This window comes from Neobacillus drentensis (assembly GCF_036965425.1).
GTDB classification, from domain to species: Bacteria; Bacillota; Bacilli; order Bacillales; family Cytobacillaceae; genus Neobacillus; species Neobacillus drentensis_F.
Genome location: NZ_JBALPP010000029.1, coordinates 1 through 45,988, shown reverse-complemented (window position 1 = coordinate 45,988; position 45,988 = coordinate 1). Strand labels below are relative to the sequence as shown.

The 45,988-nt window shown below is 37.7% G+C and carries 45 protein-coding genes; 11 read left to right on the top strand and 34 right to left on the bottom strand.

What is annotated here, in order from left to right; genetic code table 11:
• Positions 1-39 precede the first annotated feature (39 nt).
• Positions 40-1,137 carry a 3-phosphoserine/phosphohydroxythreonine transaminase gene (serC, locus tag V7161_RS07850; protein WP_335443783.1) on the top strand — a complete coding sequence of 366 codons (1,098 nt, stop codon included), beginning with the start codon at positions 40-42 and terminating at the stop codon, positions 1,135-1,137.
• A 54-nt stretch (positions 1,138-1,191) separates the two neighbouring features.
• On the opposite strand, the gene V7161_RS07845 is transcribed toward serC, so the two are convergent.
• Positions 1,192-2,124, bottom strand: a complete 933-nt coding sequence (locus V7161_RS07845; RefSeq protein WP_335443778.1) for a ketopantoate reductase family protein — start codon at positions 2,122-2,124, stop codon at positions 1,192-1,194.
• 137 nt (positions 2,125-2,261) lie between these two features.
• On the opposite strand from V7161_RS07845, the gene V7161_RS07840 reads away from it, so the two are divergent.
• Positions 2,262-2,408: a hypothetical protein gene (locus V7161_RS07840; RefSeq protein ID WP_335443776.1), complete on the top strand. Its 147-nt coding sequence runs from the start codon at positions 2,262-2,264 to the stop codon at positions 2,406-2,408.
• A gap of 352 nt (positions 2,409-2,760) precedes the next feature.
• The gene (locus V7161_RS07835; protein WP_335443773.1) at positions 2,761-3,027 is read left to right on the top strand and encodes a hypothetical protein; all 267 of its coding nucleotides are present in this window, start codon (positions 2,761-2,763) and stop codon (positions 3,025-3,027) included.
• 170 nt (positions 3,028-3,197) lie between these two features.
• Here the strand turns inward: V7161_RS07835 and V7161_RS07830 are convergent, their stop codons facing one another.
• The 4 genes from V7161_RS07830 to V7161_RS07815 all read right to left on the bottom strand — a co-directional run bounded on the left by V7161_RS07830 (position 3,198) and on the right by V7161_RS07815 (position 6,342).
• The gene (locus V7161_RS07830; protein ID WP_335443771.1) at positions 3,198-3,722 is read right to left on the bottom strand and encodes a cupin domain-containing protein; all 525 of its coding nucleotides are present in this window, start codon (positions 3,720-3,722) and stop codon (positions 3,198-3,200) included.
• Positions 3,723-3,839: 117 nt separating this feature from the next.
• A complete protein-coding gene (locus V7161_RS07825) occupies positions 3,840-4,271 on the bottom strand; it encodes an SRPBCC family protein (protein WP_335443781.1) in 432 nt (143 codons plus the stop codon).
• A 202-nt stretch (positions 4,272-4,473) separates the two neighbouring features.
• Positions 4,474-5,202: a YwaF family protein gene (locus V7161_RS07820; RefSeq protein WP_335443768.1), complete on the bottom strand. Its 729-nt coding sequence runs from the start codon at positions 5,200-5,202 to the stop codon at positions 4,474-4,476.
• A 159-nt stretch (positions 5,203-5,361) separates the two neighbouring features.
• Positions 5,362-6,342, bottom strand: a complete 981-nt coding sequence (locus tag V7161_RS07815; protein WP_335443765.1) for a ribose-phosphate diphosphokinase — start codon at positions 6,340-6,342, stop codon at positions 5,362-5,364.
• Positions 6,343-6,517: 175 nt separating this feature from the next.
• Here V7161_RS07815 and V7161_RS07810 point away from each other — a divergent pair, with 175 nt between their 5' ends.
• Both V7161_RS07810 and V7161_RS07805 read left to right on the top strand, forming a co-directional pair.
• Positions 6,518-6,724 (top strand): hypothetical protein, encoded by a 207-nt coding sequence (locus tag V7161_RS07810; protein ID WP_223590704.1) that lies wholly within the window; start codon positions 6,518-6,520, stop codon positions 6,722-6,724.
• 311 nt (positions 6,725-7,035) lie between these two features.
• On the top strand, positions 7,036-7,281 hold the full coding sequence (locus tag V7161_RS07805; RefSeq protein WP_335443762.1) for an ABC transporter: 246 nt from the start codon (positions 7,036-7,038) through the stop codon (positions 7,279-7,281).
• A gap of 104 nt (positions 7,282-7,385) precedes the next feature.
• Here the strand turns inward: V7161_RS07805 and V7161_RS07800 are convergent, their stop codons facing one another.
• The 6 genes from V7161_RS07800 to V7161_RS07775 form a co-directional block, all read right to left on the bottom strand.
• Complete coding sequence (locus V7161_RS07800; protein ID WP_335443759.1) at positions 7,386-7,874, bottom strand: GNAT family N-acetyltransferase; 489 nt, start codon at positions 7,872-7,874, stop codon at positions 7,386-7,388.
• Positions 7,875-8,019: 145 nt separating this feature from the next.
• Entirely contained in the window at positions 8,020-8,322 is a 303-nt protein-coding gene (locus V7161_RS07795) for an MTH1187 family thiamine-binding protein (protein WP_289984861.1), read from the bottom strand.
• Positions 8,323-8,410: 88 nt separating this feature from the next.
• On the bottom strand, positions 8,411-9,076 hold the full coding sequence (locus tag V7161_RS07790) for a hypothetical protein (RefSeq protein WP_335443757.1): 666 nt from the start codon (positions 9,074-9,076) through the stop codon (positions 8,411-8,413).
• 83 nt (positions 9,077-9,159) lie between these two features.
• Positions 9,160-10,149, bottom strand: a complete 990-nt coding sequence (locus V7161_RS07785; protein WP_335443754.1) for a helix-turn-helix transcriptional regulator — start codon at positions 10,147-10,149, stop codon at positions 9,160-9,162.
• Positions 10,150-10,176: 27 nt separating this feature from the next.
• Entirely contained in the window at positions 10,177-12,024 is a 1,848-nt protein-coding gene (locus V7161_RS07780) for a PAS domain S-box protein (RefSeq protein ID WP_335443752.1), read from the bottom strand.
• Between the two features lie 116 nt (positions 12,025-12,140).
• Positions 12,141-12,833: a Na-translocating system protein MpsC family protein gene (locus V7161_RS07775; RefSeq protein ID WP_223590718.1), complete on the bottom strand. Its 693-nt coding sequence runs from the start codon at positions 12,831-12,833 to the stop codon at positions 12,141-12,143.
• 614 nt (positions 12,834-13,447) lie between these two features.
• Between V7161_RS07775 and V7161_RS07770 the strand changes: the two genes are divergently transcribed.
• The gene (locus V7161_RS07770; protein WP_335443749.1) at positions 13,448-14,551 is read left to right on the top strand and encodes a hypothetical protein; all 1,104 of its coding nucleotides are present in this window, start codon (positions 13,448-13,450) and stop codon (positions 14,549-14,551) included.
• A gap of 299 nt (positions 14,552-14,850) precedes the next feature.
• On the opposite strand, the gene V7161_RS07765 is transcribed toward V7161_RS07770, so the two are convergent.
• Positions 14,851-16,074 carry an MFS transporter gene (locus V7161_RS07765; protein WP_335443747.1) on the bottom strand — a complete coding sequence of 408 codons (1,224 nt, stop codon included), beginning with the start codon at positions 16,072-16,074 and terminating at the stop codon, positions 14,851-14,853.
• A 561-nt stretch (positions 16,075-16,635) separates the two neighbouring features.
• Here V7161_RS07765 and V7161_RS07760 point away from each other — a divergent pair.
• The gene (locus tag V7161_RS07760; RefSeq protein ID WP_335443745.1) at positions 16,636-17,391 is read left to right on the top strand and encodes a YoaK family protein; all 756 of its coding nucleotides are present in this window, start codon (positions 16,636-16,638) and stop codon (positions 17,389-17,391) included.
• 59 nt (positions 17,392-17,450) lie between these two features.
• On the opposite strand, the gene V7161_RS07755 is transcribed toward V7161_RS07760, so the two are convergent.
• On the bottom strand, positions 17,451-19,241 hold the full coding sequence (locus V7161_RS07755) for a S9 family peptidase (RefSeq protein WP_335443743.1): 1,791 nt from the start codon (positions 19,239-19,241) through the stop codon (positions 17,451-17,453).
• A 210-nt stretch (positions 19,242-19,451) separates the two neighbouring features.
• Entirely contained in the window at positions 19,452-20,183 is a 732-nt protein-coding gene (locus V7161_RS07750) for a gamma-glutamyl-gamma-aminobutyrate hydrolase family protein (protein ID WP_335443740.1), read from the bottom strand.
• 238 nt (positions 20,184-20,421) lie between these two features.
• On the opposite strand from V7161_RS07750, the gene V7161_RS07745 reads away from it, so the two are divergent.
• The 3 genes from V7161_RS07745 to V7161_RS07735 all read left to right on the top strand — a co-directional run bounded on the left by V7161_RS07745 (position 20,422) and on the right by V7161_RS07735 (position 22,237).
• Positions 20,422-20,742 (top strand): hypothetical protein, encoded by a 321-nt coding sequence (locus V7161_RS07745; RefSeq protein ID WP_335443738.1) that lies wholly within the window; start codon positions 20,422-20,424, stop codon positions 20,740-20,742.
• A 153-nt stretch (positions 20,743-20,895) separates the two neighbouring features.
• Entirely contained in the window at positions 20,896-21,675 is a 780-nt protein-coding gene (locus V7161_RS07740; protein ID WP_335443736.1) for a Cof-type HAD-IIB family hydrolase, read from the top strand.
• Between the two features lie 28 nt (positions 21,676-21,703).
• The gene (locus V7161_RS07735) at positions 21,704-22,237 is read left to right on the top strand and encodes a GNAT family N-acetyltransferase (RefSeq protein ID WP_335443734.1); all 534 of its coding nucleotides are present in this window, start codon (positions 21,704-21,706) and stop codon (positions 22,235-22,237) included.
• A 324-nt stretch (positions 22,238-22,561) separates the two neighbouring features.
• On the opposite strand, the gene V7161_RS07730 is transcribed toward V7161_RS07735, so the two are convergent.
• Positions 22,562-23,212, bottom strand: coding sequence for a PspA/IM30 family protein (locus V7161_RS07730; protein WP_335443732.1), 651 nt, complete (start codon positions 23,210-23,212; stop codon positions 22,562-22,564).
• Between the two features lie 21 nt (positions 23,213-23,233).
• Entirely contained in the window at positions 23,234-23,572 is a 339-nt protein-coding gene (locus V7161_RS07725; protein WP_335443730.1) for a flagellar basal body rod protein, read from the bottom strand.
• Positions 23,573-23,815: 243 nt separating this feature from the next.
• On the opposite strand from V7161_RS07725, the gene V7161_RS07720 reads away from it, so the two are divergent.
• Positions 23,816-24,223: a hypothetical protein gene (locus tag V7161_RS07720; protein WP_335443728.1), complete on the top strand. Its 408-nt coding sequence runs from the start codon at positions 23,816-23,818 to the stop codon at positions 24,221-24,223.
• Between the two features lie 298 nt (positions 24,224-24,521).
• Here the strand turns inward: V7161_RS07720 and V7161_RS07715 are convergent, their stop codons facing one another.
• From V7161_RS07715 to purU, 18 genes are all read right to left on the bottom strand, one after another.
• On the bottom strand, positions 24,522-25,706 hold the full coding sequence (locus tag V7161_RS07715; RefSeq protein ID WP_335443725.1) for a M24 family metallopeptidase: 1,185 nt from the start codon (positions 25,704-25,706) through the stop codon (positions 24,522-24,524).
• An 18-nt stretch (positions 25,707-25,724) separates the two neighbouring features.
• Positions 25,725-26,711: an ABC transporter ATP-binding protein gene (locus tag V7161_RS07710; protein ID WP_335443722.1), complete on the bottom strand. Its 987-nt coding sequence runs from the start codon at positions 26,709-26,711 to the stop codon at positions 25,725-25,727.
• Positions 26,686-27,696 (bottom strand): ABC transporter ATP-binding protein, encoded by a 1,011-nt coding sequence (locus tag V7161_RS07705; RefSeq protein WP_335443720.1) that lies wholly within the window; start codon positions 27,694-27,696, stop codon positions 26,686-26,688. Before V7161_RS07705 ends, V7161_RS07710 begins: the two co-directional genes overlap by 26 nt.
• A 13-nt stretch (positions 27,697-27,709) precedes the next feature.
• On the bottom strand, positions 27,710-29,029 hold the full coding sequence (locus V7161_RS07700; RefSeq protein WP_335443718.1) for an aspartate aminotransferase family protein: 1,320 nt from the start codon (positions 29,027-29,029) through the stop codon (positions 27,710-27,712).
• An 11-nt stretch (positions 29,030-29,040) separates the two neighbouring features.
• Positions 29,041-30,240 (bottom strand): hypothetical protein, encoded by a 1,200-nt coding sequence (locus V7161_RS07695; protein ID WP_335443717.1) that lies wholly within the window; start codon positions 30,238-30,240, stop codon positions 29,041-29,043.
• Position 30,241: 1 nt separating this feature from the next.
• Positions 30,242-31,180, bottom strand: a complete 939-nt coding sequence (locus V7161_RS07690) for a succinylglutamate desuccinylase/aspartoacylase family protein (protein ID WP_335443715.1) — start codon at positions 31,178-31,180, stop codon at positions 30,242-30,244.
• A 16-nt stretch (positions 31,181-31,196) separates the two neighbouring features.
• The gene (gene nikC, locus V7161_RS07685) at positions 31,197-32,099 is read right to left on the bottom strand and encodes a nickel transporter permease (protein WP_335443714.1); all 903 of its coding nucleotides are present in this window, start codon (positions 32,097-32,099) and stop codon (positions 31,197-31,199) included.
• 11 nt (positions 32,100-32,110) lie between these two features.
• Positions 32,111-33,094, bottom strand: a complete 984-nt coding sequence (locus tag V7161_RS07680; protein WP_335443713.1) for an ABC transporter permease — start codon at positions 33,092-33,094, stop codon at positions 32,111-32,113.
• A 58-nt stretch (positions 33,095-33,152) separates the two neighbouring features.
• The gene (locus V7161_RS07675; protein WP_335443711.1) at positions 33,153-34,760 is read right to left on the bottom strand and encodes an ABC transporter substrate-binding protein; all 1,608 of its coding nucleotides are present in this window, start codon (positions 34,758-34,760) and stop codon (positions 33,153-33,155) included.
• A 32-nt stretch (positions 34,761-34,792) separates the two neighbouring features.
• Positions 34,793-35,890: a M24 family metallopeptidase gene (locus V7161_RS07670; RefSeq protein WP_335443709.1), complete on the bottom strand. Its 1,098-nt coding sequence runs from the start codon at positions 35,888-35,890 to the stop codon at positions 34,793-34,795.
• A gap of 231 nt (positions 35,891-36,121) precedes the next feature.
• Positions 36,122-36,454 (bottom strand): DUF3870 domain-containing protein, encoded by a 333-nt coding sequence (locus tag V7161_RS07665; protein WP_335443708.1) that lies wholly within the window; start codon positions 36,452-36,454, stop codon positions 36,122-36,124.
• A gap of 231 nt (positions 36,455-36,685) precedes the next feature.
• Positions 36,686-38,278, bottom strand: a complete 1,593-nt coding sequence (locus V7161_RS07660) for a long-chain-fatty-acid--CoA ligase (protein ID WP_335443707.1) — start codon at positions 38,276-38,278, stop codon at positions 36,686-36,688.
• Between the two features lie 179 nt (positions 38,279-38,457).
• A complete protein-coding gene (locus V7161_RS07655) occupies positions 38,458-39,936 on the bottom strand; it encodes a glycoside hydrolase family 18 protein (RefSeq protein WP_335443705.1) in 1,479 nt (492 codons plus the stop codon).
• A 121-nt stretch (positions 39,937-40,057) separates the two neighbouring features.
• Entirely contained in the window at positions 40,058-41,155 is a 1,098-nt protein-coding gene (locus tag V7161_RS07650; protein WP_335443703.1) for a threonine aldolase family protein, read from the bottom strand.
• 49 nt (positions 41,156-41,204) lie between these two features.
• The gene (locus tag V7161_RS07645; RefSeq protein WP_335443700.1) at positions 41,205-42,185 is read right to left on the bottom strand and encodes an aldo/keto reductase; all 981 of its coding nucleotides are present in this window, start codon (positions 42,183-42,185) and stop codon (positions 41,205-41,207) included.
• 72 nt (positions 42,186-42,257) lie between these two features.
• Positions 42,258-43,388: a hypothetical protein gene (locus tag V7161_RS07640; RefSeq protein ID WP_335443698.1), complete on the bottom strand. Its 1,131-nt coding sequence runs from the start codon at positions 43,386-43,388 to the stop codon at positions 42,258-42,260.
• Between the two features lie 115 nt (positions 43,389-43,503).
• A complete protein-coding gene (locus tag V7161_RS07635; protein ID WP_335443696.1) occupies positions 43,504-44,778 on the bottom strand; it encodes an L-cysteine desulfidase family protein in 1,275 nt (424 codons plus the stop codon).
• 150 nt (positions 44,779-44,928) lie between these two features.
• Positions 44,929-45,828, bottom strand: a complete 900-nt coding sequence (gene purU, locus V7161_RS07630) for a formyltetrahydrofolate deformylase (RefSeq protein WP_335443695.1) — start codon at positions 45,826-45,828, stop codon at positions 44,929-44,931.
• Positions 45,829-45,988 lie beyond the last annotated feature (160 nt).

The following is a 45,988-nucleotide window of genomic DNA, read 5'->3' as shown; positions in this document are numbered from 1 at the left end:
ATGTTATATTCAAGTAAATTAAAAATTGGAGTGAGAAAAATGAAACTACAAGTTAATCGAACTTATAATTTTAATGCAGGTCCATCTGCTCTGCCAATTTCCGTTTTAGAAAAAGCTCAACATGAATTGATTGATTTTAGAGGAACAGGAATGTCTGTAATGGAACTCAGCCACCGCAGCAAACCTTATGAGGAGGTACATAATCAGGCAATCAACAGTTTACGAGAGTTATTGTCGATTCCGGACAATTATGAAGTCCTTTTCCTACAAGGAGGAGCAAGCCTTCAATTTTCAATGATTCCGATGAATTTTTTATCAGCAGAAAAACAAGCCGCATATGTCATGACAGGATCATGGTCTGAGAAAGCATTCACAGAGGCCAAATTATTTGGTGAAGTTTACCATGCAGCTTCAACGAAAGAAGGCAACTACCGAAGCATTCCAAAGGTTGATGAATTGCAGTATAAACATGACGATGCTTATTTGCATATTACATCTAACAATACTATTTACGGCACACAATGGAAAGAATATCCATCAACAGGAGAAGTTCCATTAATCGCAGACATGTCGAGTGATATTCTTTCTAAGCCAATCGATGTCAGCAAGTTTGCCCTTATTTATGCTGGTGCACAGAAAAATTTAGGCCCGTCTGGTGTGACCGTCGTGATTATTCGCAAAGATTTCCTTGCTCAAGCAAACACAAACATCCCAACCATGTTAAAGTACAGCACGCATGCAAAGAACAATTCCATGTATAACACACCGCCAACCTTTGGCATTTACATGCTTGGAGAAGTCCTTAACTGGGCTCGGGAGTTAGGCGGATTAAAGGCTATTTCTGAACTGAATGACAAAAAAGCGAAACTAATTTATGATGCAATCGACTTAAGTGATGGTTTTTATATTGGCCATGCTGAAAAAGACAGCCGTTCTCTCATGAACATAACATTTAATTTAAAAACCGAAGAATTAGAAAAGCGTTTCTTAGCTCAGGCAAAACAAGAAGGATTTGTCGGAGTTAACGGCCATCGCTCCATTGGTGGATGCCGTGTATCGACTTACAATGCCGTGCCATTTGAAGCGTGCCAGGCTTTCAGTGAGTTTATGTTACAATTCCAAAAGGAAAATAATTAGAATAAATGAACTGACCCCATAAGCAGCTTTGCTATGGGGTCATACTGTTTACTGTTAAATGAAATTCTTATCAAATTGCCTTTCCATTAATTTAATCCGGTAATACAATTCCTTATTTACTGGAGTAGATAGTCCGTATTTTCTCGCTAATTTTAATACAGTTCCTGAAAACAATTCGACTTCGCTTTGACGTCTGGCTTCAATGTCTTGAGCCATGGATGGTTTTCCATCAGGATTAAGTGTTGCTAAAACGCTTAACCAGTAATCTAAATTAGCTTTAGTTAAATGAATTCCTTCTTTTTCAGATAAAACAATGACCTCTTGCATTGCTGCAATCATCATCTCTCTTGCTTGCCCTTCTCTTTGAATCGTCCCGTAATTGCCTTCGTGAACAGCTACTGTTTGATTAACGCCCACATTTAACATAAACTTGCCCCATTGTCTAACAGCCATATTGGTATCGACCTCATACGGGAAGCATGTTTTTTCAAAAAACGCAGCCAGTCTCTTGACCTTTTCAGATTTCAAATCTGGTTCACGTTCTCCGAAGCAGAGCATTCCCATATGATCGTAAGTGAGTTGATTGCCCACCTTTACGGCATCCATCCCTTGGGCCACACAATACAAAATTTTATCCATCCCATAGGCTTCACCAATTATAGCTTCACTTGTAATCCCATTTAAAGCCGATAAAATTATGGTTCCCTCATCAACATGATTCTTCACGGCATGAATGGCATCATTTAACCCATCATTTTTAACAGTAAAAATAAGTAAATCGGCTGGCTCGGTTACTTCTTCAGGAGTAAAATAAGTGAAATCACAGCGCTCTCCATTGCAATAGACCCCTTCAGCTTCATACCTCTTAAACCTCTCTTTATCTGCAATAATTCTTAAATCTGCTTTAGGCAGCTTCTTGGCTAAATGATGTCCAAATAATATCCCTAATGCACCTAATCCAATAATCGATACTTTATTAATCTCCATATAAACTAAGTCCCCTCTAACTTTTCTTAGTTTAATAGTAACATAATTATCAGAATCTTATGTTTTAATGAAATTCTTCCTTCCATCATAGAAATGGTACAGGTAGAAATTTTTTTGTATTTTGGGGAGGAAATTAAATGGAATTAGTAAGTAATAAGCCGATTGATTCTATAAATCAAGTAATTGATATAATGACTGATGAACTCGATTTTCTTCAAAAATGTGGTGACCACCGAGTCGTCTTTCATCGTGTGTATTTATTAATGACCAAGGAAATTATGTAATGGGCCGCAAAGATGAATCACTCTCCTCAATGATTATGGCTCACTGTCGATCGAATGTATGGTACAATACGGAACTGCTTCTTAACGCTTCTGATGAAGAACATCGCGATATACAGCGATGCCTTATTGAAAAGGATGCACTATCAATCGGCCTAAAAGTTTCTAACGCATTCCCCTTTAAAATAACAAAATTTATCGCACCACTGACAAGAAGAAATCGTTGGTTTTAATTCATATTCACTCCTTTTCCATTTCTTTTAGGTTCTGCCTTTTTTTGACAAATCCCCCTAACTTTTAGCCTGTTTATGATTCAACGAACGAGCTGTGGAATAATAAAATAGGTTAAAGGCGGGTGATAACTGTGACGGGAGCGTTCATACTCATCGCTTTTGGGTTATTCTTTATTCTGTTAGGATGGATTTTTTGGGGAATGGAAGAAGATAATGGAGAAACATTCTGGGAAGCTTTATTAGTGACATTGTCAAATGTTTTTTCAGATTTTCTTCTTACAAGTTTTCGAACAGTTGCTTTGATATTTTGGACCATTGGCATTTTAGTAGTGGTACTTGGCCTTATTTCCATAAAACACCATGAAATCTTAAATACACTCTTACATTAAGGAATCTAAGTTAAAGTTTGCCCGGCTTCACCTACACTAACTATTTAAGTCGCACTATGCCAATTAACATAACATCCTTTAACGATGATGAAAAAATGCCAAACCTTATTATTGTTAAAGGCTTGGCATTTTTTATTACCAACTGGCAATGGTTACTTTGTTCTGTCAAATCATATTTGGGGAATCTGTTTGTAGGCTAGCTTTTGGATGATTTCCTGATGCTGCGGATATTCTGCCAAAAGTTCCTCTTGTGTAAAAAGTTCAAAATCCACAAAATCAAAGCCGGGTGAAACCATACAGCCAACCAATGAGTAAGCATCATTTTCCTTTATTGAGGAGCCAAAGATTGAATTCTTAGGAACCAAAGCTTGGAGGACTTCTCCCTCTTCTAAATTCAAGCCCAATTTTATTTCTTTATATTCGCCATTTTCATGAATGACGTGGATGGTCAACGAACTGCCGGTATGAAAATACCACAATTCATCTGATTTCAACCGATGAAAATGGGACACATTTTCAGACGTAAGAAGAAAATAAATGCTAGTATAAAGCTTTCGTTTCCCTTCGAATTGAACGGTTAATTCATGATCGGAAACTTGTTCCCCAGATTCATAAGTACGTTTGTAAAAACCCCCTTCTGGATGAGGTTCGAGTCCCATCTTTGTTACCCAATAATCAACTCCATGAATTTTCATCGCAAACTTCCTTTCCTTTTTATGTACAAAAAAATAAATCCACCAAAATAAACTATACCAGATACATCATATTTAAAGGAGCTTGGATGACCAAGCTCCTTTAAATGCTTTTGTAGATTACACGTTTCTTTGTTCTGCATATTTTTTAAAATTATCTAAGATGGCTTGCCAGCCCTGCTGCTGCATTTCAATTGGATTCATGGTTTCGGCATCAAAGGTTTCAATGATTTCGGTTTCGTTGCCTTGACCTTTAAAAGTGATATTGACCTTTCTCCCATCTCCTAGAGTATAGGAAATACTCTCATTTAATTTTACCTCATCATAAGTACCGCCAAAATCAAATCCAAAGCTGCCATCTTTCGCTTCCATTCTGGAAGAGAACTTCCCGCCAGCCCTTAAATCATTCTCAGCATGTGTCGTATGCCAGTCATCAGAGGCTTGGTTCCATTTTGTAATATGTGCTGGTTCTGTCCAATATTCCCACACTTTCTCTACAGACGCCTGGACCGTTGCTTTTACCGTTACTTTCGCATTATTCGTTGTTTCCAATTCATTTTCCGCCTCTCTGAATATCCTTAAATTCACATTCGCTACCACCACAAGTTGCATAAACCTATTATACTAACCATTCATTGTAACCGCAAACAATTAATGTCCACCCCACACGGACATTCGAGGAGAATTGTCCATGAACGGTGCCTGACACCAAAATAAAAATATCCCTTCGTCCCGGAAGAAGGGATATTTTCATTTAGTTCATTTTTTCATCGACTCTTAGATTCTTATTTTCCCTGTTTAGTAAAATGCCCATGGGAATATAAGTGATAATACACACCATAAATGCGGCAATTTCTAAATTAATATAATACATATTCCCGCTGCCGAAAAAGGTTAGGATTGTTTCGGTTTCCGATGGATTCGAAATGAAAAAAAAGTTCGTGCCAAGCAATTGATTCAAGAAAAATATAGGTACTGCGATTAGGTTGATGGTTAAAAAGCTTGATAAAATGGCTTTTCTAGGAACTCTGTAACCCTCAAATAGAATAAAATACATAACGGCAAAAGGAATGGCTGAATGACGAAGGAAATATCTTATAAACTCGAAATGGGGAAATTGGTGGACAATATCTGGTGAAATCATACTTAATATTGGTGGAAGCAACCCGATAAAAAATAACAAATTAAATGTTTTTTGTCTTCTTTTGAAAAATAAGAGCAGCGCCAAAAAGGTACTAAGCGAACAAACATGTAATGGAAGATCTGCTAGTTTCCATTCATGAACTAAAATTAAATACAATTGAATCGATAACTCACCAAATAGCAACATCGCAAATACTGTCCATTTTATCATGGCTTGGTATGGCTTAAGCTTTTTTCTGTAATACACGAAAGCAAAAAATGTAGTAAAAAAGATGATTAATGTAACTATATGGGGCAAGGAAAACAACGTGAAATCTTGCATTCCAGTAACAGAAAACATGATTTCATCACCTCATTCTGCCAATAAGGGCTGTTTACCTCCATTATATTCACCAACAAAAAATCAAGTTACGATTTTATTTGTTGAAAGGAATGGATAAAATTTCAAAAAAAATAGAGCGGTCACCTAAAAGAAACCGCCCTAAAAACATTATATAACTTATTCAAATAAAGGGGTGACTGCTTTTTCATTGTGGACACGGTCAATCGCTTCTACCAGCAATGGCGCAACAGATAAAGCAGTAATTTTACTAATCATCTTTGCCTCTGGAAGCTCAATCGTATTTGTTACCACTAATTCTTCGATAGGTGAATTTTCTATTCTTTCAATTGCAGGACCGGAGAAAACAGGGTGAGTGCAGCAGGCAAAGACCGCTTTTGCCCCCTTTTCCTTCAAAGCCTTTGCACCTGAGGTAATGGTTCCGGCTGTGTCAATTAAATCATCAATAATAATCGCATTTTTCCCCTCGATATTTCCAATAATATTCATGATTTCGGACACATCATGTTCTGGCCGTCTCCGATCAATTAAGGCAAGCGGAACATTTAATAGCGTAGCCATTTTTCTCGCTCTTACTACACCGCCATTATGCGGAGCGACAATGACGATATCATCTAATTCTTTTTTCTCAAAATACTCGGTTAGGATAGGAATCCCCGTTAGATGTTCAACCGGGATATCAAAAAAGCCTTGAGTTTGCACAGCATGAAAGTCTAAGGTAATAACCCTGTTCGCTCCGGCAGTTTCTAAAAGATTGGCGATTAATTTCGCGGTAATTGGCTCTCGCGATCTCGCTTTTCGATCCTGACGTGCATAGCTATAGTATGGCATAACAACGTTAATGGTTCGGGCCGAAGCTCTCTTCAAGGCATCAATCATGATAAGAAGCTCCATAATATGCTCATTATTAGGCTCGGAAGTGGATTGTACAAGAAACACGTCACTTCCTCGCACACTTTCCTCGATGCTTATTTGGATTTCTCCATCAGCAAATCGTTTTACGGAGCATCTCCCCAGCTCACAACTCAGAAGCTGAGCCATCTCACTCGCCAATTCACGATTTGAATTTAATGAAAACATTTTAAAACTCTGTTTAAGTTGATAAGACACCTTAAATCCTCCATGCTCGTTATTTATCATTTTTAATCTTGTCCATTTTTCTATTTTACATGAATGAAGGCCTAAGCGACACCATTTAACTCTGCCAATTTTTTTAATTTATGAAAACAATAAAATTATTCAATTTCAAAGAGGATATTCACATATTGTTATAGAATTCTGAAAAGTAACAACATTTTGTGAGGAGTGGGGAGAGTTGAAAATAAAAGTAGTGATGGATAGTGGAAAAGAATATGTAATTAACGAGAAGGATTTTTCATTAAATGACTTTACCGCTTCTTTTTATACTGAATCCCCAAATGGATCAAGAATTTTGAATAATACGCTTGTTTACTTGGACGGTGAAGAAAAAATCGTCATAAACCCAACGCATATTTCGTCTGTTGAGGTTATTGAAAAGTGATAAGAAAGCCCTCATAGAGGACTTTCTAAAGTTATGCGCTTTTTTAAGCCTGACGCATCCTCGTACAAATATCAAAATTAAAACGCTAAACTCAATCCTTAATTGAGTTTAGCGTTTTTCGTTTATTTGATTTGGTAATGAAATGACAAAATCACATTTATTTTAATATAATAATATGATGAAATTGCAAAAATGGCACAGTATCAAAAGCAAGTGCCTTTTATTGAGCCTCTTTTCAAGTTTTTTATAAACAAGCTGTAAAGTCCATGCATATCCTAATGGTGAACAACCATTGACAGGGGGTGAATTTCGTGGGTCATCATTGTCATTGTAATGGTCATTGTCACTGCATTTTTGGATGTTTCCTTGGATTTTTAACAGGAGTGGTATGGCTGCTGTTTGCCTTATTGGGGTACATTACTCATTTATGTGAACTAATCGGTCTTGGGGGAGTACTTGGAAATATTTTAAACATCCTAATTGGCTTAATTGGATTCCTTGCTTTTCTTTTCTTTGGTTTATGCATATTTAAAAAAGCCTGGCGCTGTTGCAAATAACTATTGAATAACAAGAGTCCGGGCTCAACCTTTTGTTGCTGACAGTCTCTTCTTAGAGACTGTTCCTTTAAATAAAAAAAGCTGTCATAACAGCTTTTTTTTGCTTACTCTAATTTTTTAACCATGTTATACCAGATTACACCACCATGTTCCGATCTCGATACACCCATGTTGATATATCCATATTTCTCATAGAAGCCAATTAGATCTTCTTTGCAGGTGAGTGTAATTGTTTTACGTTTGTTTGCTCTTGCTTCTTCTTCAATTTTCGCAAGTAACGCTGCTGCCACGCCGCGTGTTTGAAAATGCGGTGTTACTGCTATTCCTAAAACACTTTGATGTCCGCCAGATGGGGGATTTGCCTGAATTTCATTGAATAAGTCATCTGTAATGAATGGTGATTCGATAACGGGACCATTGACAAAACCTACAATAAAACCATCCTTTTCGGCAACAAAGAAACTATCCGGTATGATTTGAATACGCTTTTGAAACGCTTCTTTTGTGGCAGCCTCTTTTTTTGGAAAGCACAGGTTTTCAATGATATTAATTTCAGGTAAATCCTCTATTTTTACGTTTCGTATATGCAACATTGAATACATGCCTCCAAAATAAATTAATAGTTTTATATATTAATTTCCTCTCATACATAATATCACGTGTTTTCCACCATAAAAACAAAAAAAGAGGCATTCTTTAAAAAAGAATAACCTCTTCTCCCTTTTGGGTTCATAGGGCTTATAATTTTGCTTGTACTGCCTGAAGCTTCCGTTCCATTGTATTTTCTTTGTCGCGGCGATCATCAATTCGAATATTAGTACATACTCTTTGCAAGCCTTTCTGAAATGGAACTTCATGAATTTCCTGAACTACTTCAAGTAATAATTTTAAATCTCCTTCTATCAAAGTGCTCATCGGGGTTAGTTGATACTTTACTCTGCCCTCATACTGACGAAGAACTCTTTGAATTTCAGCTACATACTCACTAACACTTGGTGTCCCTGTCCCAACTGGAATCACGGTAATATCAATAATAGCCACACTTTAACCTCCATTACGGAAAATAACTGTTTTGTCTGCTTTCAAAAATATCCTACCACTAGTAGTCCATGAACTCCAGCACCAACCATTATTTAACCGTAGTTAATTGGACAGATTCGTGAGTTTCGATAATATCCCCCTCGTCACAGAAGAATGTATAATCACCAGTTCCAATTCCTCCTGCACTGCCAAGAATTGTATTTACTTTTGCAGAACCGCTGTCCCCGTCATAAACGAAGAAATTAGAGCCGCGTCCTAATGCATGTGCTACATATCTGCCTGCCGGGATATCCTTTCCTACAACATATTGTCCTGAACCTAATTTCTTTGGTGCCCCTTCTGCTTTTTGCAGTTGGCCTGTAGCGGAGGCTAATTTGGCTTGAGTATCTTTAAGCTGTGCCTCTGCATCTGATAGTCCTTTTTTAGCTTCTGCAAGCTTGGCATCTATATCTTTACGGCCGTCAGCTAGTTCTTTATCTAGTGTGCCTTTAATATCCTTTAGTTTCGCTTCAGATTCTGTCAGTTCTTTTTGTGCTGAATCCTTTTTATCGATGATGGTTTGCGCCTCATCCCTATCTTTTTTTAAGGATGAGACATCTTTCTTTAACTTGCTAATTTCTTTATCCAATGCCGTAATATCCATTTTTTTATCGTGAACCGTTGTCTCTGCTCCGCTTGAACCTATTCCTGCTCCAATAAAGATTAAGACAAACGCGCCTAGGATTATACCGGCTATCTTTAAATACTTTTTCACTGTAAATCCCCCTCGTATATTTTTATCAAATTGCCTTACAAACTGAATTATATAAAAAAGGGTGCACCAAAAATGGCGCACCCTTACGAATATAATTGATACATTTTCTCAATTTCATCTTTCATCTGCTTTACTAATGACGGCGGAGATAGGATTTTTGCTTTGCTGCCCCAGCCGCGGAACCAATTGTAAAAGCCTTCTCCGACAATGGCTTTGGTTTTTAGAATAAAGGTATCATCATCAACCTTCTTAATATCCGCGTCCAGCCCGAATTTATCGATAATGGGGTTAATAAGGCTTTTATCTTTAAACTCAATCTCCACCCATTCCCCTTGTCCGGAGAACATATGAAAGTTAATATGCAAGTATTCGTCGATATTATAGTCCTTACTTTTGAAGCGATGTTCCGTTACTTCAACATCTCTCATTTTATCGACACGATAATTACTTAAGCCTACCTTATTCTCCTTTTGGCCAATCATGTAATAGAAACCTTGATCCCATATGAGGCCATATGGGTGGTAAATATACTCCTGTCCATTCCGATTTAGCTCAAAAGATCGGTCGATATTGAACTTTCCATATTTAAATGTAATCACTCTTTTTTCATCAATGGCTTGATGGATTTTATCAATATACACCTTTGTTAAATGATAAATATGATTCATGGATTTGTTGTACTTGATCGGGCTCGGCAATGTTTTGGCGATATGCTTACTCGTAAGCTGGCTTAGTTTGCTAATCATATTTTTAGCCTGCTCCTCTGTTACAAAACTGGCCGAAAGTATCGCATCAGTCAGCATTCTAAGCTCATACGTTTCGAAAAGCCTCGATTGATGACTATAAACAATTTTTCCGTACTTTTCCCCTTCCTGGAGAATTTCAAATCCGCTCTCATTTAAGGATTCGATATATCGTTTAATTCTTTTTTTATCAATTGGATCATTAGCGGTAATAGCAAGCTGCAGTTTATCGATTAAATCCGTCATTGATAATTTGTGTTCTTCGTCTGTCTCTTCTAACAGGATTTTTTTAAGAGCCAGTATCTTTGTAGTATTTGGAACATCAGCCATGGGGAATCCTCCCATTAAATTATTTTCCTATTGGTCCCGTTTAATTGGAATAATCATTTCAATAATAGTCCCTTTATCATCGCTCCAAAAATGGACGCAGCCGTTATGATTTTCGATTATTTGCTTGGATATCATAATGCCTAAGCCTGTACCGTTTTCTTTTGTTGTGTAAAAAGGTTCTCCAATCCGTTTTAGAATGTGATGCGGAATGCCAACCCCTGTATCCTTAAATAAAATCTTAATATTATTTTCATTATGTGGTTTAAGTTCAATAGTAACCATGCCTCCATCGGGCATCGCTTCAATTGCATTTTTTAAGAAATTGATAAAAACCTGTTTTAACTGATTTTTATCACAGTGAATCATCAAATACCTGCATTCATTTACTATTTCGATTTGGACATTATTAATAATCGCCTGGGTATCAATTAATGTTTTCACATCTTCGATTAGGGAGTGCATATTTTCTATTCCAAATTTTAAATCCTGCGGTTTGGCCAGCACCAAAAGCTCGCTTAGAATGAATTCAATCCGGTCTATCTCCGATTGAATAATGTCAAAATACGTTTTTTCCTCTAATTGGTTCTCCATTAATTGTAAAAACCCTTTAATTGCAGTGAGTGGATTTCGTACTTCATGAGCAATTCCTGCAGCCAGTTGACCAGCTATTGTCAGTTTTTCTGAATTTAATAAGAGTTCCTGAGTCTTTTTCTTTTCTGTATTATCGCGAATAATAACATGCTGTGCCGGCTGGTTTTGAAAAAATGTTGGAATACCTTTGATCTCCCCTTCGATGCTGGATCCATCCAAACGAATAATATTAAACGGTTTAAATTCTGTTGTGTTTCCAACAATAACACTGGCAATCTGTTTTTTTACTTTCTCATGGTCTGCTGGATGAATCAATTCTAGAATAGATTTCGAAATGAAATCTTCAGGTGTTGAAGCACCTAATAAACCTACACCCGTTTCATTAATAAACAATATTTTTTCATCTTTGACGATAATCACGGCATCGGGTGAATGTTCAACTAAATCACGAAAAGCTTTTTTTCGGCTCCATAGTGCTTCCTCTGCTTGTATTCTTTCTGTAATATCGCGAATGACGCTAACGACTTCTAAAATATTTTTTGTGTCAGGGTCAATGATCGGGTTACAAATGGATTCGATCCAAACGGAACTTCCATCTTTTTTTAGAAAGCGGTAGGAATTTCTGCCCTTTTCAAGACTGCTTAATACTTCTTTACGGTCAAGAATCGCCTTCTCTTTATCTTCTTGATGAAGGAGTATGGAAGAATGTTTTCCAATTAATTCCCCAGAAGTATACCCTAGAATATTTTCACAAGAAGGGGAAACGTAGAGAACCTTCCCTAACAAACTTGTGCTCACTATCATATCTAATACATTGTCTGTCAATACACGGTGAAATTCTTCCAAATTTCTAACCTCTGACTTTTTCCTTTTTATTTGTGTAATATCCTTTGCAATCGCATATATTCCAACAATGGTATCCCTTTTTCCTATTGGAATATTCGTAATATTCAAGTCAATGATTTTCCCATCTTTTGTGGTCATTCTACAATCAAAGTTTTGTACTTCTCCCAAGTTGGCTTTATGAAAATAATGAAAAACTTCGTCTAAACTTTCAATTTGAAAGAACATTTGAAGCTTCATTTGGACGGATTCTTCAGTACTATATCCGGATAACTTCTCAAAAGCTGGATTTACTAGAACGACATTCCCATCTAAATCAAAAGCCAAAATGGCATCATTATTACCATAAAACAGCGTTTCATTTCTACTCAAATTTTCATTTAAATACTCAATTAATAGTTGTCTCTTTTCCGCTTTAATAATTTCAATAGGACTGTTCATCTCTCTCTATCAGTTCCTTTCCCCAAATTTATATATAAAAAAAGCCAAGATGAGGTTGTAACTCATCCTGGCTTGTGTTTAGCTCAATCAAATTGTCTAACCCACTACCGCCGCTATTAAGTTGCTGACAAGACAAGCACAATGGCACTCTTATCAAGGCTGAAATCCCAATCCACAAAGATATCAATTACTTTTGTATTGAGAATCGCTTCAAAATTATTGCTATTATGTAATAATCTCTTTTCGAGATTGCGTTTAGCCAATTTTAATGTTTCGGAACCTCCCAATCGAATTAATTCCCTTTCGATGGAAACGAGAATTCCTTTTCTAATCACGACTAAAGTTCTTTGATTTAATCGAAAGGACAACACTTCTTCAGGATCCTTTTGAGCTTGAATACTAATTCTTTTGATTTCCTTGTGAAGATTTTCTCTTCCTTCGAAATCATCGCTCTTTATTTCATTCGTTTCCGAAGAAGAAGAACTAATGCCAACGAAGACGCCGCTTTTATTTTGAAGGCTCCAATCATAGTAAAATTCTTTAATTTCCATGCCTGTTAATATTTTAATATAAGCCTTAAACTCGGGAATTAGGTTTTGCATTAACATATCCCTCGTTTTTTGAACAATGGACTCTTGATCTTGCCCTAATAGGACAACTTCAGACGGAGTGATAAAGTTTCGTAAATAAACAGACATAATGGACTGATTATAGGAAACAAACACCGATTCAGGTCCTTTTCCAAAATTTTCACGCAGTGTCCGGCCAATATAACTGGCAAGCTCCATTTGTACTTGTTTGTTTTCCAAAAAAATCATCCTTTTATTTAAGATAAAAGCGTTATTTCTTTTATCCCAATTTATATTCTAAGTTTTCCCATTAAATTTTTCAATATATTTCCTATTCCTTACTTGCAATTAGTAACCTTTGTCTAATACCTAAGTACTACTCTAAAATTGGAATTTTGTCAAAAAAAAGAAGCAGTCTGCAACTACTTCAATCAGTACTTTCAATAAAATAAGGAGGAAGTACAATTATTATGTTTCTAAATTGGAGAATTTATTCCCAAAAAAGCCTTGAGCCGCTTAAAATTTGCATTTTGGACATGGCTGAAAGTGGTTTTTACTCTTACCACAGTAATGACACTTATCAGATTCCTGGTTTCCGTTTTTATTTTTCCATTGATCATAAGTGATTCGGCCACAACTTTCATCGTTTAAATACTTTATATAATCTTTTCCATAAATATGAATCAACTGTATCACCTCCAAGTGCTCACTATAAATGTATGCGCTTACATGCGTTGGAAACACTGACATATATAAAAAAATTTACCGAAGGAAGACATCTATATTGTAGTTTCGCCCATTAAGAATAATGATGTTATAATAGATTAATATCTAATAAAACCACGGTGATAACTATGCTTTATTTATCCATATTGATTTTTCTTTTTGTTTGCATCATTTTGTTTTTCACTTTTAAAAAAATCTATATCCGAACTTCAACAATGGCCATTGTGATGGCGATAGGGATTGTTACTCAAGGAGTTCTATTAAACTACTTTGGGACCCAGTTTTTCCAGCATATTTTTGGGAAAATGTTAACCATCATAAACCTTTCTTTATGGTTTGCCTTCATTTTATCTTTCGTCATTGCCCTGCTAGATGGTAGATTTAAAGATATTCATTATTCCAACCGGATCAACCGTTTTGGGATTGGTACTTGGGTTGCGGGTACATCGATAAGCGGCATCCTGTTTTATAAACAATTTTTCCACTGGGGATTTATTTCCGAAATGATTGCTTATATTAATATCGTCTTGTGGGGCATTTATCTATGGGTAAGTGTAAAAACTATTATTGAAATTTCACAAACCAAATCCTATAGGAGTGTACACGGAATTCTTCTTTTAACAACTGTAAGCACACAATCGATTGTCCTGTTATTGAATACGGTTTTCAAAGGATTTCCGGTCATCTTTAATCTATCTTTATTAATTATTGGGTTTAGTTTTTATCTTGTTTGTGTTTTCTTTATTATATATAGATACGTAAAAAGTGCTTGGTCGATTGAATTGGATTGGAACAATACCAACTGCATCCTTCATGGTGCTTTATCCATTTCCGGTATTGCCTGTTTAGTCACAGGCATCATCAATATTGAAACCATAAGGTGGATTTGGAGAGCCGCCTTAATAATTTTCATAACCGTTGAGTCCATTGAAGTCTATAGGCTTTTTAGACGGGTTAAATACTATGGGTTTAAAAATGGGATATTTATTTACGATGTAACCCAATGGAGTAGGGTTTTTACCTTTGCGATGTTTTATACATTTACTGCCCTCATCCATACCCATTTATTTATCGGATCTTTTGTGATTAACACGATCTTAAACTTAGGAATCTGGGTCGTTATGGTTCTTTTAATGTTTGAACTAATACTGAGTTTTCGTGATGTCATATTAACTTATAAGAAATCTTCTAGAGAAATTGGAAAAGAAAATGAAGTAACCTCCCCATTTTGATATGGGGAGGTTTTTTTCATACTTATTACACATTTTTTAGCACTTACCACATATTTTCGGTTACTTACTACCTATTTTATTAAACTTTCGACTTTTACTGGATATTAATTGGAAATACACTGCTTTCTCGAATACCTATTACACATTTTCTAGTGCTTACGACGTATTTTCGGGCACTTACTACCTATTTTATTAAACTTTCAACTTTCACTGGATATTAATTGGAAATTCACTGATTATTGACTTAGATCATTCTATAAAAAAACCATTACCTGAGAAAGGTAATGGCTTAAATAGAATTATACAGCTTCGGAAAGCTCATTTACTGTTTTCGACTTTCGTTCAGATTGACCTTTTTTCAAACTTAACATTGCCATAAATGAGATACAATAAAGAACGGCAAGATAGCTCATGGCTGTGGTTACATTCGCATGCTCTAAAATGAATCCAACTAAAATGGGAGATAATCCTCCAAGTGCTCGTCCAAAGTTAAAAATTGTGTTCGTGGCTGTGCTGCGAATTTCAATTGGATAATAATAACTGATTAAGGCCCCATATCCTGCAAACATTCCATTTGAGAAAAATCCGACGATGGCACCGCCAATTAATACTCCTGTACTGCCGGACGCATACGAATAGAAAAACACTGCTACTGCTGACGCCAGTAGGAAGATTCCATAAGTCCGCTTCATACCTAGACGATCCATAAATTGTCCAAAGGTTAACATACCCACAATCATTCCAACTGCCGTGCTGATGGTCCATAGCGCCGAACCGGAAACTGATAATCCTTGTGATTGTTGCAGCATGGATGGCAGCCAGATCATCAAACCATTATAGCCGGCAATTTGCACTGTCGCCATGATGGCTAGTGCAATGGTGGTTGCTGCAGTTTTTCGATTCGCAAATAATTGCTTCAACTTTCCTTGCTTATCAATGTTCTTTTTCACTTTTTTGGATTGCAGCCACTCAGGCGATTCATCTAAATTCTTACGCACGATAAAGGCAAAGATAACTGGAATTACTCCAATGAAAAACAATCCTCTCCATCCCCACGCAGGAAGAATAATTGCGCTTAATAGAGCAGCAAGGATGACACCAAATTGAGCACCGACACTGACATATGATGAGGCACGCCCTTGCTTATTCTTTGGCCACGCTTCTGCGACAAGAGTCATGCCGATTCCGTATTCCCCTCCGGCACCTAAGCCAGCAATAAACCTAAAAATGTATATTTGTTCAATATTGGTCGCCAAACCGGTTAGGGCCGTTCCAATGGCAAACAAAATTATTGTATAAGTAAAAACTTTTACTCTACCAAACTTATCGGCAAGGATTCCGAAAATCATTCCTCCAAAAAGCATTCCTATATTTGTAATAGAAGAAATAAGTCCGCCAGTTGCCATGCCAATATGAAATTGACCAATAATCATCGACATAGCGAAGGATATAAACATAATATCCATTCCTTCAAGGGTTAAACCTGCTACTGATGCAACGACTGTTTTTTTCTGATAATTCACTTTTGCATTCTCCTTCCAAGCCTCTCTGGACTATGATTAAAAGATACTTTTGCAAAATAAAATACCCTTCCGTCCAAAAAGACAAAAGGGTATCATATATCAAAAATCATATACGATGTTAACTTTCGCCTTTTTGGCCTCTCTGGACCAAGTTAAAGGGAATTTATTTTTTCTAATACTAACATGATAATAACCAATTTGACAATAAAAACGCCATTAATTTTCTTTTTTCGATATTAAGACAAAAAAATTTACATAAAATTTTAATGGTCATCATATATTGCAATGGATAAGCAAAGTAGAATGTGGATGAAAGGTGGAGTTTACATGGAGAACAATGCTCATGTTTTTTATAATGGAAAGAAATATATAATTCTATATAAGTACACTTCTGGATACTGTGAAATAAAGGAAATTGGAAGTTTTTATAATATTGAATTGGTTCATTCATCTGAGTTAGAAAATATAAACTAAAAATTTACGTAAAAATATAGTTGCAAAGGGGAAGCTTAAATTATGGAAATTTGTTAAAAAACATTTAATATGTTTTGGAGATGTTCTATGGAGAAGACGCAAGAAAGCATGTCACAGAATATTGCACTATCCTATTTGAGAAAGTATGTAAATATAAGTATGTCAAAGATTCCACGAATCACCCCAGAATCCATTGGTTTAGGCATATTACTCGCTTTAGTGGGAGGTTTTTTGGATGCTTACACCTATGTCAGCAGGGACGGTGTTTTTGCCACTTCCCAAACAGGGAACATTGTATTGTTGGGTGTGGAAATAGCTCAAGGGCATTGGAAACAGGGGTTGAAGCATCTTCCCCCGATTGTCGCATTTGTTATAGGGGTAATTGTGGCCGAGGGACTAAAGCATCCGCAAATCACGAGAATTTTCCCCTATCCGGCCCGCTCCGTTCTCTTTTTAGAAGGCCTTGTCCTAGTCATAGTTGGAACCTGGCCGCCACAATTTCCAGATATGATTGTAACTGTTACGATTGCCTTCGTCTCATCCGTACAGATTTCATCTTTTCGGACATTGGTGAAATGGCAATTTAATTCAGCCATGGTCACAGGGAATTTACGGACAGCAGCAGAAGCAGCCTACACGGCACTTGTATTGCAAGACCGGCAAAATGTCATTCAATTTATTGACTTCACGATTATCATTATTTCTTTTCTGGGTGGCGCCTTTATTGGTGCTATTTCCACTCTCCTGTTTGGAATTAAAGCGATATGGATTGTCTCAGCCATCCTCATTTGTGCCATGCTTATTTTAAACGCCAATCCTAAAACCTTACTGAACAAGGGATGATTTTTTTAAATAAAATAGCGGTTTCCTTTTAACCTATTATAAAGGAACCGCTATTCTTTTTAGGAGCCTTCCCCAAGGTATCGATCAAAAAACGTTACCATCGCCTTATAGGCAGTAGTTTTATTTTTTTGTTTTTCGATCGAGTGGCCTTCATCTTCAAAGCGGATAAAATCCACAGGGTGCTGTTTATCCTTTAGTTTCGTTACGATTTGTTCAGATTCTTTGATGTGGACACGGGGATCCGATTCTCCGTGTATCACCAATAGCGGAGAGGAAATTCGTTCTGAATGATGCAAGGGATCAATTTTATCAAAAAATTCTCCGTCTCTTTCTATGGTTCCGTATTCAAATTCCCTATGCTTTTTACGCCAAGGACTTGTCGTTTGAAGGAAAGTTCTTAGACTAGACATTCCGACAATGTCAATCCCAGCCGTCCAAATCTCGGGATAGTGACTAATGGCCGCAAGAACGAGAAAGCCCCCATAACTCCCCCCCATGATCCCGATTTTTTTAGGATCGATATTTCGATTCACCTTCAGCCATTCCACTAAAAAAATTAAATCCTTAACCGCGTCCATTCTATTTTGGACATCATCCAAATGGGTGAAGGTTTTTCCATATCCCGTACTCCCCCTAACATTAGGTGTACATACAGCATATCCTTGGTTTAGGAAATATTGCAGGACTGGGTTATAGACTGCGCGCGATTGGCTTTCGGGCCCGCCATGAAGATAAATGACAATTGGATATTTTTCTTCTTTTTTTTGCGGCAAATAATAAAAAGCTGGAATTTCCAGGCCATCAAATGAACGGAAGGATATGTGTTCCGGCTCTACTAATTTTTTATCCAGTACTGGTGAACGAGAAACATAGGTAAGCCTTTCCGCTTTTATGGTATTTACGTCAAGTTCCCAAATATCAGAAGGATAGGCCGGGCCCTTAAAGGTATAGGCTAATTTTTGGCTATCTGGAGAAAATTTTAGATTGGATATAACCCCCATTGGCGTTTCCCACGTATAAAGGTAACTTCGGTTAATGTCTAAGAGGACCCCTTTGGATATACCTGCCTGGTTTATTGTATAGGCTGCCATATTTTTATCTTTATTCAAAGATAATCCCTCAAAATCCCATCGCCCCCGTTCAAGCCACACGAAATGTTTGGTTTTTATATTTATGAGCCCAAGCCCATAGAATTCTCTGTCTTTATTTGATAATACATAAAGATGATCACCATCTTTATTAAAGTGAGCATCTTTAAAGCTCGCTTCACCCTTATGTTCGGTTAACCAATTTGTAACCCCGGTTGATAGGTCGAGTATTCCCAAATCATTATCTAACGGGGAATTTATCTTCTGGACCAATAGTGATTTACCGTCCGGTGACCATTTAACAACAGAAAATATCCCTTCTCCAGCCAATATTAGCCGAATCTCCAATGTTTCTAGATTTTGAATATAGATGTCGAAAAAGGCAGGATTTTGGCGATTACTTGACCATGCTATCCATTTACTGTCAGGTGAGGTACCGCCAAAACGGTGAATATGATCGGGAGATTTTGTGAGCTCCTTTAGTTTTCCATCGCTCCCAAGTAAATACAATTGCTGCTTCTCATTTCCACCCGTATCCATTCCAATGATTTTATTTGAGGTGCCTGTTACATAACTAACAAATGTGATTCTTTCTCTGGTATAGGAAGTTTGGACTGGCCACTCATCCCCTAGATTGATTTCCCATACTTGCGGGATACCCGTATAGTCGGCTATAAAGCTTAGTTTGTGACAAGTCGGATCGTACTCGGGATATTTAGCTGAGCGAACATACATGTATGGTTCTATCCCAATGACAGACATAATCCTCCCCCTATTTAATTTTTTACTCTCATGTAAGTTATGAAAACGGCCCTTTTAAAGTGTTTATATATAAAAAAATACAAAATTTTTCTTATAATCTTATTTGTTGATAACCAGGTACAACTCATAAAAAAAGCCAGAAGCACTATGCCTCCGGCTTTAATACTATTAAAATTATGCTAAATCATAATGTCCCATAGAAACATTCATTCACAATGCCAGAACCTTCATACAGCTTCTAATAAATTCAACAAACAAATTGTTCATCGCAGGGCTTGTACTTGCCATTGATTCTGGATGCCACTGAACACCCATTGTAAATGTTGGTGAATGAATATACTCAACGGCTTCAACGATACCATCTGCTGACCGAGCAACTACGCTTAAATCACTGGCCACCTTATCAATTGCCTGATGATGAAGGCTATTGACCCTGACAATCTCGGAATCCAAAACCTCAAATAGCTTACTATCTTTTGAGATGGTCACCCAATGAGTATCACGGCTTCGGTCTATTTTCTGCGTGTGCTGGATTGGTTTATTAACTTGACTCGGTATATCTTGAATTAATGTACCGCCAAGAGCCACATTTAATATTTGCACCCCTCTGCAAATCGCAAGGATTGGAACATTATTCTTGATTGCATACTGCACAATGGCCATCTCAGCTAAATCCCGCTCCGGAATGGTTGGTCCTAATTCTGGATGGGGATCTTGACCATAAAATTGTGGATCAACGTCCTCTCCCCCACTTAGGATAATACCGTCACATAATCCAATTGTTTCTAGAGCTATTTCAGGATTAAGAAATGGCAGGATAATTGGAATTCCGCCATTGGCGGCAACACTTTTATGATAATCATGGTGGACATATACACCTTCCATGTAATCGTTATGGTTCACATAGGCACCAGTAATGCCTATAATTGGCTTCTTTTTCAACGTAATTCCCCCTAATATGTTCCTGACCTAAACTCTATTAATCTTTTATTATTTTACCATTATAAAGCTCGATACTANNGAAATTATGGAAATCTAAAATTAAATTTTCAGTATTTTTAGAATAGTCAATCTAAAATTTACTCCGTTGTCTCCTCAACATGCCGTTTAATACCCCTAGAAAATCTCCCATTTTGACTTTCATTGTAGGAAAATAAAAATGATGAATGGAGTTGATTAAATGAATAATTCTCAAGGCGGACCTTTCGAAGTTGCAGGTACTAATATTTGTCAAAATTGCGGAAAACTAACCCTAATAAATGAGGAGCATTCTTCAAACAAAAAGGTGGGAATTTATTATCCTCTTGTTGGCTGGATGTTTTTCTTCATTTCCCTTGTCTTTATCCCACTTCTGTTCGGAGCCTTAGCATTTTGCATGGGTTTATTAACCTATTTCGAAAGAAATAAAGTCCACGGTGTCATTTTAATGTGTTTTGCAGCTGCTGGTTTAATCTTAGGATCTATGATAAGCTTTATGGTCGCAGGGACCATGTTTATTTAGTTATAAAAAAGGGTTGTTAGGCTGGTCTAACAACCTTTTTTTTGTCTATAATGGGTATACCATTGATAATCTTTTTAAATTAAACATGTTATAATGTGCTAAAGGTAATTTTGCTTAACAAGGTAAAACTCAGCATCCTAGGAGTGTGATTTTTTGAACTATAAAGTTGTCATCTTTGATATAGACGGAACGATCCTGCCACATGGAAAAACTCTTAGCAATGCCACTAAGGATGCGATCCAGCGGTTAAAGGAGAAAAATATGAAAGTGGTCATTGCTACGGGAAGAGCCCCTTATTTTTCTGAATCGATTATGGAGGAGACCGGTGTTGACTCAATGATCTTTTTTAATGGTTCGTATGTTTTTCATGAGGGAAAAGAATTATTCAAGAACACGATTGAGAAGCAGGTATTAAATAAAGTGCATCTGTTGTCAAATGATAATCAACATGCCCTTACATTTTTAGCAGGAAAGAGCTTCAAAGTTACGGATTTAAGTCATCCTTTCGTCAAGGAGGCGTACATGAATGATTCTTGGGTGCCGGAACTTGCGCCGCCACAATTTTGGATGAATCAGGATATTTATCAGTTGTTCCTTCATTGTGACCTTGAAGAAGAGTTATCCTATCAAACCAAGATTCCGGAATTGGATTTCAGAAGATGGAGTTCAGGGGCAAGGACGTGTGATGTGAATTTGACCAATTCCAACAAAGCAGTGGGCATTACTAAACTGTTAGAAAGAATCGGCATTGCACCTGACGAAGCGGTTGCGTTTGGGGACGGTTTAAACGATATTGAAATGCTTTCCCTAGTAGGAATGGGTGTCGCGATGGGGAATGCCCGTGATGAAGTAAAACAAGCCGCCAATATGGTAACCCTTTCCTCCGAGGAAGACGGAGTCCGCTACGGATTGGAACGGCTTGGATTAATTTAATCGATGGTTTATTAAAGGTGTGATAGATATGAATTTAACATATGAAGTGATTACTGAAGAAAAAATCGAATATTGCCGGGATTTATGCAATGAGTTAATGACCTTTCAAAAGTCAAAAGCATACATAAATCCGGAATTGTTTGACTCAATGAGTTTTGAAACTCGGATGATTCCTTCAATAAAAAGTGCAATCCACAACTATATAGTGGTCGTTAAAGATGAAGATAAAATCGTAGGTTATGTCTATTCCAATATTTCTCCAAAAGAAGCATATTCCAATGATTTCGCCACTTTTTTTGACCTTTCAACTGTAAGTAAAAAGAATGTCGGTTGTTTATCCCAATTTTATATTAAAGAAGAATACCGACAATACGGCATTGGTTCCAAACTTTTTAATATGTCCTTGGAATGGCTGGAGCAATTTGAGGATGTCGAAGATTATTTTATCTATGTCTCAAATGGCAATGATGATGCTTTAGAGTTCTACAAACGAAAAGGCTTTTCCGTTAGTCATGACATATTGGATGGATTTATTACAGTTTTACGTAAAAATAGGGCTTAGAGTTTTCCTCTAGGCCCTTTTAAATAGAGAACAACAATAATAAAAATAATAAATGTAATTAAGAATAATGGACCGGCTCCTGACCTAAAAACGATATAAATAGTCGTGTGGCGAATGGCATAACTAACAAGATATATGAATAAAGAAATAGATAAAAAAATGATCAGAGGCATATTATTATTTCGTTTCAAAACAGCCAGCCCCTTTAAAAATCGTTTACCCCACACTATGCTGATTCATCTTGAATCATTCTTTTCAAGGAAATTTTTTTCGCACACAAAGAGGCCAAACCGCTTTGAGATCCAGCCTCTCTTTTTTCTTGTTCTATTCTTTTGTAAGGTTCAAAGATTTATGATCCATTTCCTTTTCCAACTCTGCAATCCGATCATCTATACTGCTTTGATTTAAGGCTCCTTTAATCTTATGTTCTAATCGGTCAAGATAGTTTTCAATGTCCTTGAATTTTGAATAGGAATGGATTTGAGAAGAATTTGCATCTAAGACCTGATTCATTCCAATATTGGCGCGCGTTACATTTTCTCGGCCCATTAATTCCATTCTGCGAAGATGCATATCCTTTAACTTATGCTTCATTTCTTCGTATTTTCTTTTTAATTCATTCAACTGCTCATTCGTTTGCGCAAGTGAAGCGCTTAAACGCTGGGAACGCTCAACAAATTGCTGATGCTCTGCTGCTGCAAATTGATATAGCTCCGTCTCCTCCGCATTTGATGCGATTTCCGCTTGGTGCTTTCTTTTTTCAGCCAACTCTGCTGCCAAATTATACTCTTTTAAAAATTCGTCCTTCAAACGAGCTTGTCGTTCTACAAGCTTCCCCACTTTTTCTGTTTCCTGCTCACATTGGCGTAGGTATTGATTGAGTTTACTTATTGGCTTTTTTGTTTCCTTTTGGTGAATAGTTTCATTCAAATCAGTAACAATGATATCTTTTATTTTCGTAAATAAGTTTGACATGTTTATTACTCTCCCTTGAAATTAATATTTTTTTAATTCATTCCATTGTTTATCAAAATTAACGAATGGATCATCATTTTTTGGTGCCACTTTTTTGTTCCAATTTTTATAGACAAGATATAGGACATAAGCTGCGCCTACGCCAATAAGGGCAGGTATATTGTGGATGGTTGATGAAAGTACCACTAACCCAAAGATAATTAATGCGATCTTCCATCCGATGGAGTCCACTTTCAAAAACTGTTTGTAAATGAAGTAAAGAATCACGAGACTCACAAGTAATGCAACCATTGGACCGATCGTATTGAGTAAGATGATGGCAGCCACGCCTCCTGCTAAAAACAATCCAAATTTTTTCACTTTTTGTTCCTCCTTTGTTTTGCCTCTTTATGTTTTCATCTTACCTTTTTTCTAATGGTTCCATAATTGCGCTTGAGCTTGATTTTACTATCGGCCCTAAGACTTAGGTGAAGTCGGACTATTTTACATAAGAAAGCTCACACTCAATTTTGCCGAACAAGCGAGTGTGAGCCTTCTTTTTAAAAACAAATGGCCAATTTTCCATACAAAGGTAATATAGATATTTATAAGGGGGCAGATTTGATGAATGTAATTGGGAATTTTAAAATCCTAACGGTTTCTAAAGACATCCAGGGTCCTTATATGAAAATGAAAGTAACCCTCTCGGACGGTACCTCAACCATTCGATTTGGATTAGATGAACCTACCTATGAACATATTAAAGAAATCGTTTCAAAAAATTATTTCGATTCGCTTGCCAAAGGCTACCGTTTCGAATTATTGCCTTATTATGCAACGTACCAGGAAATTGATAACAGCCAGCCTGTCTTTATGGGGTCAATTAGATGTATTCAAGACCATAGGGCTAAAAATATTCAGTTTCCATGTACCGAAAGATTTGCGGGAAATTTAGAATGGTTTAAACATGCAGTTTACAGTACTGAGGATATAAAACATTTGACCTTAGACGGTTATGAGGGACATTTTTGAAAGGAATTCTATAGCCTATGTCCTTCATAAAGTTAATGAAGGACATTTTTGCTCAAGGAAAATAAATTTCTAATCGACTTGAGTTGCTCCGCAATATGTAAAAGTTTTGAAAATCATTGTTAACATCCCTACTCCAGTCCTTTCGAAAAAGTTAGAAAGCAATCTATTAATTATGTCCTTAAGGAGCGTGTTTGACGCATTTCGTGCAAAAAATAATACCCCCACTTTACAAAAAAGTAGAGGTATTTCTCTATTAATTGACACTCTTCTGCCCAGTCCAGTACATTTGAAAAGTTTTTTAGTAACAAATCAACGATTCCAAATCTCTTGGATAATAGGTCAGCATTTCCATTCCATTTTCGGTGACGAGAACTGTATCGGAATGACGGAATCCGCCTAAACCTTTCACATAAATCCCTGGTTCTACTGTAAACACCATTCCAGGTTGCATGATCGTATGGTCTCCCAAATCAAAAAATGGTGCTTCATGAAACAATAATCCAATCGCATGACCTGTATGATGGCGTGTTAAGTGTGTAATATTGTTTTCTTTGAAATATCTTTGCACAGCTTCTTCTACATAAGAGGTTGGTTTACCAGGTTTTATGTGTTGAAAGGCCACTTCTTGCGCGTCATACATGTATTGGAAAAAGGTCTCTTGTTCCTTGCTTACTTCCTTAACGAACATCGTTCTTTCTAATTCGCTTTTATAGCCCCAGATACTTGCTGATGAGGCCGTAACAAGTGTATCTCCTGTTTTTAAAACAGCATTCTGGGTTACAGCATGTGGATATGCAGACATTTCACCAATTTGCCCTCGGAATAAGGCAAAAGCCGTTTCCCCGTGCGGTTTATAATCAGCTCCCAAGGTTTCAATCATCGCTAGAGTTGATTCCGTGCTTGCTCTGCTAGTGATTTCAAGCTCGCTTAATCCCGGTTTTGAATATTTTTGTAATAAACGATGAGCCAGATTCCCCCATCTGCAAGATTCATTGATCAATTCAATTTCTGCAGGTGATTTAACCGCCCGCATATCTGGAATAACATATTTGATGGATTGAAATTCCTTCGCTTCAAGTAATTGATCTAGTGATGGACCTCGATATCCAGACGGTGACCCATACCCAATGGAATCAACACCAATTCTTTTTCCTTGGAAACCAGCCTTTACTAATTCATCCTTAAAATATTCCATCGGATGCTTGATTCCGGGATATTCAGGATAGGAGTGAACATAGTGGATTTGTGCTGTAAAGTCCTGCGCATGCTCTTCCTCTAAATACGGAACAAATAAATGTGTTTTGTGCTCTGGATCGATGTAAAACGCCATTGGTCTCTCTGTGGGATGAAAGTGAAACCCTGTTAAATAAAATATATCTATTGGGCTAAAAAGAATGGCGCAGTCCAGCTCTTTTTCTAGGAGTTTTTGCAGAAACCTTTCTTGCCTGGTAAGAATTTCTTCCTTTGAAATCGATAATCTCATCTTCAAACTCCCTTACCTTTATTCATATAAATGACAAGCAACATACTGCCCAGATTCAATTTCATTCAGCACTGGGGTTTCAACTTTGCAAATTTCCATGCAGCTAGGACATCGAGTATGAAAGGCACACCCTTTTGGCGGGTTCGCCGGGCTGGGAACATCCCCCTTTAGCACAATTCTTTCCTTCTTTTGTGCATCATTTACTTCTGGTGCGGCTGAAATAAGAGCAAGAGTATAGGGATGCAGAGGGTTCGAGAATAGTTGATCCTTGCTTGCCAGTTCCACTACTTTTCCAAGATACATCACAGCTACCCTATCTGAAATATGCTCACAAACAGACAAATCATGGGTGATGAACATGTAGGTCAAATTATATTGATCCTGCAGGTCCTGCATTAAATTTATTACCTGCGCCTGGACCGAAATATCCAGCGCGGAAACAGGTTCATCTGCAATGATGAGCTTTGGATTTAACACTAGTGCTCTGGCAATTCCAATCCTCTGCCGCTGCCCTCCGCTGAACTCATGAGGATGCCGTTTGGCATAACTGGGATCCAACCCTACCTTATTTAACAATTCAGATACCTTATCTCTTCGTTCATTTTTGGTTCCGATATCATAAACCTTCATAGGCTCCAATAAGGTTCGCTCCACTGTCCATCTTGGATTAAGTGAAGCATATGGATCTTGAAAGACCATTTGAATATTTCTTCTAATTGCTCTCATATCCTGCTTTGGGAGGGTAGTTACATCTTTTCCTTCCAGTTTAATGCGTCCATCCGTTACATCGAGCAAACGAAGAATTAATCGAGCCATAGTAGATTTACCGCAGCCACTCTCTCCTACAATTCCGAGGGTTTCTCCCTTTCTAACTTGAAAAGAAACACCATCAACTGCTTTTACAGATCCAACTTGTTTGGAAAAAACGCCTTTTTTAATCGGGAAATACTTTTTAACGTCTTCCACTTCCAAAATATATTCATCTTGCTGTTTCAATATTGACATCGCTTACCCTCTCCCTCCCTTCAGAAGCAAGCCAGCAGGCTGATTCCTGTGCATCATTCACCTTGAATAGCGGAGGCAAGGAAGAATGACATTCATTCATTACATATGGACAGCGATCGGCAAAACGGCATCCTTTCCCCCAATTAATGGGGGCAGGAACCTGACCTGGAATGTAATGCAAACGTTTCTCTTTGAAGCCTTTTTTAGGTAATGACGCTAACAACCCTTTGGTATAAGGGTGTGCCGGGTTATTTAATACTTCTTTTACCGGACCTGTTTCGACAATTTTGCCTGCATACATGACAACGAGCCGGTCACAAACCTCTGAAACCACTCCAAGATCATGCGTTATTAATATCATTGACATGCCTTTTTTTGACTGAAGTTCTTTCATCAGCTCCAGGATTTGGGCTTGAATGGTAACATCCAAGGCAGTAGTTGGCTCATCGGCAATAATCAATTTCGGGTCACAAGCCATAGCCATAGAAATCATTACCCGTTGCCTCATCCCACCTGATAATTGATGCGGGTAATTATCATAAATTTCATCCGGCCTTGGAATTCCTACCTGCTTTAATAAATCAACCACTTTTTCTTTACGTTCTTTCCCTTTTAGTTTTTTATGAATTTTTAATGATTCACCAATTTGGTCCCCTATCGTGTAGACCGGATTTAGAGAAGTCATCGGTTCTTGGAAAATCATACTAATTTCATTGCCGCGAATTTTTCGCATTTCTTTTTTGGACAGTTCAAGCAGATTGACACCATTAAAATCAATGGTTGTTCCAGAAACCCTGCCAGGTGATTTGACAAGTCCCATTATCGAAAGCGAGGTGACACTTTTCCCACATCCTGATTCCCCAACAATCCCAAGCGTTTCCCCTTTACGGACATGAAAGGAAATTCCATCTACTGCATTAAATTCCGTTCTTCGAGATGTAAATGTAGTTTTCAAATTGCTGACTTCTAGAATGTTCGATTGCACGAATCATTCCCCCTTAAGAACCTGCTGTGATGGTAACTGTTTGTTTAAGACTCTCATCCATATAGGCAATTAATTGATCAAGAATCCCATCTGTATGAGCAAGCGAAATGGCATGATGCAGCAGATAGTTTGGCGAACAATATACTCCTTTACCCGCAAAAGCATTAATAAATGCGGCATATTTTTCCTTATCACTTGTGGTTGCGGTTCTGTAATCAACCAGTTCCTCATCGGTAAAGTACCAATGGAAATGTCCACCTCTACCCTGCATTTTTGCTTTAACTTGGTGTTTTTCTGCTAATCCGGCGAACGCGGCAATCAGCTTTTCTGTTCGGTTTTGAAGTGTCTGGAAAACCTGTTTTTCTTCATATAGCTCCATAAAAGCCATCGATGCAGCTAAAGAATTTTGGTGCCCATTGTACGTCCCAACAAATGAACATGTCCCTTTACCCGGTGTGACCGTTTCAAAAATAGAGGCCTTACCCGCTAAGCCGGCTAACATATACCCGTTACTAATCGCTTTTCCAAAGGAAGCTAAATCAGGGGTAACACCGTAAAGACCCTGTGCCCCTCCAGGTGATAAACGGAACCCTGTTAACAGCTCATCAAAAACTAGTAAAATATTTAAATTATCACAGATTTTCCTTAAACCTTGTAAGTACTCCTTCTTGGCAGGAATATAGCCAATATCAATCATCGTTGGTTCAATAATTAAGGCAGCAATTCTGTGCTTATTCTCCGTCAATAAACGCTCTGACACTTCAAGGTCATTAAATGGCAGAACAAGGGTACTCTTTACTACCTCTTCAATTAATCCAGAGGCACCAGGCAATGAATTTGGTGCGGATTTATCTCCCGCCTTTTGTAAATCCGGCCAAGTACTGACATATACTGCATCATGCCACCCGTTATACGCTCCTTCAATGACAGCCATATCTGACTTTCCCGTGTAGGCTCTTGCCATCGCCATAGCATGCATGATCGCTTCTGTGCCCGTATTGGTATAGCGAATCTGTTCAGCCGTTGGGACTAAGGAAAGAAACTTTTCAGCCGCTTTGATACTTAATTCCGTTTCTACACCAGTAACAATGCCAGAATTACTGTAAAACTTGACTCGATCATTAAAATCCTGGTCATCATGACCTAAAATGATCGCTCCGTTCCCCATAATACAGTCGATATATCGGTTTCCATCGACATCGGTAAGGTAAGCTCCCTCAGCCTTTTGGTAATAGATTGGGTGCGGGTTACGATAACGGGAATTGGAATGGACCCCCGCAGGGATTGAATTCAGTGCTCTATCATATAATGCTTTTGATTTTGCTAGTTCCATAATGTCACTTCCTATCTAAATTGTTTGACGGTATCAGCAGATAGCATATTTTTATATAAAAATTGATAAAATAATGGTTTCTTATTTTCTGATACGTTTCTATAAACCTCTTTAACCGCTTCATTTCCTCGCCAATAGGAATAAATAAACGGAGCCCTTAAACTATGCTTAAAGAAACGGAGTCTTGATTGGATCCAAATTTCCTCTCCAAAGGCAAATTCCTTTAAAAACGCAGCTACTTCGTTATCACTCTTTTGTTCTGCATGAATCATATGGGCTGCATTTATTCCGGAGATAGATTTGATTTCCTGATAAACTGAATAAATTTCATCATCGATTGTATTTACCCAATCTATGAAATTAATCCCATTATCTCCAATTCCTTCAAAAACTGAACTGCTTGCTGTATTGGTGATAACTAAAGCAGCATCAAGAGGTGTACATCCGGATTGAACGGCTATTTCCCTTATTCTCATATGTGTGGTATGGCCAGGGAACGACTCGTGACTAACTAAATGTTTTAAAGCTTCATAGGTGTAGGAAAGATCCCCATTAATATACATTTTACCGCCAACATAATCACAGTAAGCGCTGTATGGAACGCCAGTAACTATTACCGGAGTAACCTCGACATCTTCCATTTCAGGAAACATTTTTTCGACTACACGTTTTTTTGCTTCTGACAGCAAATCTTTTAAGACCGATTCGAGTTTTAGGAAAGGAACACGTTGAGCATGCTCCCATTTCCATACTTTCTCGGTTAAAGAACCGGCTAGCCCTCTTTTTGACAAAAGAGCATCTAGTTTTTGATGGAGTTCATTTCGTTCTGCAATCGAAAAGGGATTTTCATTCACATATAACAATCCTCTGACTTTTTCCCTAAATGAAATCTCCTTACCACTGCACCAGTTTGCCAATGTAATCAGCGAACCAATTTGCTGCTGCATGTAGTTCCGGCGAATCTCGGATTGAATGAATACATATCTGCTCCTCAAATGGTTCAGCTCTGAAAGAATTTCTTCCCAGCTGTCATACTGATTTGGCTTTTCAGATGTTAAATTAATAGGAACGAGACCTTCTTTATCAAGCGATGCTTCCGTGCTCGAGGAATACCTTTTCCGATAGAATTCATCCATCCCCAGGACAATTTGGGTATAGTCCTGGGATAATTTAAGGTCCAGTGCCTCAAATCCAGCTGTTTTTGTACCCACTTTATTTTTCCTCCGCTGTATCAAGGTTACCAAGCATAAATCCATAATCCCCAGGACTAACTTTATTAAAGAGACCTCGCGTTAAAATAACTAGATTCCGTTTAAATGGTGCACGAATGACTTCTAGTTCTTCGAAAGTTCTTGGATTGTACGTTCGTGCAAGCACCTGATTTCCTTCAATCACCTTTCCAACCGAACCAAAGTCAAATTCTGGAACCATGATACCACCCTGTGTAGGACGAATAATCGCAATTTCTGTCATAACTGTTTGTTCTGGTGTGGGAGTAACAGCTCCTGGGATCATTTCTAATTTACGCATACAATTAAAAATCCCTTCCACGCCTCTTTCAATATCCTTATCGAAGTTCGGACCTCCGCCAATTTCAACAGTAATGCTCGGGATCCCTTTTTCTACGGTGTATGTAGCGGTTGTTCCCTCATATGGATGAGCAGGACGATACAAAACTGGGAAATTAAAAGCTCTTGAAAGTTCTTCGTCGTTTTGAATATATACGTAGTCTACAACTGGAACTGCGCCACCTGCATGAAGATCAATGTATACATCAATTTCATCTAAAAAGTTTTTTACCATGGAATGTGCTAATTGTTCTGTCACCCATCCCTCTTTATCGCCAGGGAATACACGATTTAAGTTATTCATATCTAATGGAGTATTTCGCGTCATGCTTTCAAATGCAAGCGGATTGGATACGGGAAGAAGTTTAACCGTCCCAGCCAGTTCGGATTCATTTAAACGGTTATATACCCGCCTGATGATCTCGGCACCAATAATTTCATCGCCATGAACAAGAGCGGAAATGCCGAGTACCGGGCCTTCTTTTACCCCTTGAATCGTATGAATCGGTAATGATAATGGTGTTCCATTTGAAAGATGAGTAACAATAACCTCTTTATATTGGCGTGTGGATGTAATCGACATATTAATTCCTCCCATATTAATTCCTTTTTAATTTTGAATCTGTTAAATCCCTGATCCCGTCACCGAGTAAATTAAACCCTAAAACCGTAAACATGATGGCTAATCCTGGATAAATAGATAAATGTGGAGCTTCTCTAATGAATTTCATCCCAAATGCCAATGTCCATCCCCAACTAGATTGTGGAGGTTGAATTCCCAGTCCCAAAAAGCTCAAGGTTGCTTCAGAAACAATGGCAACCCCAAGTCCTAATGTTGCTACGACCACTACAGGAGCTAAACAGTTGGGTAAGATGTTAAAAAAGATAATCCGGAAATCATTAGAACCAATTGTCTTAGCGGCTTGAATATACTCCTCTTCCTTTATCGCCAGCACATTAGCCCGGACAATTCGGGCATAATTTGTCCAATAAACAAAGCCAAGCGCTAAGATAACATTCTCAATCCCTGGTCCTAGAGCTGCAACAAGGGCAATCGCTAATAGCAAAACCGGAAATGATAAAACGATATCCACAAACCGCATGATGATGGTGTCCAGCCAGCCCCCATAATAACCAGATATTAACCCGAGTGTTACCCCAATAACCATCGCTAAACCAACAGATACAATCCCTACTTCCAATGAAACCCTTGCCCCAAAGATAATTCTTGTAAATAAATCCCGTCCATACTGATCTGTTCCCAATAGGTGTCCCTTCTCCATCGGTTTTAGCAGCCGGTCCGCCATATTCATTTGGTAAGGATCATGAGTCGCAATTAGCGGTGCAAAAAGGGCACATATAACCACTATTAAAACGAATGCCCCCCCAATTAAGACAGATTTGCTTTGGGTAATAAAATAAAAGAACTCTTTGACCTGAAAACCTCTTTTTGATTGTTTTGCTGTTTTCTTCTCGATTTGAACTTGTTTTGATAGTTCCATTATCCTCCCCCCTATACTCGTTGAATTTTTGGATTGATAATGGCATATAAAATATCCACAATTAAATTAATCAGAGCGAAAATTAACGCAATCATTAATACACAGCCTTGTACCACCGGAAAATCCCTCTGACTAATGGCGGTAATAACAAGGCGGCCAATCCCTGGCCAGGCAAAGACGGTTTCCGTTACAATCGCTCCCCCAAGTAAATTTCCAAATTGGAGTCCCACAATGGTTACAACTGGTATTAAGGCATTTCTGAAGCCATGTTTAATAATGACCATCAATCCTTTTACCCCTTTTGCCTCTGCAGTTCGAATATAATCTTCTTTTAAAACTTCGAGCATAGCGGAGCGAACCATTCTGGTAATAAGGGCTGCACTCATGACTCCTAATGTAAAGGCCGGTAATAGTAAATGCTGCAAGCTATCCACAACATAAAAGAGATTCCCCGTTTGAAGTGTATGTCCTATGGATTGGAATAACGGCTCCCCTCTTCCAAACGAGGGAAGAATGTTTAAGTTAACGGAAAAACCAATGATCAATAATAACCCCATCCAGAAAACCGGCATGGACACTCCCAACTGAGCAAAAAACATACTGACGTAATCCAGCCAAGAAAATTGCTTGACTGCTGATACAATGCCCAAAGGGATTGAGATGATTAAAGCAATAATCATGGCCAACAACGCTAGCTCAATGGTTGCTGGAAGGTGCTTTATAATTAATGAAATAACGGGTACATCCTGAAAAATCGAAATTCCCAAATCCCCGTGAAAGAGTTTTTTAAGAAATAACAATAGCTGCACGTAAATTGGCTGATTTAATCCGAGAACTTCCCTAAGGTGTTCTAGGTCCTCTTTTGTTGCATCCTGGCCAAGCAAAGTCATTGCCGGATCACCAGGAATGAGGTGAAGCAGAAAAAAGACAAGAATAGAAATCCCTATTAACACCGGAATAAATTGAAGCAATCGTTTTATGATAAATGTTGCCATCGAGAACACTCCTGACTTTCAAGATAGAGGGGGAAACCCCTCTATCTTTTTTTCAGTGTTATTTTGATATTTCCGCATCCTTTAAACCGTAGAGGTTTCCGCTTGGGTGTACAGTAAATCCTGTAAGATTCTTACCGTACATGGCAATATAGCCTTGGTAAAGCAATACATCATACGCCACTTCATCTGTTACAATTTTTGCGGCTTCTTGATAGATTTTAGTTCGCTCATTTTGGTCTAACGTTGTTCTTCCTTTATCTAGTAGACTATCAACTTGTGGGTTGCTGTATTTTCCATAGTTGCTTCCACCTTTTGAATGGAATGGATTGTAAAATGAACGGTCTGGATCTACTTGATTTAGCCAACCGACTAAAGCAATGTCGAATTTACCCTCTGTTAAGGCAGTGTTAAACGTTGGGAACTCACTTGTTTTCACCTCGGTTTGGATACCGAATTTTGTAAACTCATTTTGAAGATATTCAACCGTTTGAATTCGGTTAGGGTCTTCACTATGAGTTGAGAGGGTAATCGTTAATTTCTTTCCGTTTTTATCCAGGACTTTATCACCATTGGTATCTTCCCAGCCTGCTTCTTTAAATAATGCTTTCGCTTTTTCCGGGTCGTAGGAATAACCAGAAATATTATCTGTGTATGCCCAAGATGGTGGAATAATCGGCGATTTACCAGGCTTATCCATGTTTTGATAAATATCTTTTGAGATGACCTCTTTATTTACCAAATAGGAAATCGCTTGTCTTACCTTTAAATCAGATAAGATAGGGTTTTTCTGATTAAAGTTCAAATAAGTAAAGCCTAATCCTTCCATTTCTTTTACTACGAATTTATCATTTCCTTTAATTCGCTTTATATCTTGAGGAGAAAGTGGAGAATGTACTAAATCAATATCCCCCGACTCTAACGAAGCTACTCGAGTTGAGTTATCTGGAATAATAAAGTAAGTTACCTTTTTGGTTTTCGGCTTTCCATTCCAATAGGAATCATTTGCTTCAAATGATATCTTGCTATTTTTATCCCATTCCACCATTTTATATGGGCCAGTACCAATCGGGGTACTTGATAACGAGTTGTCATTTTTTTCGGCGATATGCTTTGGTACAATCCCAATATCCAAATAACTTAAAAGTGGCGCGAAGGGTTGCTTTAGCGTGAATTTCACTTGGTTAGTCCCTATTACCTCTACCGATTTTATTGGGGTATAGAGTGAGGCAGATGGCGCTTTGAAATTTGGATCAATTAATGTATCGTACGTATACTTAACGTCTTCTGCAGTAAATGGTTGGCCATCATGGAATTTGACATTTTCCCGAAGCGTAAAAATCCAAGTGGTAGGATCAGGATTTTCCCATTTTGTTGCCAATGACGGCTGTGCTTCCAATTTATCAGACAGACGTACGAGGCCGTCATAAACAAGTTCAGTAACCCTTTTGGCGGATGTGTCTTTTGATAGACGTGGATCCATTGTGCCGGCATCCACATCCAAGCCAACTTTGATTTCATCCTTTTTAGCCGCTGCGTTTCCATTGCCACTTTCATTTTTAGTACCTTCGCTGCCATTGGATGGTTTTTCATATGAACAGCCTGATAATAGTATTGAAAAGATTAATCCAATAACAAAGAATAATGATAACCAAGTTTTTCGCTTCATAACTTTTCCCCTCTCATTAAAATAAAAGTTTTTTAAACCCCTAAAAGCTCTAAGTATTGCACCTCCTTGGAGCATTTATTGAGAATTTCACAGCCATTTTCTGTAACAACTACTATATCTTCAATCCGAATCCCATATTGATTCGGAAGATATAATCCAGGTTCAATACTAAATGCCATTCCTGATTGGATAACATCATGGTTGTTTCGATGGATAGATGGCCCTTCATGGAGTTCTAGACCAATCCCATGACCAGTTCGATGAATAAAATATTGATCATACCCCCACTTGGCAAATGACTTCCTAATAAACAAGTCAATTTCTGAAAATGCCACACCCGGCTTGACCAACTCAATAGCCTGTTCCTGTGCCTCTCTTATGATTTGATATAAATCTTCAAATTGTTGATTTTTTCTACCTAGATAAAAGGTTCTTGTAATGTCAGAACAATAATCGTGAAACACCCCGCCCATATCGATTAATATTGGCTGATTGAATTGAGAGATGTGATCACTGATTGTATGATGTGGATTGGCTGAATTTCCCCCGAAACCAATAATAGGTTTAAAGGACAATTCATTGACACCATGTTCAGCAAAAAAACTTTTAATGGTTGCAGCAACCTCTCGCTCGGTTGTTGGAAAATGCTGCAGTTGGAGGATTTGATACATCACTGCGTCTGCAATTCTAGCTGATTGCCTCAATGTATCAATCTCTTTTTCATCTTTTATTTCTCTTAATTTTTCAACAATGGTACTCTTTTCGACCCTTATTGCCGGAAGTGTTTTTAATAGATCAATTAAAAAAGAACAAAGCCAATTCTGATCTATCCCTAAATTTTCATGGCCGGAAAAATGGGCTGCCAATATTTTGATTGGTTCCACTTCATCACTGTAATAAATTACTTCAAGTTCGTTAGATTTAGGTACTTGGTCTGAAAACATTTGATGAATAATTAGTTTCGTTTTTTTGCTGGGTGATAAAAGTAAGACTGTCATTCTTTCTCCTGTATCAATATTCGCTCCCAATAGATACTTAAGATTATAGGGAGAAGTTACTACCAAATGGTCAAACCCATTCGATTCCAGATTTTGATAACATTTCATTAGCCTTGAAGTATATGGTTCCATTTTTTAGCACTCCTTTTTTTAGCAAAAAATAAAGACCAAGCCATGCCGAACAAACCCTTAATAAGGTTAAATTCGGACAGCTTGGTCTTAAAATTCGTTGGTATGAATAGGGGCTGCCTATCCACTGAACTTTAGGCTCGCTGGAAAGATATTTTTTAACTGAAAATTTAATTAATTTTAATTATACTGATAATTCAAATTAATTCAATACTTTTTAAAAAATTATTAGGATTAAATTGAAACACTCATAGATTTATAAATTAAATATTGGTTATACGCATCCTTCATTGCTGAAATTATCGCTTTTTTTCCTAAACCGAAATATCTTTTCTCGAATCTCTCAATTGGTACTTCTATCCCTTCTTTTAAATCGTGACCTGACAAAATACTTTTAATGAAATCTGTACACATATTTGTAACAAAGGTACAAGAAGCATTCAAAATACGGTCAGTATTTGGATCTATTTCAAATCCTACTCCCATAACACCATAAAGGTTTTTGGCTGCCATTCCATCGGGTAATCGGGAATATCCAGTACAAATAATCGTTTCATTGGAATTCATAATAGGTGCCCCCTCTATACATATTTAGTCACTCTAAATATTATTATATCTCGATGTATAAATGATGGAATACCCTTTTTAAAAAATCTAAACATTCCAAAAATGAGGAGCCTAATTCTTTTCCTAATAAGCTATCGACCAATTTTTATCCAAAAAATCACCCCCTTTCTATATTAATTGGAACATAGAAAGGAATTGGTGATTTAAATCACGATATTGGATCTTTTGGTCTTAATTCACTCTTTTCGGCCCTGTCCAGTACATTTCCCTTAAACGGTATTTTTGTAGTTTTCCAGTAGCTGTTTTAGGTAATGCCTCCACAAATTCGACCGCTTTTGGTGCTTTGAAGTGTGCTATATTCGAGCGGCAAAACTGAATGATTTCTTCCTCTGTTACTTCAGCATTAGGTTGAAGAACAATAATGGCCTTGGGAACCTCACCCCATTTTTCATCAGGAACAGCGATTACTGCACATTCTAATACAGAGGGATGTCTATATAGAACACCCTCTACTTCTGTTGAAGAAATATTTTCCCCCCCTGAGATAATCAAATCCTTAGACCTGTCACGGATCTCAATAAATCCATCTGGATGAGTAACTGCTAAATCACCCGTATGGAACCAGCCATCCTTAATAGCTGCAGCTGTCGTGACAGGATCCTTATAATACCCTGCCATAACCACGTTACCGCGAGTTATGATTTCACCTAATTCCTCACCATTCCAAGCCACTTCTGCCCCGTCTTGATGAACAACCTTCGTTTCACCATTAAAAGCAAGTTCAATACCTTGCCTTGCTTTGATGGCTGCTTGTTCATCTGCCGGCCTTAAATCAAACTCTTTTTTCCATTCACAGTATAGAATGAATGGTGATGTTTCTGTAAGCCCATAAACATGGATCATGTTTAAGCCCAGGATATCTTGAGCTTTGTGAATAAGTGCGGCCGCAGGAGGCGCACCTGCTGTTGCCATGCGAGGATTCGTTTTTATTTTAATTTCTTTAGCCTTTGGATCATTCACTAGCATATTAACGACGGTTGGCGCTCCGCATAAAAGTGATATTTTTTTAGATTCAAATAATTCCAGAATTAGAGGCGGGTCCACTTTTCGTAAACACACATGCGTAGCCCCTGCACCAGTGATTCCCCAAACACCGCCCCAACCATTTGCGTGGAACATTGGCAGTGTATGCAGATAGACATCATCGTGATTTACACCTAGATGGTACATAAAATTAGCGGCATTCAAATAATTTCCCCGATGGGTTAGCATGACTCCTTTGGGTTTTGAGGTCGTGCCGCTCGTATAATTTAGGGTTAGCAATTGATTTTCTTCGATCTCAACCTCAGGAGGTCCAGCTGAATCAGGGGCATGTTCTAGAAAAGCCTCATAATCAATTCCCGTTAATGAAGTTTCCTGACCTGGAATCCGTACAATCACGATTTGTTCGAGTGCAAGATTATTGATAATTTTTTCTATTGGAGCACAAAATTCCTCATCGACGATTAGCATTCGCGCATCACTATGACGGATGATATATTCCAAGTCACTTGCAGAAAGGCGGTAGTTTAAAGGGACCATGACTGCTCCAAGCTGGCAAATTCCATAAAAGCACTCCAACATATAATGGGTGTTCGGCAACATAACCGCAACATGGTCACCTTTTCCAATTCCTGCTTGTTCTAATGCAGCGGATAGCCGATCAACACGTTGTCCGAATTCCAGATATGTAAATTCCTTTTCTTCATCAATGACAGCGATTTTATTTGGGTAATACTTCACCGCCCTCCGTTTCCAGTCTAATGGTGTTAATGGGGCAAACATAAAAACCAACTCCTCAATTATATTAATGGGAGTGATGGATAATATTCGTAAATAATTCCCTTTGATGTTTACATCACAATTTTAATCTATTTCAAAAAATAGGAATTTGTCAATCTTTAATTCGAATTTTCTGAATTCACTTACAATCATATAAAAAAAGAAAAGCACATAGGCTTTTCTTATCTTAAATCATTATAAATCTTACTTATTAAGACTTTATTTGGATCCTGGCTTAACTCCCACATCATCGCTCCGCCCAGCCCCATTGACTTAATAAAGGATGTTTTATAACCAATCGATTCGGGATCATCATAGCTTATAAATTGCGAACCATTAAACAGCCAAGGTACCTTTGAATCAGGCTCCCAGTAACGGATAAACCCGTTTTTATTAAGGTAACTTGCTTCTAGTTGACCATAACTTAAAGCAGAACCCCCGCCAGTAAAAGATTGATATAAACCGTTATTTACATTGTTTACTTGGTTATATACTCTTCCGTAAAATGGTATCCCCATTACAAGTTTAGCAGCTGGTACCCCGCTATTGATATAAGTTTGTACCGCATCCTGGACACTAAACTCTGCAAATTTAGATTCTGGATCGCGAAATAACGGAGAATTCATTCCAGTTAAAGTGTCCCAAGATCCATGAAAATCGTATGTCATAAGCTGAATATAGTCTAAATACTGTTGTAGTAAGTTTAGTTCCGTATTGGCAACATAGCCTTTGTTAGCACCGCCAGCTATCGTTAATAAGTATTTTTTTCCATCGATTGCACTTTGAGCATCTAACGTTTCTCTAATTTTTTTAACCAAAAGGGTGAAATTCTGTTTATCTTCAGGGCGATGAATATTACCTGCTTCTCCCCCAGATACTGGATATTCCCAATCCAAATCGATTCCATCAAATCCATATTTTAAAATAAATTGCAAACAGCTATCTGCAAAAATCACTCTCGATTGATCAGTTAAGGCTACATCTGAAAACCTTTCTGACCATGACCAGCCGCCTACAGAGATTAACGTTTTTAACTGTGGATATTGTTGCTTTAGTTTCGTTAATTGATAAAAATTACCTTTATATGGCTGATCAACAGTATCACCTGGAAATGTTTGTTCGATATCAGCAAATGGGTCGCCAACTTCAATTTTTCCATCGGCATTAATATTGGCGAAGGCATAATTCAAATGTGTTAGTTTACTAGCATCAATGTCAGAAACCTGATAGTTAGAATAGGTTGCCCAGCCTGCGAAATAGCCTACTCTTTTATAATTTGATTGAATTGGAGTTGTTTGTGGTAAGGTTAAAACGTTTAGTGCACTACTTGCCGCTGATATATTTCCACGTGCATCCCTTGCTTTGATATAAAAACTATAGGATGTATTTGGGGTCAGATTGTTAGCCACATATTGCGTGGACGACACATTCCCTATCAATCTATTATTTTGGTAAATATCATAACCCATAACCCCAACATTATCGGTTGAACTATTCCATGCCAATGATACGGAGGTTTCCGTTATGGAAGTCGTATGAAGGTTGGTTGGTGAAGTTGGTGCCGTACGATCTGGTTTTGCCGCAAGTGCTGCCTTCCCATTTGGCAGGAAACTTAATAAAACTAAAAAAATAAGAATAATGTATGATAGCTTCTTCTTCAAAAAGTACCTCTCCTTACTAATCTTTTATTCTCATTTTAATATAAAAATTAGTAAGGAAAATAGAGGAGAAAGACATGTAAATTAAGGAAAATGGTACCTTGAGGATTAGGCACCATCGGAGTCATCGATTTCTATTTTTCATTTTATAATCCAGTAGTTTGAATGCATTTATTAATTTATCCCGCGGAACCGTCCCATACAAATCGCCAATGCTAATTTCGAAATAACTGGTCTCTTTACTTACATCGCTTACGTAACCAGATAGGCCAATTCCAGATTCCTTGTAAACTTCAGCTAAAATAATCTCCATTTCCTCTTTTGGAGCTTGAAAATGGACATGAAACATATTGGAGACTGGCACATGCGGAATGGTTGAAACACCATTACATTGATTATAAAAACCCGCTAATTCTTTGGCCTCCTCATAGTATTGCTCCATTTTGCCAATCCTCTTGTCAAAATAATAATCTGCACTTAGGAAATATGGATAAAGACTAATTAAATCTCCCCCATGACGCCTCTTCCATACTTTTGATTTCTCGATAAAATCTGTGTCACCTGCTAGAATAGCACCAGCAATTCCGCCAATTCCTTTGTAAAACGAAACATAAACACTATCAAATAGACTGCAAATTTCGGCAGCAGACTTTTCATAATATGGGGTAATCTCAAAAAGTCTTGCCCCATCTAAATGCAATTTTATTCCTCTTTCCTTACAAAAAGCGGAAATCGCTTCCAATGTTCTATAGTCTGGCAGCTGGCCGCCAATCTCCCGCTGTGGTAACTCAAGTAAAAGACAGGCAATTTTCTCCTTGATGCCTGCCACATCCTCGAACTCAATTACTCTAGATTTATCTGCTAAAAGAATCGATTCTATCTGATGCAGTTCTTTTAAGCCATCTTCCTCATGAATCTCCAAATGGCTTAATGGATGATAGGCTACTTTATTTACCTCTTTTTGATCACACCAAATTCTTAATGCAATTTGCTGGGCCATAGTGCCGCTCGGGAAAAATACCGCCTTTTCTTTACCTAAATATTCAGCCATTTTTTCCTGAAACTCTTCAATTATCGTTCCTTTTCCGTACATGTCACTTTCTAATTCTTCATTCATATCCTGCAATGCTTCTTTCAGGACTTGAATGTTTCTCGTTCCATGACCTGGTACTTTAAATGGGCTATGTTTAAAAGCCTCTTGTAAAAAATTATTATCATTCATGCTTCCAGTTCCTTTCTCTCTATGCCTATGTAACTACTATATCAGAAAGTTATTGAAATCCCAGAACTGGATGAGGAACATATGGGTCTTCCATAAATGAAATTTCATCAGAGGTTAATTTAACGGAAAGAGCAGCCACCGCATCGTCCAGATGATGCATTTTCGTCGCACCAATTATTGGTGCTGATACCGGTTCCTTTTGCAGCACCCAGGCAAGAGCGATTTGAGCTCGCGGTACACCACGTTTCTCTGCCACTTTTGCAACTCGTTCAACCACTTTTCGGTCTGCCTCAACCGTTGCAGCATAAAGCTTTTTCCCGAATTCATCGGTTTCCGAACGGGCGGTTCCTTCTTCCCAATCCCTTGTCAGTTTTCCTCTAGCCATCGGGCTCCATGGAATAACACCTATTTTTTCCTCTTTACACAGTGGAAGCATCTCCCGTTCTTCTTCCCTGTAGAGGAGATTTAGATGGTTTTGCATGGAGACAAACCGAGTCCATCCATTTCGCTCGGCTATATGTAAAGCCTTAAGGAATTGCCACGAGTACATAGAGGATGCGCCAATATATCTGGCTTTTCCTGCCTTCACGACATCATGCAAGGCCTCCATCGTTTCTTCAATCGGTGTATGGTAATCCCAGCGGTGGATTTGATATAGATCCACATAATCAGTTCCAAGCCTCTTTAAGCTGTTATCAATTTCAGCCATGATGGCTTTCCTTGAAAGGCCCGCTCCATTAGGACCTTCATGCATGCGCCCGTGTACCTTTGTCGCAATCACAATCTCATCGCGCTTTGCATATTCATTTAAAATTCGTCCGACAATTTCCTCACTGGTGCCATCTGAATAGACATTAGCTGTATCAAAGAAGTTAATCCCATATTCAAAAGCCTTCTTTATTATAGGACGGCTTTCGTCCTCATTTAGAACCCATTGGTGTGCCCCGCGTTCAGGTATGCCAAAACTCATGCAGCCTAGGCAAAGTTGTGATACATCCAATCCAGTATTACCAAGTTTCACATACTCCATTTTTAAACCCACTTTCTTTATAAAATCGATGACTTTCACCTAACATTTCCAATTATATTGTACAACTTATTTTTAGATTACTGTCATTTTCTGCATATTAATGATATTTTTCAGATATTCATATTCTTTTTGCTCCAGGATATCAATTTCATTGTTTGTTGCAAGTAATATTTGGTCCCTGCACTTGGAGATTCTTTGGATCATCGGGTGTATCGTTAAACTTGAGAGATTCACAAAGTCATATAGGTCGTTCAAGCAAACCGGCAATTTATAGCCTTTATTACTGCTGGCAATTAATAACCCGCTATCGCGCAGTTTGGAAACAATATTTGAACGAAAGTTATGAGGATTCATTTTGATGTCTCGAATAGCATTAAGATTTTCTAAGATTTCTTCTGTATACACGTATTCATCTGGATTTTCCTTTAGATTAAATAAAAGGAACTTTAGAAAATCGATTCGAAGCTTTTCATCCTCTTCTTCACTTTTTCGATGTTTCTCGATATACTTGTAAGCTAAATTTACAGCTTGTTTGATAATAATCTCGTCATGTTTGGAGTTTTGGTCGTCTGATTTGTAATCATAAAGAAAGTTTTTATAGTTTAGGGGTAATAGGTTGATTGCAGCTATTTTATTTTTAATTATTTTGATATAAGAGTGGTATTTTGCAGTATACTGGGTTTGTTCATAGCCTTTTGCAATTGTCGTAGCGATTAACTCCGCTAATAGAAGGATGCTATCGGACTGGTTATTATTGAATCCAAAAGCCGAATAATTAAAGAGGTCGGGAATACTTTTTGTCCCTATGTAATTTTTAAATTCATTCAAAAATGGTTTTGTTTCTTGCTCATTAGCCGTTAAATCAAGCTGTTCAAAGGTTCTATTTAAATCATCATATATCATCCGATTTAAATATTTAATAAACGGCGTTTTATGCATTATTCCAAAGTCTTCTCTAATTTTTTGCTTATCAAACACATATGCATAAACACTGAAGGGTAAATCCTTTAGATCATTAAATATTGGGACTGTGTCTAATTCCATCTTTTGAAAGGATTTAACCAATTCCGCTTCCAGCCAATCCTTATTAGAACTTTTTACTAGAATTGCAACAAGAATAAAGTGGGTTGAAACATCGTTTTTGTCAAATGAAAAACTATAATCGCCGCATTCATTCAAAAATGCAAATTGAATATCGTCCATCCTGCCCACCCCGCTAAAAAAATTTTATATCTATAATTTCAACAAAATTTTATCTAAACCTCTTTAAAATTCCTTTTTTCAGACAAATAAAAAGGTTAACCAAATGGTCAACCCTTTATTTTTCCAACATTAATTTTAAGATAAGTTCATCTGTTTGGCGTGTTCCTTCATTTCCAAGCTTACAGAAGCTCTCAATACTTTTTTCCACGTCATCGTGTATAAAGCCGTCCGTCGATTGGATTTCTTGATGATTCAATGCTAACAATGCAGACTGTACAGCGACATTTGAACAGGTCGAAACTTTCATTGCACAGCCTGCTTTGGCCCCGTCGCAAATCATTCCGGATACGTTTCCGATTGTATTTTGAATCGCCGCTTTTATTTGCCCGAGTCCGCCATCTAGCAGGTAAACAATAGCTCCACTCGCACCCATACCGGCAGCTGTTACCCCACATAAAGCAGAGAGGCGGCCGAATTTCGATTTGATATGAATGGTTATAAGGTGGCTAAGTGCAACAGCCCGAATCATTTTTTCCTCAGATACCTGCAGCTTTTCTGCTGCTGCAACAACTGGTAGTGTCACGGCAATTCCCTGATTGCCGCTCCCTGTATTTGCCATTACCGGAATTGTTGAACCTGCCATTCTGGCATCTGAACCGGCGGCCGCTAACGACATGGCAGCAGTAGCAATATCATCCGAAAGGATTCCTTTTTTTACATTTTGTTTAATCGTTTTACCTACTTTTAATCCATAATCACCGGAAAGTCCTTCATTTCCAATAAAACGGTTTAATTCAATACTCTTTTTAACCAGCGTTAAGTCCTTAAGATCCGCCTCTAATACCCATTCATATATTTCATCAATGGTTAATGCTTCTAATTCCTCTTCATCTGTTTGGATGCCAATATTCTCACATCCGCCAAGGAAAACTGCTTTCTCATCAACTTCTATTAAGGTGATATTACTGTGATTATCAGAAATGACCACTTTTGATGTTTGTTGATCTGTTTCTACGCTGACTTCAATATAAAGTCTTTTTGGAGTATCAGCTTTTCCGGCTAATACCTTTCCTTCTTCAATGAGCTTTAATGCTGAGAGCTCATCCTCAATTGTGAGACCTTCTAAAATTTCTAGGTTTTTATCTGGATTGCCTGCTGACGCTCCTAGCGCAGCTGCGAACTCGAGTCCTTTTGATGACATCCCTGGAATTCCAACAGATTTTGCATTTTTAATAATATTCCCGCTTGCTTTTACGGTAATTGCCTGTATTTCACCCTTTGCATGGCTCTTTGCTGTGGCCGCTGCCAAGGCAATCGCTACTGGTTCTGTACAACCAAGGGCAACAACTAGTTCTTTCTCTAAAACAGCTAATATTTTATGCTTTTCCATATTGTCCCCCTGCTAAGATCACTTTTCTAATATTCTACCATAATTAGTCCAAAGGTTTTAAATCACTTTCTTCCAATCTTTTTGGGACTAGGTACCTAAATAAAAAATGCCTTTGTCTCTTTAGGTTTGAAGACAAAAGCATTACTTTGATTAAAATACAATCGTTTTATTTTGATGAACAATAATTCGGTCTTCTATATGCCATTTTACGGCACGGGCCAAAACGCTTCGTTCTATGGAGCGGCCAATTTTTTTTAAGGTATCAACATTAGCACGGTGGTCAACGCGTGCAATATCCTGTTCGATAATCGGACCCTCGTCCAAATCATTTGTTACATAATGAGAAGTTGCCCCAATTAATTTTACTCCGCGGCCATATGCTCGTTCATACGGTCTTGCTCCAATGAAGGCAGGTAAGAAAGAGTGGTGAATGTTGATTATTTTATTTGGATTAGCGGCCACAAAATTCGGTGTTAGAATTTGCATGTAACGTGCTAAAACGATTAAATCGACATCATATTCCTTTAGCAGATGAAGCTGCTTTTCTTCGACCTGTTCACGAATTTCTTTATTGGCTGGAATATAGTGGAATGGAATCTTTAGACCCTCTACCACTTCTCTTGCCTCTTCATGATTACTGATAACAACGGCAATCTCGGTCATTAAATCACCGCTTTGCCATTCCCATAAAAGCTCTTGAAGACAGTGCAATTCCTTCGATACAAATATCGCAGCTTTCTTCACTTTATAAACCGGTGTTAGCCTCCAGTCCATTGAAAACTTTTCGGCGATATCGGTAAACTGCTTTTCCATCCCGGCAGCTTTTTCTTTTAAACCTGGGCATTCAAACTCAATTCGAATGAAAAATATGCCGCCCTCTGGATTGGTTGAGTACTGACTCGACTCAAGGATATTGGCATTATGCGAAAATAAAAATTGTGAGATGGCGGAAACAATTCCAGGCTGATCTGGACAGCTGACTAATAAACGTCCGCGATTTTGATTCTGGTATTTAAATTGTTCAATTTGATCTTTAAAAGTAGTGTTCATGATAAAAGACCTTTCCGATTAATTAATGAAAATCATTATACCCTAGGTTTTCTTTAATGTTAAGAATTTTCTTGAAAATTTATAATTTGTTTACATAATATAATTATGTACTGATTTTCCCTTTTAATTCCAATTTGTTACCTTCTTTCCAACGAATAAC

Coding starts and splice junctions, on each gene's coding strand:
- V7161_RS07760 (WP_335443745.1), top strand. CDS start 16,636: ATGGAGAAGACGCAAGAAAGCATGTCACAGAATATTGCACTATCCTAT.
- V7161_RS07715 (WP_335443725.1), bottom strand. CDS start 25,706: ATGAGATTATCGATTTCAAAGGAAGAAATTCTTACCAGGCAAGAAAGG.
- V7161_RS07680 (WP_335443713.1), bottom strand. CDS start 33,094: ATGGCAACATTTATCATAAAACGATTGCTTCAATTTATTCCGGTGTTA.
- V7161_RS07640 (WP_335443698.1), bottom strand. CDS start 43,388: ATGGACGATATTCAATTTGCATTTTTGAATGAATGCGGCGATTATAGT.
- serC (WP_335443783.1), top strand. CDS start 40: ATGAAACTACAAGTTAATCGAACTTATAATTTTAATGCAGGTCCATCT.
- V7161_RS07700 (WP_335443718.1), bottom strand. CDS start 29,029: ATGGAACTAGCAAAATCAAAAGCATTATATGATAGAGCACTGAATTCA.
- V7161_RS07780 (WP_335443752.1), bottom strand. CDS start 12,024: ATGAACAGTCCTATTGAAATTATTAAAGCGGAAAAGAGACAACTATTA.
- V7161_RS07710 (WP_335443722.1), bottom strand. CDS start 26,711: ATGTCAATATTGAAACAGCAAGATGAATATATTTTGGAAGTGGAAGAC.
- V7161_RS07745 (WP_335443738.1), top strand. CDS start 20,422: ATGAATAATTCTCAAGGCGGACCTTTCGAAGTTGCAGGTACTAATATT.
- V7161_RS07735 (WP_335443734.1), top strand. CDS start 21,704: ATGAATTTAACATATGAAGTGATTACTGAAGAAAAAATCGAATATTGC.
- V7161_RS07800 (WP_335443759.1), bottom strand. CDS start 7,874: ATGTTGCATATACGAAACGTAAAAATAGAGGATTTACCTGAAATTAAT.
- V7161_RS07675 (WP_335443711.1), bottom strand. CDS start 34,760: ATGAAGCGAAAAACTTGGTTATCATTATTCTTTGTTATTGGATTAATC.
- V7161_RS07650 (WP_335443703.1), bottom strand. CDS start 41,155: ATGAATGATAATAATTTTTTACAAGAGGCTTTTAAACATAGCCCATTT.
- V7161_RS07690 (WP_335443715.1), bottom strand. CDS start 31,180: ATGTCGATTACATCCACACGCCAATATAAAGAGGTTATTGTTACTCAT.
- nikC (WP_335443714.1), bottom strand. CDS start 32,099: ATGGAACTATCAAAACAAGTTCAAATCGAGAAGAAAACAGCAAAACAA.
- purU (WP_335443695.1), bottom strand. CDS start 45,828: ATGAACACTACTTTTAAAGATCAAATTGAACAATTTAAATACCAGAAT.
- V7161_RS07720 (WP_335443728.1), top strand. CDS start 23,816: ATGAATGTAATTGGGAATTTTAAAATCCTAACGGTTTCTAAAGACATC.
- V7161_RS07830 (WP_335443771.1), bottom strand. CDS start 3,722: ATGAAAATTCATGGAGTTGATTATTGGGTAACAAAGATGGGACTCGAA.
- V7161_RS07785 (WP_335443754.1), bottom strand. CDS start 10,149: ATGGCTGATGTTCCAAATACTACAAAGATACTGGCTCTTAAAAAAATC.
- V7161_RS07635 (WP_335443696.1), bottom strand. CDS start 44,778: ATGGAAAAGCATAAAATATTAGCTGTTTTAGAGAAAGAACTAGTTGTT.
- V7161_RS07660 (WP_335443707.1), bottom strand. CDS start 38,278: ATGTTTGCCCCATTAACACCATTAGACTGGAAACGGAGGGCGGTGAAG.
- V7161_RS07845 (WP_335443778.1), bottom strand. CDS start 2,124: ATGGAGATTAATAAAGTATCGATTATTGGATTAGGTGCATTAGGGATA.
- V7161_RS07755 (WP_335443743.1), bottom strand. CDS start 19,241: ATGTCTGTCATTGGGATAGAACCATACATGTATGTTCGCTCAGCTAAA.
- V7161_RS07840 (WP_335443776.1), top strand. CDS start 2,262: ATGGAATTAGTAAGTAATAAGCCGATTGATTCTATAAATCAAGTAATT.
- V7161_RS07670 (WP_335443709.1), bottom strand. CDS start 35,890: ATGGAACCATATACTTCAAGGCTAATGAAATGTTATCAAAATCTGGAA.
- V7161_RS07665 (WP_335443708.1), bottom strand. CDS start 36,454: ATGAATTCCAATGAAACGATTATTTGTACTGGATATTCCCGATTACCC.
- V7161_RS07820 (WP_335443768.1), bottom strand. CDS start 5,202: ATGTTTTCTGTTACTGGAATGCAAGATTTCACGTTGTTTTCCTTGCCC.
- V7161_RS07770 (WP_335443749.1), top strand. CDS start 13,448: ATGCTTTATTTATCCATATTGATTTTTCTTTTTGTTTGCATCATTTTG.
- V7161_RS07730 (WP_335443732.1), bottom strand. CDS start 23,212: ATGTCAAACTTATTTACGAAAATAAAAGATATCATTGTTACTGATTTG.
- V7161_RS07645 (WP_335443700.1), bottom strand. CDS start 42,185: ATGGAGTATGTGAAACTTGGTAATACTGGATTGGATGTATCACAACTT.
- V7161_RS07815 (WP_335443765.1), bottom strand. CDS start 6,342: ATGATAAATAACGAGCATGGAGGATTTAAGGTGTCTTATCAACTTAAA.